Annotated in this window: 35 protein-coding genes, 1 tRNA gene and 5 pseudogenes (2 of these 41 running past the window's edge); 26 read left to right on the top strand and 15 right to left on the bottom strand. The window is 72.3% G+C overall.

All coding sequences use genetic code 11. The features are described 5' to 3' along the window. From PZB75_RS08870 to PZB75_RS08840, 7 genes and pseudogenes are all read left to right on the top strand, one after another. On the top strand, positions 1–1,065 hold the end of the coding sequence (locus PZB75_RS08870) for an MMPL family transporter (protein WP_275534747.1). 1,323 nt of this gene lie to the left of the window's left edge; 1,065 of the gene's 2,388 nt are visible here — the last part of the coding sequence; the start codon falls outside the window, past its left edge; its stop codon occupies positions 1,063–1,065. A gap of 195 nt (positions 1,066–1,260) precedes the next feature. Then, a pseudogene (locus PZB75_RS08865) lies at positions 1,261–1,743 on the top strand (PfkB family carbohydrate kinase); the annotation flags it as partial. A gap of 549 nt (positions 1,744–2,292) precedes the next feature. Continuing rightward, positions 2,293–2,754: pseudogene (locus PZB75_RS08860) on the top strand (PfkB family carbohydrate kinase); the annotation flags it as partial. Between the two features lie 202 nt (positions 2,755–2,956). Continuing rightward, positions 2,957–4,087, top strand: a complete 1,131-nt coding sequence (locus tag PZB75_RS08855) for a 5-deoxy-glucuronate isomerase (RefSeq protein ID WP_275534746.1) — start codon at positions 2,957–2,959, stop codon at positions 4,085–4,087. Then, positions 4,084–6,018: a 3D-(3,5/4)-trihydroxycyclohexane-1,2-dione acylhydrolase (decyclizing) gene (gene iolD / locus PZB75_RS08850; RefSeq protein WP_275534745.1), complete on the top strand. Its 1,935-nt coding sequence runs from the start codon at positions 4,084–4,086 to the stop codon at positions 6,016–6,018. Before PZB75_RS08855 ends, iolD begins: the two co-directional genes overlap by 4 nt. Before the next feature lie 35 nt (positions 6,019–6,053). Continuing rightward, positions 6,054–7,553, top strand: coding sequence for a CoA-acylating methylmalonate-semialdehyde dehydrogenase (locus tag PZB75_RS08845; RefSeq protein ID WP_275538643.1), 1,500 nt, complete (start codon positions 6,054–6,056; stop codon positions 7,551–7,553). A gap of 693 nt (positions 7,554–8,246) precedes the next feature. Beyond that, positions 8,247–9,590: a Cmx/CmrA family chloramphenicol efflux MFS transporter gene (locus tag PZB75_RS08840; RefSeq protein WP_275534744.1), complete on the top strand. Its 1,344-nt coding sequence runs from the start codon at positions 8,247–8,249 to the stop codon at positions 9,588–9,590. Here PZB75_RS08840 and PZB75_RS08835 read toward each other — a convergent pair. After that, positions 9,498–9,998: pseudogene (locus tag PZB75_RS08835) on the bottom strand (DUF6584 family protein); the annotation flags it as partial. The gene PZB75_RS08840 and the pseudogene PZB75_RS08835 overlap by 93 nt on opposite strands. An 83-nt stretch (positions 9,999–10,081) precedes the next feature. Between PZB75_RS08835 and cpt the strand changes: the two are divergent. Beyond that, on the top strand, positions 10,082–10,612 hold the full coding sequence (gene cpt / locus PZB75_RS08830; RefSeq protein ID WP_275534743.1) for a chloramphenicol phosphotransferase CPT: 531 nt from the start codon (positions 10,082–10,084) through the stop codon (positions 10,610–10,612). Positions 10,613–10,677: 65 nt separating this feature from the next. On the opposite strand, the gene PZB75_RS08825 is transcribed toward cpt, so the two are convergent. Continuing rightward, positions 10,678–12,120 (bottom strand): amidase, encoded by a 1,443-nt coding sequence (locus PZB75_RS08825; protein WP_275534742.1) that lies wholly within the window; start codon positions 12,118–12,120, stop codon positions 10,678–10,680. 231 nt (positions 12,121–12,351) lie between these two features. On the opposite strand from PZB75_RS08825, the gene PZB75_RS08820 reads away from it, so the two are divergent. Further along, positions 12,352–13,092 (top strand): TetR family transcriptional regulator C-terminal domain-containing protein, encoded by a 741-nt coding sequence (locus PZB75_RS08820; protein WP_275534741.1) that lies wholly within the window; start codon positions 12,352–12,354, stop codon positions 13,090–13,092. A gap of 149 nt (positions 13,093–13,241) precedes the next feature. Here the strand turns inward: PZB75_RS08820 and PZB75_RS08815 are convergent, their stop codons facing one another. Beyond that, on the bottom strand, positions 13,242–13,409 hold the full coding sequence (locus tag PZB75_RS08815) for a hypothetical protein (RefSeq protein WP_275534740.1): 168 nt from the start codon (positions 13,407–13,409) through the stop codon (positions 13,242–13,244). Between the two features lie 16 nt (positions 13,410–13,425). After that, positions 13,426–13,590, bottom strand: coding sequence for a hypothetical protein (locus PZB75_RS08810; protein WP_275534739.1), 165 nt, complete (start codon positions 13,588–13,590; stop codon positions 13,426–13,428). Between the two features lie 196 nt (positions 13,591–13,786). Between PZB75_RS08810 and PZB75_RS08805 the strand changes: the two genes are divergently transcribed. Together PZB75_RS08805 and PZB75_RS08800 are read left to right on the top strand one after the other, a co-directional pair. Beyond that, positions 13,787–14,221, top strand: a complete 435-nt coding sequence (locus PZB75_RS08805; protein ID WP_275534738.1) for a hypothetical protein — start codon at positions 13,787–13,789, stop codon at positions 14,219–14,221. Between the two features lie 461 nt (positions 14,222–14,682). Continuing rightward, positions 14,683–15,147, top strand: a complete 465-nt coding sequence (locus tag PZB75_RS08800) for a hypothetical protein (protein ID WP_275534737.1) — start codon at positions 14,683–14,685, stop codon at positions 15,145–15,147. Here PZB75_RS08800 and PZB75_RS08795 read toward each other — a convergent pair. The 4 genes from PZB75_RS08795 to PZB75_RS08780 all read right to left on the bottom strand — a co-directional run bounded on the left by PZB75_RS08795 (position 15,107) and on the right by PZB75_RS08780 (position 27,616). Further along, positions 15,107–15,574, bottom strand: a complete 468-nt coding sequence (locus tag PZB75_RS08795; protein WP_275534736.1) for a hypothetical protein — start codon at positions 15,572–15,574, stop codon at positions 15,107–15,109. The two genes, PZB75_RS08800 and PZB75_RS08795, sit on opposite strands and share 41 nt — an antisense overlap. A 79-nt stretch (positions 15,575–15,653) precedes the next feature. Beyond that, positions 15,654–16,109, bottom strand: a complete 456-nt coding sequence (locus PZB75_RS08790; RefSeq protein ID WP_275534735.1) for a hypothetical protein — start codon at positions 16,107–16,109, stop codon at positions 15,654–15,656. Positions 16,110–16,215: 106 nt separating this feature from the next. After that, complete coding sequence (locus PZB75_RS08785; protein WP_275534734.1) at positions 16,216–22,662, bottom strand: RHS repeat-associated core domain-containing protein; 6,447 nt, start codon at positions 22,660–22,662, stop codon at positions 16,216–16,218. Positions 22,663–23,296: 634 nt separating this feature from the next. After that, positions 23,297–27,616, bottom strand: a complete 4,320-nt coding sequence (locus tag PZB75_RS08780) for a LamG-like jellyroll fold domain-containing protein (RefSeq protein ID WP_275534733.1) — start codon at positions 27,614–27,616, stop codon at positions 23,297–23,299. Between the two features lie 538 nt (positions 27,617–28,154). Here PZB75_RS08780 and PZB75_RS08775 point away from each other — a divergent pair. The 7 genes and pseudogenes from PZB75_RS08775 to PZB75_RS08745 all read left to right on the top strand — a co-directional run bounded on the left by PZB75_RS08775 (position 28,155) and on the right by PZB75_RS08745 (position 37,171). Further along, positions 28,155–30,827 carry an alpha/beta fold hydrolase gene (locus PZB75_RS08775; RefSeq protein ID WP_275534732.1) on the top strand — a complete coding sequence of 891 codons (2,673 nt, stop codon included), beginning with the start codon at positions 28,155–28,157 and terminating at the stop codon, positions 30,825–30,827. Between the two features lie 180 nt (positions 30,828–31,007). Then, a complete protein-coding gene (locus PZB75_RS08770; RefSeq protein WP_275534731.1) occupies positions 31,008–31,907 on the top strand; it encodes an ABC transporter permease in 900 nt (299 codons plus the stop codon). 74 nt (positions 31,908–31,981) lie between these two features. After that, positions 31,982–32,269, top strand: a pseudogene (locus PZB75_RS08765) (methyltransferase domain-containing protein); the annotation flags it as partial. 402 nt (positions 32,270–32,671) lie between these two features. Next, positions 32,672–33,085 (top strand): annotated as a pseudogene (locus PZB75_RS08760) (class I SAM-dependent methyltransferase); the annotation flags it as partial. A 214-nt stretch (positions 33,086–33,299) separates the two neighbouring features. Then, positions 33,300–34,514 (top strand): beta-ketoacyl-[acyl-carrier-protein] synthase family protein, encoded by a 1,215-nt coding sequence (locus PZB75_RS08755; protein ID WP_275534730.1) that lies wholly within the window; start codon positions 33,300–33,302, stop codon positions 34,512–34,514. 205 nt (positions 34,515–34,719) lie between these two features. Further along, positions 34,720–35,520: an SAM-dependent methyltransferase gene (locus PZB75_RS08750; protein ID WP_275534729.1), complete on the top strand. Its 801-nt coding sequence runs from the start codon at positions 34,720–34,722 to the stop codon at positions 35,518–35,520. 184 nt (positions 35,521–35,704) lie between these two features. Continuing rightward, positions 35,705–37,171, top strand: a complete 1,467-nt coding sequence (locus PZB75_RS08745; RefSeq protein ID WP_275534728.1) for an ornithine decarboxylase — start codon at positions 35,705–35,707, stop codon at positions 37,169–37,171. Positions 37,172–37,354: 183 nt separating this feature from the next. Here PZB75_RS08745 and PZB75_RS08740 read toward each other — a convergent pair whose 3' ends face one another. Together PZB75_RS08740 and PZB75_RS08735 are read right to left on the bottom strand one after the other, a co-directional pair. Then, positions 37,355–37,678 (bottom strand): transcriptional regulator, encoded by a 324-nt coding sequence (locus tag PZB75_RS08740; RefSeq protein WP_275534727.1) that lies wholly within the window; start codon positions 37,676–37,678, stop codon positions 37,355–37,357. Beyond that, positions 37,675–38,139, bottom strand: coding sequence for a hypothetical protein (locus PZB75_RS08735; protein WP_275534726.1), 465 nt, complete (start codon positions 38,137–38,139; stop codon positions 37,675–37,677). Before PZB75_RS08735 ends, PZB75_RS08740 begins: the two co-directional genes overlap by 4 nt. A gap of 178 nt (positions 38,140–38,317) precedes the next feature. On the opposite strand from PZB75_RS08735, the gene PZB75_RS08730 reads away from it, so the two are divergent. Then, complete coding sequence (locus PZB75_RS08730) at positions 38,318–38,728, top strand: RidA family protein (protein ID WP_275534725.1); 411 nt, start codon at positions 38,318–38,320, stop codon at positions 38,726–38,728. 325 nt (positions 38,729–39,053) lie between these two features. On the opposite strand, the gene PZB75_RS08725 is transcribed toward PZB75_RS08730, so the two are convergent. Together PZB75_RS08725 and PZB75_RS08720 are read right to left on the bottom strand one after the other, a co-directional pair. Then, positions 39,054–40,727: an SWIM zinc finger family protein gene (locus PZB75_RS08725; protein ID WP_275534724.1), complete on the bottom strand. Its 1,674-nt coding sequence runs from the start codon at positions 40,725–40,727 to the stop codon at positions 39,054–39,056. Between the two features lie 247 nt (positions 40,728–40,974). After that, positions 40,975–41,047 (bottom strand) — tRNA-Arg (locus PZB75_RS08720). A 320-nt stretch (positions 41,048–41,367) separates the two neighbouring features. Here PZB75_RS08720 and PZB75_RS08715 point away from each other — a divergent pair. The 7 genes from PZB75_RS08715 to PZB75_RS08685 all read left to right on the top strand — a co-directional run bounded on the left by PZB75_RS08715 (position 41,368) and on the right by PZB75_RS08685 (position 51,088). Then, positions 41,368–43,113, top strand: a complete 1,746-nt coding sequence (locus PZB75_RS08715; protein WP_275534723.1) for a GTPase domain-containing protein — start codon at positions 41,368–41,370, stop codon at positions 43,111–43,113. A 350-nt stretch (positions 43,114–43,463) separates the two neighbouring features. Next, positions 43,464–45,488 carry a GTPase gene (locus tag PZB75_RS08710; protein WP_275538642.1) on the top strand — a complete coding sequence of 675 codons (2,025 nt, stop codon included), beginning with the start codon at positions 43,464–43,466 and terminating at the stop codon, positions 45,486–45,488. A 215-nt stretch (positions 45,489–45,703) separates the two neighbouring features. Beyond that, positions 45,704–46,261: a single-stranded DNA-binding protein gene (locus PZB75_RS08705; protein WP_275538641.1), complete on the top strand. Its 558-nt coding sequence runs from the start codon at positions 45,704–45,706 to the stop codon at positions 46,259–46,261. A gap of 253 nt (positions 46,262–46,514) precedes the next feature. Further along, a complete protein-coding gene (locus PZB75_RS08700; RefSeq protein ID WP_275538640.1) occupies positions 46,515–47,969 on the top strand; it encodes a thioester domain-containing protein in 1,455 nt (484 codons plus the stop codon). 328 nt (positions 47,970–48,297) lie between these two features. Beyond that, entirely contained in the window at positions 48,298–49,962 is a 1,665-nt protein-coding gene (ettA, locus tag PZB75_RS08695; protein WP_275534722.1) for an energy-dependent translational throttle protein EttA, read from the top strand. A 5-nt stretch (positions 49,963–49,967) separates the two neighbouring features. Continuing rightward, the gene (locus PZB75_RS08690) at positions 49,968–50,390 is read left to right on the top strand and encodes a thioesterase family protein (RefSeq protein ID WP_275534721.1); all 423 of its coding nucleotides are present in this window, start codon (positions 49,968–49,970) and stop codon (positions 50,388–50,390) included. Next, positions 50,387–51,088 carry a hypothetical protein gene (locus PZB75_RS08685; RefSeq protein WP_275534720.1) on the top strand — a complete coding sequence of 234 codons (702 nt, stop codon included), beginning with the start codon at positions 50,387–50,389 and terminating at the stop codon, positions 51,086–51,088. Before PZB75_RS08690 ends, PZB75_RS08685 begins: the two co-directional genes overlap by 4 nt. 45 nt (positions 51,089–51,133) lie before the next feature. Here PZB75_RS08685 and PZB75_RS08680 read toward each other — a convergent pair whose 3' ends face one another. The 3 genes in view from PZB75_RS08680 to PZB75_RS08670 are tightly spaced (at most 1 nt apart) and all read right to left on the bottom strand, a layout consistent with a single transcriptional unit that may run on beyond the window. Then, the gene (locus tag PZB75_RS08680) at positions 51,134–52,099 is read right to left on the bottom strand and encodes an ABC transporter ATP-binding protein (protein ID WP_275534719.1); all 966 of its coding nucleotides are present in this window, start codon (positions 52,097–52,099) and stop codon (positions 51,134–51,136) included. Beyond that, on the bottom strand, positions 52,096–54,933 hold the full coding sequence (locus tag PZB75_RS08675; RefSeq protein ID WP_275534718.1) for an FtsX-like permease family protein: 2,838 nt from the start codon (positions 54,931–54,933) through the stop codon (positions 52,096–52,098). Before PZB75_RS08675 ends, PZB75_RS08680 begins: the two co-directional genes overlap by 4 nt. A 1-nt stretch (position 54,934) precedes the next feature. Next, positions 54,935–57,671, bottom strand: partial view of an ABC transporter permease gene (locus tag PZB75_RS08670; protein ID WP_275534717.1) — the 3' portion only. Its footprint extends 593 nt past the window's final position; only the last 2,737 of its 3,330 coding nucleotides appear in the window; its start codon lies beyond the right edge, outside the window — the gene reads right to left on this strand; its stop codon occupies positions 54,935–54,937.

Genomic DNA, 57,671 nt, shown 5'->3' with positions numbered 1-57,671 from the left:
CTCGCCGAGGGGAAGGCGAGCCCCGGCCAGTACGCCGAGTACCGGGACAGGATCGCAGCGCTCCCCGGAGTACGGCGGGTCGAGGGCCCGGTCATGGCGGAGCGGGCGGGTGCCACCCCTCCCGACGCGACAGCGGCCTACTTCAGCGTGCTGCCCGAAGGGGAGTCGGTGGGCGAGGACTCCCAGCGGCTCGTCAAGGAACTACGAGCCCAGTCCGCCCCCTTCGACACCTCGGTGACCGGCACGGCGGCCGTCCTGGTCGACTCCAAGCACGCCATCGGGGACCGGCTGCCCTGGGCCCTCGGCATCATCGCCGTCGTGACGCTGCTGCTGGTCTTCCTGCTCACCGGCAGTGTGCTGATCCCGCTCCAGGCGGTGGTGCTCAACGCGCTGAGCCTGACGGCGATGTTCGGCGCGGTCGTCTGGATCTTCCAGGACGGCCATCTGTCCGGACCGCTCTCCTTCACCAGCACCGGGGACATCGAGACGACCTTGCCGGTGCTCATGTTCTGCGTCGCCTTCGGGCTGTCCATGGACTACGGCGTGTTCCTGCTCTCCCGGATCAAGGAGGAGTACGACCGCACGGGTGATCACGAGCACGCGGTGACCTACGGGCTCCGGCACACGGGCGGTCTGATCACCGCCGCCGCGGTGATCCTGGCGATGGTCATGGTCGCCATCGGCACCTCACGGGTGACCAACACCAAGATGCTCGGTCTGGGGATCGCGCTCGCGGTGCTGATGGACGCCATGGTGGTGCGCAGCCTGCTGGTGCCGTCGGTGATGAAGCTGATGGGCCGTGCCACCTGGTGGGCGCCGGCACCACTGCGTGCCTTCCACCGGAAGTTCGGGCTGAGCGAGGGGGAGTCGCCGTCGCCGCAGGACCGGGCCCGGGGCGAGCGGATACCGGGGGCGGGATCGGGCTCGGGGCCGGGGCTGGGAGCGGGGCCGGGGCCTGGGTCGGATTCCGGGCCTGAAGCAGGTCAGGGCCTCTCCCCAGGGGCTGCCTCCGTGGACGCGTCGAGCGAAGCGGAGGTGACGGTCCCCGAATCCTCGAAGCGCTGAGAGTCCGTCACGGGACGGCTCACCGGCCGACCACGTACCGGGCAACGCACCGGCCGACGCGTTGACAGGATTTCGGAGCGAAGATCGGAGAAGGTGAGACGAAGAGGACGCCAACGGTCGCGAGTCCCCGGGGCGCCCCAGGGACCCGCGACCGTCGCACCGGGCGTCGATTTCGCGGTCGGGAAGGGGGTACGCATGGCCGAGCCTTACGACGTGATCACCATGGGCCGGATCGGGGTGGACATCTACCCGTTGCAGAGCGGGGTCCCGCTGGCACGGGTCGAGACGTTCGGGAAGTTCCTCGGCGGTTCACCCACGAACGTCGCGGTGGCGGCGGCCCGGCTGGGACGCCGGGCGGCGGTGGTCACCCGGACCGGACAGGACGCCTTCGGGGACTATCTGCGCCAGGAGCTGCGGCAGTTCGGGGTGGACGATCGCTGGGTGACACCCGTCGCCGAGTATCCGACGCCGGTCACCTTCTGCGAGATCTTCCCGCCCGACGACTTTCCCCTCTACTTCTATCGGCAGCCCAAGGCTCCCGACCTGGAGATCAACGCACCGGAACTCGACCTCGACGCGATCCGCGCCGCCCGTATCTTCTGGATGACGGGCACGGGCCTCTGCGCCGAACCGAGCCGTTCGGCCACGCTCACCGCCCTGCGAGCGCGGAGCGAGGCCCGCGCCCCGGGCCCCGGCCAGGACTCCGACGCGGGTTCCGGTTCGGAGTCCTGGCCGGGGCCCGTACCGGATCGCGGCTCCGGACCGGGACCGGGACCGGGTCGGCGTTTCACGGTGTTCGACCTCGACTGGCGGCCGATGTTCTGGACCGAGGGCGCGGCGGGCACCGGCCCGGATGATCGCGGCATCGGCTCGGGTCCCGGGTCGGGCTCAGGCGACGGCCCTGATGTCGGCTCGGGCCTCGGCTCCGGCTCAAGCAATGGCCCTGACGTCGGCTCGGGCAATGGCCCTGACGTCGGCTCGGGCAATGGCCCTGACGTCGGCTCGGGCAATGGCCCTGACGTCAGCTCGGGCAATGGCCCTGACGTCAGCTCGGGTCCCGGGTCAGGTTCAGACAACGGACCTGGCAACGGTTCCGCCCCCGGCATCCCGGCCCCGCCCAATACGGCGCCTGCCCCTGTGCCCGCCGCGTCAGCCCCGGCGCGCAGCGCGTCCGCCCCGGCGCGCAGCGCGTCCGCCCCGCCCCGCCCGGTGTCCGCTCCCGCGCGCTATCGGGAAGCCCTTGCCCATGCCACGGTCGCCGTCGGCAATCTCGACGAGTGTGAGATCGCGACGGGGGAGCGCGAACCGTACGCCGCCGCCAGGGCGCTGCTCGCCGCCGGAGTCGAGCTGGCCGTCGTCAAGCAGGGTCCGCGTGGGGTGCTGGCCATGCACCGCGACGGCACGGTCGCGGACGTACCGCCGGTACCGGTCGAGGTGGTCAACGGACTGGGCGCGGGCGACGCGTTCGGCGGGGCGCTCTGCCACGGCCTGCTCGCCGGCTGGGATCTGGAGCGGGTCGTGCGGTACGCGAACGCGGCCGGTGCGATCGTCGCCTCCCGACTGGCCTGTTCGTCGGCGATGCCGTACGCGTACGAGGTCGAAGCGGCCCTGGCCGAGGAGCGGTGCGCGGCCGGGCAGACCGTCAGGGTGGGCCGCGCGGGCGGGCCGGATCGGCCGGACCGGCCGTGAGAGCCGGGGTGTCCGGGTCGACCGGACCAGGTGTGAGAGCCGGGCCCCCCGGGATGGCCCGACCGCCCAAGACGGTCAGGTCGGCCGGGCCGCCCGAGACGGCCAGGTCGGCCGGACCATCCGAGACGGTCAGGTCGGCCGGACCATCCGAGACGGTCAGGTCGGCCGGGACGGCCCGGCCGACGGCGGGTAGGGAGTGCTCATGACGACACACCATCACCGCGACCACCGGCGCGACGATCAGCACGCCGACCGGCGCGACGATCAGGGCGCCGACCGGCGCGAAGACCAGCGCGACGGCCGACGTGACGGTCAGCGCGCCGGGCACCGCCCCGGGCACCGTCCCGGACACCGCCATCACCTGCCGGCCGGCAGTGCGGCGCGTGGACCGTACGCCCTCGACATCGATCCGGAGCGAGCGGGCTGGGACTGGTCGAGTCTGCGCGTGCTGGAGCTGGAGCCAGGCGGAACGCACACCCTGGCCACCGGGGAACGCGAATGGATCGTGTTGCCCCTGGCAGGTGGCTGTACGGTGCGGCTCGCGAATGAGATCTTTGAACTACTCGGTCGTGAAAGCGTGTTCAGCGGTGTGACCGACTTCGCGTACGTACCGCGTGACGCCCACGCGCAGATCGCCTCCGACGCGGGAGGCCGCTTTGCCCTGGCAGGAGCGAAGTGCGAGCGACGACTCCCCGCCCGTTACGGCTCCGCGTCGGAGGTACCCGTCGAGCTGCGCGGCTCGGGGAACTGCTCCCGTCAGGTCAACAACTTCGCCGCCGCTGACACCTTCGAGTGCGACCGGCTGATCGCGGTGGAGGTGCTGACGCCCGGTGGCAACTGGTCCTCGTACCCGCCCCACAAACACGACGAGCACCGCCCCGGCGTCGAGTCCGAACTGGAGGAGATCTACTACTTCGAGATCGACGGCCCCGACACGTCGCACACGGGCGCGGCGCACACGGGCGCGGCGCACGTCGGGACAGCGCACTCCGGCCCGTCGCACCTCAATCCGTCGCACCCCGGCGCGGAGGGGGCGGGGCACGGGCGGGACGCCGTCGCTTACCACCGGGTGACTCCGTCCGGCCCCGGCGGTACGGATGTCCTCGCCGAAGTCCGTACCGGTGACACGGTCCTCGTCCCGGACGGCTGGCACGGGCCGTCCATCGCCTCCCCCGGCCACACCCTCTACTACCTCAATGTGATGGCGGGCCCGGGACCCGGGCGGGAGTGGCTGATCAGCGACCATCCGGACCACGGCTGGATGCGCGACACCTGGCCCACCCGGCCCGTGGACCCACGTCTGCCCCTCTACGGTCCGGAGGCGTCCCGATGACGTCCCGGACGCGTACCACCCGCGGCGCCCGCAGACTGACCACCGCTCAGGCCCTGATGGCGTTCCTCTGCCGCCAGTACAGCGAGCGCGACGGCGCCCGCCACCGGCTGATCAACGCCACCTGGGGCATCTTCGGCCACGGGAACGTCGCCGGGATCGGACAGGCGCTCCTCGAATCCGGCGCCGCCATGCCGTATCTCCAGGGCCGCAACGAACAGGCCATGGTGCACGCCGCCGTCGGGTACGCCCGGCAGTGCGGCCGGCTCTCCACGCACGCCGTCACCACCTCCATCGGCCCCGGCGCCACCAATCTCGTCACCGGGGCCGCCCTCGCCACCGTCAACCACCTCCCCGTGCTCCTGCTCCCCGGCGACACCTTCGCCACCCGGCCCGCCGACCCCGTACTGCAACAGCTCGAAGTGCCCACGGCGGGGGACGTCTCGGTCAACGACTGTCTGCGCCCCGTCTCCCGCTACTTCGACCGGATCACCCGCCCCGAGGCGCTGATCCCGGCCGCACTGCACGCCATGCGCACCCTGACCGATCCCGCCGCGACGGGTGCGGTCACGCTGGCGCTGCCGCAGGACGTGCAGGTGGAGGCGTACGACTGGCCGGAGGAGTTCTTCGCGGAGCGCGTCTGGCACGTCCGCAGACCCGCCCCCGATCCGTACGAACTGGCGGAGGCGGTACGGGCCGTGCGCTCCGCCCGCCGCCCCCTGGTCGTCGCGGGCGGCGGAGTCCACCACAGCGCGGCCGAGGAGGCACTCGCCGCGTTCGCCACCGCCGCCGGCGTCCCCGTCGCGGCCACCCAGGCGGGCAAGGGGTGCTTGCGGTACGACCACCCGGCGGACGTCGGAGGCATCGGCCACACCGGCACCGCGACCGCCGACGAACTGGCCCGCGACGCCGACCTGGTGATCGGGATCGGCACCCGGTACTCCGACTTCACCACCGCGTCCGGCACCCTCTTCCGCCACCCCGATGTGCGGTTCCTCAACATCAACATCACCGGCTTCGACGCGCACAAGCTCGCCGCCCTCCCGCTCGTGGCGGACGCCCGTACCGCGCTCGAAGCACTCACCACCGCGCTCGCCGAACACACCCCCGGCGCCGAAGCCGTTCGCCCCGAAGCTCCCGGCGCCGAAGCCGTTCGCCCCGCCCCCTGGGCCGAGGCGAAGGCCCGCTGGGAGCGGCGCGTCGACGCGGCGTTCGCGGCCGACGACCCGGCGGCCCGGCCGACCCAGGCCCAGGTGCTCGGCCTCCTCGACGCGCTGGTCACCGACGAGGACATCGTGATCAACGCGGCGGGTTCGCTCCCCGGCGACCTGCACAAGCTGTGGCGGGCCCGCTCACCGCGTCAGTACCACGTCGAGTACGGCTACTCCTGCATGGGTTACGAGATCCCGGCGGCCATCGGCGTGCGGCTGGCCGCCCCCGACCGGCCCGTCTGGGCACTGGTCGGCGACGGCACGTATCTGATGAACCCGACCGAGCTGGTGACCGCCGTGCAGCAGGACCTGCCCATCAAGGTCGTGATCGTCCAGAACCACGGATACGCGTCCATCGGCGGCCTCTCCGACGCGGTCGGCGGCGAACGCCTCGGTACGGCCTACCGCCTGCGCGGCCCGGACGGTTCCCTCACCGGCCCGCCGCTGCCGGTCGATCTCGCGGCCAACGCCGCCTCGCTGGGCATGCGCGTGCTGCGCGCCGACACCGTCGGCGAACTGCGCGAAGCCCTCGCCGACGCGCGCGCGTCCGATCGCCCCACCTGCGTCCACGTCGAGACCGCGCCGGACGCCCCGCTGTCAGGGCCTCCGCCCGCGCAGGCGTGGTGGGACGTTCCCGTCGCCGGGACGGCCACCCGCCCGGCGGCGGTCGAGGCCCGGGAAGAGTACGACCGTCATCGCGCGGACCGGCGCCGCCACCTCTGAAGGAGCACGGGATGGAGTACGGGATGGAGCATGGGATGAAGACCGTCGACCACTGGATCGGTGGCCGGACCGTCGAGGGCACCTCGGGCGACCACGGCCCGGTCACCGACCCCGCCACCGGGCAGGTCACCGGGCGGGTCGCGTTCGCCTCGGCGGAGGAGGTGGACACGGCGGTGGCCGCCGCGAAGGCCGCGTACCGCGCCTGGGGCACGTCCTCGCTCTCCACCAGGACCGCGGTCCTCTTCCGGTACCGCGCACTGCTCGACGCCCACCGCGACGACATCGCCGCGCTGATCACCGCCGAGCACGGCAAGGTGCGTTCGGACGCGCTCGGCGAGGTGGCGCGCGGGCTGGAGATCGTGGAGCTGGCCTGCGGGATCACCACCCAGCTCAAGGGCGAACTGTCCACCCAGGTCTCCCACCGGGTGGACGTCGCGTCGATCCGTCAACCGCTCGGTGTCGTCGCGGGCATCACGCCCTTCAACTTCCCGGCCATGGTGCCGATGTGGATGTTCCCGCTGGCCGTCGCCTGCGGCAACACCTTCGTGCTGAAGCCCAGCGAGAAGGACCCGTCACCGGCCAACCTGCTGGCGGAGCTGGCGGCCGGGGCGGGACTCCCGGACGGTGTGCTGAACGTCGTGCACGGCGACAGGGTCGCCGTCGACAGCCTGCTGGGCCACCCGGACGTCGCCGCGGTCTCCTTCGTCGGCTCCACCCCCATCGCCCGCCATGTCCACGCGACCGCCTCCGCGAACGGGAAGCGGGTCCAGGCGCTCGGCGGAGCCAAGAACCACATGCTGGTCCTCCCCGACGCGGACCTCGACGCCGCCGCCGACGCGGCGGTCTCCGCGGCGTACGGTTCCGCCGGGGAGCGCTGCATGGCGGTCTCGGCGGTCGTCGTGGTCGGCTCCGTCGCCGACGAACTGGTCCGGCGAATCCGCGAACGCGCCGAGAAGATCAAGATCGGACCGGGCGACGACCCCACGTCCGAGATGGGCCCGCTGATCACCAGGGCACACCGCGACAAGGTGGCCTCCTACATCACGGGCGCCGCCGCCCAGGGCGCCGAGGTCGTCCTCGACGGCACCGGTCACACGGTCGAGGGTTTCGAGGACGGCCACTGGATCGGCCTGTCGCTCCTGGACCACGTCCCCACCGACTCGGACGCGTACCGGGACGAGATCTTCGGCCCGGTCCTGTGCGTCCTGCGCGTCGATACGTACGAGGAGGGCGTCGCCCTCGTCAACGCCTCCCCGTACGGCAACGGCACCGCGATCTTCACCCGCGACGGAGGCGCCGCCCGCCGCTTCCAACTGGAGGTCGAGGCGGGCATGGTCGGCGTCAACGTCCCGATCCCGGTACCGGTGGGCTACCACTCGTTCGGCGGCTGGAAGGACTCGCTCTTCGGTGACCACCACGTCTACGGCAACGACGGCGTCCACTTCTACACCCGCGGCAAGGTCGTCACCACCCGCTGGCCGGACCCCTCCGACACTCCGACCGGCATCGACCTGGGCTTCCCCCACAACCGCTGACCGGCCACCGGCACCGCCCGGCCACCGGCACTGACCGACTACCAGCACTGACCGACTACCGACACCGCCCGGCCCCGACCACCGGCCGGGCCGCCCGTGGCCCGCCCGGTACGAGGAGGAGACCAGGGCCGCCCGGCATCCGGCCCCGGTCCGGGGCTCGGCGCGTCCCGGACCGGATGCGCCGCGCAGGCCCACCACGGCGACGGCGGCCCCCGCCGGACACAGGACACCCGTCACGGTCACGGCGGTGTGCATCCCGTTCATGAACGCCTGACCGCTGCTTTCGACCATCGACCACCGCCCCCCTGAGCCGGTCGGGCATCGCGCCGGAGGTGGAGATCCCCAGCCCGGCCTGGTAGCTTCGCGCGCATGTCCAGCCCCGAGGCCAACAGAGGCTAGCCACCGGTTCTCCGGTGGCTGATCCGCTGTCGAGACGCCGCCCCGCCCTCAGGCCGCGCGGCGCGTTCTCCATGGTCGGCGCCACCGGACCACCGTGGTGTGGGCCGCCCCGAAGCCCGGCCGGCATGTCGTGTCCTGCCCGTCCCGTCCCGTTCCGTCGGTGAACACACCGGACGCCGGACACTCCTCCGCGTTGCCACACGTCGCGACACGTCGTCGACGCGTGGGCGCGGCCCGCACCCCCTCCCCGCCTGACCGGTTCATCAGTCGTCAGTCACCCATGGGGGCTCTTCCATGCCTTTCGCTGTCTACGTGCTCGGGCTCGCGGTCTTCGCCCAGGGCACCTCGGAGTTCATGCTGTCCGGTCTGGTCTCGGGCATCGCCGACGACCTGCACGTGTCGATCCCGGACGCCGGGCTGCTGACCTCGGCGTTCGCGGTCGGGATGGTGGTCGGTGCGCCGTTGACCGCGCTCCTCAGCCGGAACTGGCCCCGGCGACGGGCCCTGTTGTTCTTTCTGGGCGTGTTCGTCGCCGTCCACGTCATCGGCGCGCTCACACCCGGATACGGGGTGCTGCTCGCGACCCGCGTCGTCGGAGCGCTCGCCAACGCCGGTTTCTGGGCCGTCGCCCTGGTGACCGCGCTCGGCATGGTCGAACCCTCGGCCAGGGCGCGTGCCACGTCCGTCGTCGTCGGCGGGGTCACCCTCGCCTGCGTGGTGGGTGTTCCGGCCGGGGCGCTGCTCGGCGGTCACTGGGGGTGGCGGTCGGCGTTCTGGGCGGTGGCCGTCGTCTCCGTGCCCGCGCTCGTCGCGGTCGCCCGGACGATCCCGGACGAGCGGCCCGCGACCACGGGGACGGAGACCGGCGCGGGCGTGAGCGCGGGCCACGAGCTGCGTGCCCTCAGGCGTCCCCGGCTCCTGCTGACGCTGTTGATCAGCGCGCTGGTCCAGGGCGCGACGTTCTGCGCGTTCGCCTATCTGGAGCCGTTGGTCACACGGGTCACCGGGTTCGGCGCGGGGTGGGTGCCCGCGGTGCTCGCGCTGTTCGGGGTGGGCTCGTTCATCGGTGTCACGGTCGCGGGCCGGATCGGCGACGCGCGCCCCGACGCCCTGGTGGCGGTCGGACCGGTCACGCTCACCCTCGGCTGGTCCGCCCTCGCCCTGACCGCGGGGAACCCGGTGGCGGCGCTCGTACTCGTCCTGGTGCAAGGGGCGTTGGCGTTCGCCACGGGGACCGCGCTGATCTCCCGGGTGTTCCGCGCGGCGCCGGACGCGCCGACGATGGCGGGCTCGTTCGCCACCGCCGCGTTCAACATCGGTGCCGCGCTGGGGCCGTGGGCCGGTGGGCTCGCGATCGGCGGCGGGTACGGGTTCCGCGCCCCGGCCTGGACGAGTGCGGCGCTGATGGCCCTGGCGACCGTCACGGCGGTACTGCTCCGGATGGTGCGGCGGCCGGCGCCGGTACGAGGCGGCGCACCCGCCCGGCCCGTACCCCCGGCTCCCGGCCCCGACCGGTCAGCCGAACAGCTCGAAGAGGCCGACGACGTCGAGGAGCGTCAGCAGGCCGAACACCCAGATCGCCAGGAGGCCGAACACCGCCACCATGCATCCGAGCCCCGCCAGGTTCTCCCCGAGTGACTTGTGCGCCCGGTCGTCGTCCGCCTCCGGGACGCTGTCCCAGTCGACCGGGCGCCCGACGGCCTCGGCGCACTCGGCCCGTACGGCGGCCAACTGCCCTGCGGCGAAGGCTGATTCGGCCAACGCCTCGGGCCCGCGCCAGGCGAGCGCCCGCATCCGCCGTACGGGGGTGCGGTACCTCGCCTCGAAGGCGGCGACCTCCTCGGGGGCGCGGTCCTCGTCCAGATACGTCCACCGCCCGGCCTCCGCCTCGTCCCCGTACAGCCGGTAGACCTCGGCGAGGCGCCGCCGGAGCGTCAGGTCGGTCGGGAAGGAGGAGACCAGCCCGCGCAACCGCTGCCGCGCCACGGGTACGCGACCGGCGGCGAGGTCCGCGTCGACGCGCGCGAGGGTTTCTGTCGGTGCCATGCGCCCATGATCGGCCACGCGGGGGATGTGTCCGAACGATTTTTCGAAGGGATGCCGCTTCGGACCTCTACTGTGGCCCGGTGATGACTACGGTGATCGTCCTCAACGGCGGCTCCAGCTCGGGGAAGACCGGGATCGCCCGGTGCCTGCAGGCGGTCCTTCCGGAGCCGTGGCTGGCTCTGGGGACTGACACGCTGGTTGACGCCATGCCCGCGTCCATGCAGGCGTCGGACGCGGGGATCGAGTTCGCTCCGGACGGGGAGGTGGTCGTCGGGCCGGAGTTCCGGACGCTGGAAGCGGCATGGATCGCGGGGGTCGCGGCGATGGTCCACGCGGGTGCCCGAATCATCGTCGACGAGGTCTTCCTCGGCGGAGCGGACTCACAGCGGCGGTGGCAGGAAGCTCTGCGTGACCTGCGGGTGCTGTGGGTCGGCGTGCGGTGTGACAGTGCGGTTGCCACGGGGCGTGAGGTCGCACGCGGCGACCGGATCATCGGGATGGCAGCGGCCCAGGCGGATCTCGTCCACCAGGGCGTGGCCTATGACCTGGAGGTGGACACCACGCGCGCCGAATCGATGGAGTGCGCACGGGCCATCGCCGCACATGTCGAGTGATCGACAGCCCGGCCGTCCGCCGCTGTCGAGCCGACGAGTGCGGGTGCGCCCGCGCCGCGCCGGGCTCAGACGCCGGGGCCGCTCCCCACCCGGGGACCGACCGGATTCATCGGGGTGAGGACACCGAGCCGGTCCTCGATCGCCTGGGCCGCGTCCAGGCACAGGTCCTCCCGGAACGCCCGTCCGACGACCTGTACTCCGCAGGGGAGGCCGTCGACCACACCGGTCGGGACGGCGATCGCGGGCACGCCCACGAAGCTGGTCGCGGTGCACAGGCGCATCCCCGACGCGACGCGTTCCAGGCCGGCCCGGTCGCGCGACTCCAGCCCCGGCTCGACCGGTGGTTCCGTGAACGAGGGGCCGAGCAGCAGCGGGTACTCATGGAGGAATTCGGCCCAGGACCGGCGGATGCCCAGCCAACTGCCCATCAGCTTCATGAACTCGTCCACGGTCGCGGGCGGGGTCCGCTCCATCGTCATCGCGATGTAGCGGTCACCGCCCTCGCCGAGCAGCGTGCGCACCGCGGGCCAGGTCGGGGCGAACTCCGTCACGACGATCCGGCCGTACACCTCAAGGGCCTCGTCCAGACGCGGCACGTCTGGCACCTCGCACACGTCGTACCCGGCGTCGCGCAGCGCGTCGGCGGCGGTCCCGACCGCCCGGCGGACCGTGAGGTGGACGCCGTGCCCGCCGGGATTCGCCACGACGGCGACCTTCACGGGACGGGGGAGCGGTGCGCCGTACGCGGGCACCGGTACGGCCCGTGGATCGCGCGGATCGGTCCCGGCCAGCACCTCGTACGTCAGCCGCAGATCACGCACGGTCCGCGCCAACGGGCCGTCGGTCACCAACATTTGGGACGCCGGTCCGGGATCGTCCGGGCCGAGCGCACGGTGGTCGGCGGGGAACCGGCCCGTGGACGGCTTCAGCCCCGCGACCCCGCAGAACTGCGCCGGAATCCGCACCGACCCACCGGAGTCGTTGCCGAGCCCGAACGCCGCCATGCCCGTGGCGACGGCCACCGCGTCACCCCCGCTGGAGCCGCCCGGAGTCACGGCACGGTCCCACGGATTGACCGTGTCGCCGAACAGTTCGCTGCGCGTGTGCATGCCCGCCAGGATCAGCGTGGGGATGTTGCTGTGCCCGATGGGGACGGCCCCGGCCGCGCGCAGCCGCGCCACCGGGGGAGCGTCGGCCGACGCCACCAGGGTGCGGAACCGTTTCACTCCGAAGGTGGTCGGTACCCCTTCGACGGGGGTGCTCTCCTTCACCGTGAACGGCACACCCGCGAGCGGCCCCAGGGGTTCGCCCGCGGCCCGCCGGGCGTCGACGAACGCGGCGGCCTCGCGCGCCCGCTCGGCCAGAAGCTGTGTCACCGCGTTCACGCGCGGATTGACCTCCGCGATGCGGTCCAGGTGGCTGTCGACCAGTTCGACGGCCGAGACATCCGCATCGCGTACGGCCTCCGCCTGTTCGACGGCCGACATCCTCCACAAGTCGTCCGGCATGGGCGTTCCCCCTTCTTCCCGTACGTCCGTACGTCCATACGTTCCGATGCGATCGCATCGGAACACCGGAACTGTAGCCCGGGAACCGATGCGGTCGCATCGCATAAAGTTCGGAGGACGGTCGCGGGTACGGGGCGCGTGGTACGGGTTACGGCTCCGGGTCCGGGCCCGCAGTGGGGTCGCGTGAACGCGTGATCGAACGGAACGGACGTAAAGGGAGAGGTGCCCGACATGCCCAGGCAGGTGGATCACATGGGCCGACGCCGTCTCATCGCGGAGGCCGTCTGTCTGCTCGCGGGCGAACGAGGTCTGGAGGGTGTGACCCTCCGCGATGTCGCCGCCCGTGCGCAGGTGTCGATGGGCGCCGTGCAGCGCTGCTTCCGGACCAAGGACGACATGCTCGTGTTCGCCCTCGGCCACATCGGCGACCGGATCGGCGAAAGGGTACGGGCCCGCCTCGTCGAAAGCCCGGCCCAATCGGCGGCGACGGTCCTGGGTCACGCGGTCACCGAGGTCGCGCTGGTCGAGGAGGAGCACCGCGCGGAGGCCCGGGTGTGGCTCGCGTTCGTCGCGCAGGCGGCTGTCAGTGAGTCGCTTGCCACGACGTTGCAGACGAACTACGCAGCCCTGCAAGAGGCGTTCGCCGCCCTCATCGCGGAGGCCGCCGAGGGCGCGGAGGACGGTAAGAACGCGGAGGACGGCAAGGGGGCCGGGCAGGCGGAGGGGCCCGGGGACGCCGCCGTACGGCATGGCCCGCTCCGCGCCTCCGCCGCCGGCCCCGCCCCCGAGCCGGTCCTCGATCCGCGCCGCGAGGCCGGCACCCTCCTCGCCCTCGCGGACGGCCTCACCACCCACGTCCTCATCGGCCGCATCACCCCGCAGGAGGCGCGGGACATCCTGCACGCCCATCTGCGCGCGCTGTGGACGCGGCCCACCCGGCGGCCTTCCGGCGCCCGTGCGGACGAGGGCTGAGGCCGGGGCCTTCGCGGCGACTCCGTGCGGGGGAGTCGTATCCGCCCGTACGCGTTCCGGTGCGGACGGGCGGGCCCGCGAACGTCGTGTCGCGCCCGCCTCGCTGCCCCCGCCGCCCCGGACCTCGACCACGTACGTGATCCGCCAGGTCACCGGGAGATCGCCATCTCCTGGGAGGCGGGTACGCGCAAGGCGTGTCCGGCGGTGAAGACGAGTACGACCGCCGAGCCACCGGACGGGAAGCGGTCCATCCGCGAGCTGAGCATCTGACGCCACTGCCCCTGGACCCGCACCCGGTCGCCGGGTCGTACGGTCACCGCGCACAGACGCGGTTCAGTCCCCGCACTCACCGGAGCCGTCCACCGGTCCCGTCGCGGACGCGGACAGCTCCGCCCGGACGACCTTTCCGACCCCGGCCCGCTCCCCGAACCCCCATCGGTCCGCCAGCGCGTCGACCAGGACCAGTCCACGTCCGCCGCTCGCCTCCGGACCAGCCACGTGCACGAGTGCGGCAACTTCTCGCGTGGCCATTGACGCGGAATTCAGGCCATTTATTGGCCGGAAATAGTAGAAACATACCTTTCCCCTCGGAATCCGGCGCTGCCCATCTCGGTGCACTGCCATGATTCACCCGAAAGGTATGTGACATTTCACATTGCTCTCTGGTGAGGGCAACGGAAGAGAGAGGGACCCAGTGAAGAGTCTTGCCACTGTTGCGGTCGCCGCTGCGACCCTGGCCACCCTGGCCACCGGCCAGGAAGCCGTCGCCGCGCCGACCGGGCCGGTCGGCGCCGTCATCACCTGCGGCACCCCCGGTGCGCCCGGGATCTTACTGACCCGAGCCTGTGTCGAGGTGACCGGCAACCAGGTCCGCTTCTACGGGGTCGCAGCCACGATCAACTCCGGGTGGCAGCCCCAGCAGGTCGGCTTCACGGTCTCCGGCACGGTCGTCGGCGGCGCCCCGATCGCGCCCATCAACCCGACCGTGCTCGTGCCGGCGGGCACGACCTCGGTCGGCAGCATTGTCACCACCGCGCCGTGCGGTTCGACGGTCACCGGCAGCTTCTCCGTGAACCAGTGGGGCTGGCCCCCGTCGACCGCGACCGTCTCGGCCGTGGTGTCCTGCTGACCAGAGGCCACCCGTGCCCCTGAGCCCACACCAAGGCTGAAGCGGGACCAGACGGACCCGCCGGTCTCCCACGTCAGCCGCTTCCAGGTGAAGCCTGGCGAGTAGCAGGTCCGAGCACCACGAGGGGGCCGCCGTCCGTGAGGCACGGCGGCCCTTTCGGCACCGGCTTGCCCAGTAACCGGGCGTAGGCGATGACCGAGATCGCACTGCCTGGGCCGAGGGCGGCGGGCGGGGCGCGGGTCCGGCACCCACTCCGTCCCGGCCGGCGCAGACCGGCCAACTTCTCCGGTTCACCTGCGGAGGCCAGGCGCCAGGGGAGATCTTGTCGCTGGACGATCTTCCACAAAGTCCCGAAGAAGTGGTGATGGTCTCCTCCCCGCGGCCGCCCGAGTATCTGGACCGCTATGCGGGCCTGCCGCCGGACTTCGGGAGTCCGGCTCTCGGTCGACAACGTCAGCAGGATGGCGTTGCTGACCACAGCCCACTGCGACCGTTACATCGCCACCCGGCACATGCTGCCGCTGCTTGCCGGGCTCCCCGTTCCGACCGATGAACCGTACGAGGACTTCTGGTTCAAGCTCTGGCAGGCGTCCGGGACGGCGTACTTCATGCCGGGCAACATGGGGGCGTCCGTCCTCCCCGCCCTGGACTGCGACGGCGTGGGCCTCGCCGACCGGCTTCTGTCGGCCTTCGACGAGATGACCGCCGAGCAGTGGGACGCAGCGGCGAAAGTCATATGGGAAGCCCTGGACGAACGGATCGTCGCCTACGCCCCCACCAGCGCGACGGCCGCCACCCCGAATCGGCTGCGGAGGCCGGACGCGAGGCCGACGAGCGCGGTGTGTGCCGTCCGGCCGGCGAAGGCCGACGGGCGCGTCACCCCGTTCACCGCCGGTCCTCGTACGTCACCACGGCGGCGTACGTGACCAGGCCGTGGACCAGGTGCGGGACCGCGTCCGAGATCCAGTCGGTGGCCGACCAGGTCCGGGGGTCCGACACTTTCAGACCGGCCATCGGCGCGTCGGTCGCGGCCATCACCAGCGCCCCGGTGAGTACGCCGCCCAGCCACACCGGCAGCCGCAGTCCGGCCCGGCGGGTCACCGCCGCGACCGCTCCGGCCCCCGTGCCGACCAGCAGCCCGGACAGCGCGCCGAGCCCCGACAGCCGGTTGCCGCGATGCTCGTCGTCGCCCGGCACCGGGCGGCCGACCAGGTCCGCCAGTCTGCTCACCGTCGTCTCGGGCGCGCTGCTGGTCGGCCTGCCGCGCAGGGCCATGTCCGCGTACGTCACCACGTTAAGCGCGGTCGTTCCCGCAGCGCCCGCGAGCAGGCCGCGTCCCACCGTTCGGATCATGCGCACCACGTTTCCCCGGGGACCGGCAACGCGCAACGGCAGGGGACCGAATGGGCGTCCGGGCGGCCGGGTACCGCGGCTATGCCCGCCGTTCCTGCTCCCACGAGGTATCCACGGGGACGTTCCAGCCCCGCAGCATGGCCAGGACCTCCGCACGCGTCCTGGGACCGGCGAACCGGAAGGCGCGATCGAGCACTTCCCTGCTCTCCATGAGGGGTTCCACGAAGGTGAAGTACGCCGTCTCCACGAGTTCGCCCCCCGGACTCTCCTCCAGGCCCTCGATGAATTCGAAGCAGCGCGCGAGGAATTCCTCGTCCGCCCCGTCGATCTCGGCGGACTCCATCCTGGGCTGGAACAGCGGATGGGCGAGGACTTCGGAAAGCAGCGTCCCGGGGTGGGTGTTGACCTGGTCCCAGTGGGTCACCTGGGATGCCCGCCTGCCGTGCCGCCGGGCCGCCGTCTCAAGGTACGGCTCCACTTCCGGCAGCAGCCGGACGAGCTGCCCGACCAGGTCCCGGGAGGAGATTCCCTGCATGTGTCCGTACTCCTTCGTCTCGCGCAAAATACCGCACGGCCGGCCGGGAGGGATTCCCGGCCGGCCGTGCGCGTTCCTCTGGTGTTCCCCGCGGGTCGGCCCGGTGTCAGATCACCGGCACGACCACGTAGCAGTCGCCGAAGAGCGCGCATCCCGCGCCCTGCCCGTCGGGGATCATGTCGAGCGGGTCCGTGAGCGATTCCGTGAGCTTCTTCGTGGCTTCCTCGAACCCGTAGTTGTAGACGTCCATCGGATACTGCGCGGCACTGGCGGCGCCGCCCACCACCCCGAACGCCTTGGCGAAGCCACGCCCCTGCACCCGTTCACCGGTGGGCGCGGCCCGCTGCGGGGCCTTCGGGTGCAGGTTCTCGGGGATCGCGAACTTCTGGCCGGTGACCTCGCTCATCGACTCCGACGAGATGACGGTCTTGACGAGTTTGGACAGCGTCTTCGCGAAGGCCGGTGACGCCTTCACGTTCTTCGTCACCTGACCGGCCACGTCGTTCGCGTTGATGGCCGTCCACAGCTCCTTCGACTCGTTGAGCGCGATCTTGCGGTCGGAATCGGAGAGAATCCCCTTCCCGGTGCTCTCCTTCGCCTTCCGGTCGTCCTCCAGCAGATCCCGCAGACCGCCCAGTTTCGCCGTGGCCTTCTCGATGTGCCACTTCGTCCCGTCGCCGCCGAACGCCTTGCCCTCGTTCAGCTCCTCGATCAGGGCGGTGGCCGTCTTGCCGTCGCCCACCACGTCCGAGTCCGCCACCTGCGGCCGGATGTACAGCTCCTTGATGATCCTTTCGAGGCGCTCGTTCTGGACCGCCGGCATGTGGGCGCGCTTCTTGTCCATCCCCGGGTTGGGGTTCTTCTTCGGCTTGGACGGCTTGGGCTTGCTCCGGATGAGCTTTCCGCCCGAGCACTTCCCGGGGTTCTTGTTGCAGTAGTCCCGCTCGTCCGGGTCGTACATCCCCGAGGGGTCGCTGCGCCGCAGCGGATTGCTGTGCGCGTACGCGTAGCCGTTCAGCTGCTGCGGGTCCGACGGGTCGACCACCGGGTCGGCGCTGATGAAGCGGCCCGTGCCCGGTTCGTACTCCCGGGCTCCGAGGTGGGTGAGGCCGGTGGAGTCCTGCGTACCACCGACGAAGCCCTTGGTCCCCGGCCAGCTGCCGGTGGGCGGCCTCGTGCCGCGTGGTTCACCGAAGGGCATGTTCCGGCGCTGGACCATGGTCTGGGTGCTCGCGTCGACGGCGAGTTCACCGGTGCCGTGGTGGTCCGCGACGACGAAGGAGAGCGAGCCGTTGTCCTGCCGTACGGCGCTCGCCCCGCCGAGGTCGTAGTACCGCCGGGCCGTCGTCCTGCCGGTGGCCTTGGTCCAGGTGATCTCCGTGGCGCCCAGGTACAGCGTCGAGGTGTTGCCGGGGCCGTGGCTGATCAGCCGCTTGCCGTCGGCGTCGTACAGGTAGGAGGTGACCGACGAACCCTCGGTGACCGAGGCGAGGTTGCCCTCGGAGTCCCAGGCGAACGACTGCTTCGCCGCACCGCTCGGGGTACGGGACTCGGTGCCGCCGCCGGGCTCGTAGGTGTACGTGTCCTTCCCGGTGACGGCGCCGGCGGAGGTGACCGACGTCAGGGTGTTCGGCTGGCCCTTTCCGTTCTCGTCGTAGCGGTAGGTGCGCTTGGTGTCCCGGGAGGCGTTCAGCGCGGGGTCGTGCGCGGTGTCGGTGTCGCGGTTCCCGGCCGCCGTGTAGGTGTACGACTGCCAGTACGGCGCCGGTCCGCCGAGCGCGGTCGCACCGGGCGTGGGCGCGCAGTCACCGGCCGGTGTCCACGCCTCGGTCAGCCGCTGGAGGTAGTCGTAGTGGAAGCACTGCCGGTCCGTGCCCTGGCGCGAGGCGTCGGTGACGGACGTGACGTTGCCCGAGTCGTCGTAGGCGTAGGTGGCCGCCCGGTCGACACCCGCGACGCCTTCGCGTTCGGCGCGGCTGGTGGAGAGCCGCTGGGTGCCCGGCTCGTAGGTGTTGTTGATCCAGATCCGCTTGCCCGCGCTGCCCAGCTCCAGCTCCTCCAGCTTCCCGGTGAGGCTGTAGCGTGCGCCGCCGATGTAGGTGCTGAGCCCTTCGGACTTCACCACGCGCTGGAGCGCGTCGTAGGTCGGCGCCACCACCTCGGCGGGCAGGCTCCCGGCCGCCGGGTAGCTGGCGGACTTGACGGTCCCGTCCAGGTTGTAGCCGGTGGTGGTCTGGTAGCTGACGCCCGAGGTGCCGCCGAGGCCGGGCTCCGAGGCCGGGACCGACACCGTGGTGCGCAGCGGCCGGTACAGGTTGTCGTACGCGTCGATCGTCTGCGTGTACTTCGCGCCGGCGGCGCCGCCCACGTAGCGGGTGGAGCTGCTGAGGTAGCCCTTGCGCACGGTGTCGAAGGTCCAGGACGCGAGCAGCGGGCCCGTGGTGGAGTTCTCCCGGGTCTCGGTGTGCCGGCCGAGCCGGTCGTAGACGAAGGCGAGTTTCTTCTGACGGCCGTCGGTCGCGGTGGTGACCCGGTCCGCGTCGTCGTACGTCGTCCGGGTGGTGCCGGAATCCGGGTCGGTGGACGTGAGCTGGTGCCCGAGCAGGTCGTAGGTGTACGAGCGGACCGTCTTGTCCGGGGCGGTGACCTTCGTGAGGCGGCCGGCGCTGTCGTACTCGTACAGCGTCCTGTCGAAGGCGCCGGTCGGCGCCGACCCGTGGAACTCGTGCAGCTCCTTGACCCGTCCCGCCGCGTCGAGCACCGTCTCGGTCGGCGTGGTGCCGGTCGGCGGGTCGACGGTGACCAGGTCGGCGCTGTGGGTGGTCGTGGTGCGTGACAGTTCCGTCCCCACTCCGTTGCCCTGGAGCGTCCTGGTCACGGTCGGGCGGCCCAGGCCGTCGTACTCGTTGACGGTCTGGGTGTCCACGGCGCCCTGCGCGGTCACGCCGAAGAGCTCGGCCTCCGGTGCGCCGGTGGCGTAGTACGGCGCGTAGGTCCGCTCGACCAGGCCGCGCTCGTCGTAGAACGTGTCGTCGACCAGCCGGCCGCCGTCCGGGCCGACGGACTGCGACTGCCGGGGCCGCAGCCAGCCGTCGTAGAGGATGTACGACGCCGTCTGGCTGCCGTCGTTCTTCAGCTTCTTGGCGACGACCGCGGCGATGGACCCCTCCGCGATCAGGTAGCTGTACTCCAGACTGGGCGTCGGGCTGGACGCCTTGGGCCGGTTGGCGAGCCAGGCCTTGGTGAGCCGGCCCAGCGCGTCGAACTGCGCTTCGCTGCGCTTGCCGTTGGCGTCCACCGTGGCGGTGGGCTGCGAGCGGACGCCGTCGAACTCGGTCACCACGGACTGCGCGCTGGAGGCGGTGCCCGCGACCAGTTCGGTACCGGTCACGGTGAAGCTGCCGGGCTTGGTGGCCGTCGCCGGTGTGAAGACGGTCGTGCTGCTGGAACCGGTCGAGTCGGAGGTGGACTTCACCCGCCCGTAGCCGTCGTACGCCGTGTTCTTGGAACGGTAGGCGGGCGTCGTTCCGGTGTAACCGGTCAGCTCCTCCTGCTTGGTGAGCAGGCCCCGGGTCGGAGTCGCGCCGAAGGCGAGGTTGTCGTAGGTGTTGCGCTTGCGGGAGAGCAGGTGCGCGGGGTAGATGACGCCGGTACCGCACGCCACGTCGAGGACCTCGACCTGCTTGGGCAGGGCCCGCAGCCAGGTGGTGGCGTTGTCGGCGTACGAGGTGATCGTGCACTCCTCGTCGCCGGCCGCCGCCTCACCGAGGTCGCTGTCCTCGACGACACGTCCCAGGTCGTCGTACTTCGTGGCGGTGGAGGTCTCCTGCCAACTGCCGTCGTGCTTGCGGTCCCAGGTGCGGGTGGCGGCGGTGCCGGTCAGGTTCGCGGTGACGGTGCCCCAGTCCCGTACCCTCTTGGCGGTCTCCTTGCGCCACGGGGTGCTCACGGTCCTGCTCTCCACCGTGCCGCCCGGCGCGGTGTAGTCGATCGTCTTGAACTCGGTGCCCTGGAAGGCCTCGTGGTCCTGGATGCTGCCGCCCTCGCCGTCGGACACGGTCACCGGCCTGGTGCCGCCCGCGGCGTTCTTGCGGTCGCCGTCCATGCCCCGCAGGAACCAGTGCTCGGACAGCGAGCGCATGCCGTCCCAGCCGCCGGACCGCACCTGGACCCGGCCGTAGCCGTTCCACTGGGACCAGGTCTTGTACTTCTCCTTGGTCAGCCCGTCGTCGTCCGCATAGTGCCAGGCGGCGCCGCCGAGATAGGCGTACTTGGTGACCATGTCGTCGCTGCCGCCGGTGCGGTCGGTCGCGGTGACCTGGGTGACGACGTACTTGTTGAACCACTCCTGGACGGGGTCGGGCGCACCGGCGGGCTGCCAGTACTGCGGGAAACAGCGCGTGGTGTTGGTCTCCGGCACCGGCAGCGCGGCGAAGTCGCACTCGGGTTCCGAGTAGGCGACGTCGATCGAACCGCCCGACTCGTCCGAGACGTTGGCGAGCCGGTACTTGATGAAGGGCGCGATGCCGTCACCGAGCCGGTCGAGGCGGTTGGGCCCCTGCTTGTAGCCGAAGGTCACCTTGGGCAGGGTGATCGAGGGGGTGGCGGCCAGGCCGGTGTGCTGGATCGACTCCAGGAGCAGGGAGCGGTCGATGTCGGCGTCGCCCCACTTCTGGGTGAACGCCCAGGCATCGGCGTCCGCGTAGCCGCCCGAGGGCTGGAGCACCTGGGTGGTGACCTTGGTGAGCCGCTTGCGGGACCAGAAGGACGGGGCGAAACGCCCCTTGTCGCAGTCGGTGCCCGCCTTGCAGTTCAGATACCAGGGCGTGTCCTCCCAGCGCGTGGCGTTCTTGTCGATCTCCGCGGGGGCGCAGGCGGCGGCGGTGGGCTGGATGCACCGTTCGGTGTTGGTGAAGACGACCTTGCCCGCGGCCTTGGCGGTGAAGAACGTGTCGCTGCGCTGGCCGTACTCGATGTGGTCGAGGACGCCGCCGCGCTCGTACGAGGTGTCGTCGGCGGCCACCCGGTTGCGGCCGTAGGAGTTGGTCTCCGGGGTGTACCAGTACGACATGGCGTTGCCGTTGAGGTCGACGACGTAGTCGAGGTTCCAGCGCCAGGCCTGCCGGCACCACGACGCGGCGAACGTGGCCTGGTGGCAGGGCTCGTCGGCGTTGTTGCCGAAGACCGGCACGTTCCAGGTGGACTTGGTCTCGGGCTTGCCGGTGCTCCAGCTCGGGAGGCGGTTGTAGCCGAAGAAGTACTGGAGGCCGTCGGTGGTCGTCACCTTCCAGTACTCGCCGTCGTTGTCGCCGTTGGCCCGCTCGGTGGCGTTCCTGAGCTTCTCGACGCGGGTGCCGTCGTCGTTGCGGATGCGCCAGACGTCCTTGCCCGCCGGGATCAGCTCGCCCGCGCGGCCGTTGAAGCTGATGGTGGCGTTGTCGTACCCCCAGCACTGGTCGCCGGGAGCTTCGTCCCGGCTCCAGTCGCCGTCCTCGCCGCACGGCTTGAAGTGCCGCTCGATGAAGCCGGTGTTCATGTCGAAGCCCGAACCGAGCCAGGAGGACTGGTTGTTGCTGTTGGACGTCTGGCCGTCGATGGAGCCCGAGGAGTAGCCGATGGACAGCTTGGGCAGCAGCCCGCCCGGCACGGTCGGCGCCGTCAGGGGGTACGACCAGGAGAAGTCGCCCGTCTGCAGGCTGGTCTGCCAGGCCGCCGAGGAAGACAGAGGGGTCGCCGTGTAGTCACCGGCGCCCGCGGTGCCGCCGGCGGGGTCCGCCACGGCGGCGAGCAGGACCGCGGACGCGGCGGGGCGCAGCGCCACGGAGTCGGCGGAGACCGTGTGCTTCTCACCGTCGTTGCGGCCCGCGACGGGGGTGGTCGTACGGCAGCGGGCCAGCTCAGGGGTGGTCAGCGCGCACGCCGGGAGGGTGGCCAGGCGCAGCCGGGCGCCGTAGTCACCGCCGTACGCCTCGCCGAACGCGGAGTAGTCCAGGCTGACGCCGACCCGGCGGCCATCGCCGGAGGTGTCCGCCGGTCCGGTGCCGGAGACGGAGAGCAGAACACCGTCGAGGCCGAGGCCGCGGGCGGTGTCCTGGGGGAGGACACGCACCTGGGCCCGCACGGCGTCGGTCGCGGGCGCGTTCGCGGCGGAACCGGTGGGCTCCGCCGGGGCGGCCAGCAGCCGGACGGGCAGGCCCGGTACGGGCGTCGGCGCGACGGCCGCGGCCCTGGCCTTCGTGCCGGAACCGGCGCCCGGCGCGGGCACGGCGGGCAGGGTGACCTGCGCCGTGCCGGCTTTCGGCCAGGTGGCGTGGGGTGCGCGGCGGGGGCCGGTGGCCAGCCCGTCCTTCTTGCGCGGCGCGGCCTTGAGGGCCTTGCCGGGGACGGGGTGGTCGGCCTCGACGGTGCGTGGGCGCGTGGCGCCGGTGCCGGTCCCTGGGGCGGCGAGCGCGGGCGCGGCCTGGAACAGCGAGCCGGCCATCAGGACGGCCACCGTGAGGGCGGCACAGCGATGGAAGCCGGCCGCGCGACGCGGCGGTATGGGTCTGGACAACCCGGTGATTCCTTTCGGTGTGAGGTGTGAGGTGTGAGGTGTGAGGTGTGAGGTGTGAGGTGTGAGGTGTGAGGTGTGAGGTGTGAGGTGTGAGGTGTGAGGTGTGAGGTGTGAGGTGTGAGGTGTGAGGTGTGAGGTGTGAGGTGTGAGGTGTGAGGTGTGAGGTGTGAGGTACGGGGTGCGGGGTGTGAGGGGCGGGAGACGAGAAGCGGGGTGCGGGAGGGGAAGGCTCGGTCGGGCCCGGACGCTTCGGGTCGCGGGTCCCGCCGCGCGGCGACCGGATGCGCGCCGCGAGCGGCTGATGCCCCTGCGGTGGCCGAGGGCTTGCGGACCTCCGGGCTCGCGGACCTGGGGGCCTGCGGACCTGGGGGCCTGCGGGCTCGCGGACCTGCGGACCTCCGGGCCTCCGGGCCTCCGGGCCTCCGGGCCCGAGGACCTGAGGATCTCCGGGTCCGAGGACCTGCGGACCTGGAGGCCCACGGACCTGGAGGCCCACGGACCTGGGGGCCCGTGGACCGAGGCCCGCGGGCCCGTGGATGGCGGGCCCGTCCGGCGGACGGGCCCCGGCGCCGGGGCCCGCGCGGCAGCCGCGCCCGGCCCGCGGGCCGGGCGCCGCCGCGCGGGGACGGCGGCCCTACGGCCCGGGGACCGTGTTCAGGCTCTCTCCGTTGCCGAGCTTGATGATCTGGGCGTCACTGGCGACGCCGGAGAACATCCACACGTCGTCGATCACGCCCGGCCAGTACTCGCCGGTCGTCCCGTTCTCCTTGTTGCGGCCGAACTGGAGCTGCTTGGTCGCCTGGAAGGGCAGCACGTTGGCCCGCCACGACATGGCGTCCAGGACCTGCTCCAGATGGCCGTTGACGTACAGCCTCGCCTCGTCGGAGAAGGCGTCGTACACGACCGCGATGTGGTCCCATTCGAAGTCCGTCTGGAAGCTCGAATGGTGGACCGCGGGCCGGGCCGCGCCCGACGTGTCCGTGGTGGGCAGCTCCAGCTCGTAGCCACCCTGGTTCGCCGGGTCCGCGGGGTCCGGGGTGTAGCGCACGGTGAAGGCGCTGTTGACCGCGCCTTCCGCCGACAGGACGGTGACCTTCTTCTGCGGACGGCTCGCGGTGCTCACCCATGCGGTCGCGGTGAAGCTCTCCTTGGTGCTCACCGGGACGGTCGCGGCGGCGGCGTAGTCGTCCACCCCGTCCAGGACCAGGCCCGCGGCGCCGACCCAGCCCGCGCCCGGCTTGACGGCCGCCTGGCCGCCCAGGACCGCGGGCCGCTTGCCGGCGCTGTCGTCGGGGCTGGAGGCCGGGGTGCCGGCCGTCGTGGCGTCGAACTTCCAGCGCCCCTTCACCTGCGGGTGCTGCTTGAACAGGTCACCGACCTCGTCCTTGGAGACCACCCGGTCGTACAGGTGCACATCGTCGATCTGTCCCTTGAAGAACGAGCCGGGCAACGCCCCGTAGGAACCCGCGCCGATCTGCACCGGACCCGTGGCGTCCCAGGGAGCGGGCGCGAACGGCACGGTTGACACGAGTCCGCCGTCCACGAAGAGCCGTAGCTCCTTCACCGTGCTGTCGTAGACACCGACGAGATGGTGCCAGCTGTCCCCGGGGTACACCTGGTCCGCGGCGGGCTTGCCGAGGTTGGCCATGGCCCGGGCCGGCTGGACGCCCGCGGTGTCGGAGACGTAGCGGTTGAAGACCCAGCGGCGGTACGAGCCCGAGTAGTACAGCTCGAAGCCGCTCTGCTGCGCACCGGCCTGGGTCGCGACGACCTGCGCCGAGGACGGCTCCGCCTTGGGGAGCTTGGCCCACGCGGAGACCGAGAAGCTGCGCAGGGTGTTGAGCTGCGGGCCAGCGCTGCTCGCGTAGCCGTTCGCCGTGGAGCTGAGGTCCAGGGCACCGGCCACGTTGCCCACGGCGCCGAAGGTGCCGCCGCCCTTGAGCACCAGGGGCCTGACCTCGCTCGCGCCCTGCGCCACCTGGGAGGTGGCGGCGTCGTCGAAGTCCCAGGCCGCCTTGGCGGGGCGGCCGGTGGTCACGGCCTCGCGCCGGGCCAGCCGGCCGACGTCCGCCGCGCCCAGCGGGCGGTCGTAGACGGCGGTCTCGTCGATCGCGCCCTTCCACGGATCGACGTAGGCGCCGTTGTACTTGCTGCGGCCGAACTGGAGGTTGGCCGCCGCGTGCCAGGGAGTGGTGAAGGCGGCCGTGCCGACCGGCACACCGTCGACGTAGAAGGTGTACTTGCCGGCCGCCGCGTCACGGACCGCCGCGAGATGCGTCCACCTGCCGACCTCCGGCGGGGACGGCGACAGCACGCCGCCGAATCCGGCGCCCGCACCGTCCTTGGTGGGCACGCGCAGCGCCCAGCGCTTGCTCGCTCCCTCGTAGCCGAGGTAGAAGCCCGCGTGCAGGGTGCCGTCGACGCTGACCGCGGTGGCGGTGCCGGCGTCCGAGTCCAGGCGCACCCAGGTGGAGACGGTGTAGTCGCCGTCGGTGTCGAGCAGGTGGGGGCCACCGGCCGCGTAACCGTCGGTGGCGCCCGCGCCGTTCAGGGCGAGAGCCGTGTTGCGGACGCCCGGTTCACCGAGCGTCGCGGTGCCGCCGAGCACGGCGGGCCGGGCGCCGCCGGAGCCCGGGTCCTGGGTGGCGCCGGCCGGGGCGTCGAGGGTCCAGGCGGCGCGATCGGGCTGGCCGGTGGCCACCCGGAACTGGTAATTGGCGATGGTGCTGGCGTTGTTGTTGGCGTCCCAGGCCTGGACGTAGAGGTTGTTCAGCCCCGGCCGGGTGGGCATCACGTCGACCGAGACGGCCCCGCCGGGGGTCGCCGGTTTGCGTTCGTTGGCCGCGGTCGGGTCCGCGTTCAGGCCGAACCAGTACTTGGTCACGTCCGTCGCGGCCGAGTCGATGGTGAAGCGGCCGTACTGTCCGACTCCGTCCAGCCAGGGGTCGAGCGGGTCGGTGGTGTCCGAGACGGGGTACTGCGGGGAGACCACGGTCGGCGCCGCCGGGCGCTTGGAGTCGAAGGTCAGGTAGCAGCCGGTCTGGGTGTCACCGGCGTAGCTCCAGGGCCCCCACAGCTTGCCGTCCGAGGCGCGCACGCTCCAACTGGTCCTGACGTTCTGCGGAATGGTCGACGGGAGCGAGATCGTGTACGGCTGTCCGGACGCCTTGGGGCCGATCCGGCCGGAGTTCCAGTGCTCCTTCCAGCCGTCGCCCGAGTCCCACTCGACCTTGAACTCCGCGTACACCTGGTCCTTGTCGGGGTCCGACAGGACGGCCGTCGCCTTGGGGATGACGTTGACCGCCTTGGGCGCCAGCGTGCAGGTGCCGCCCGGACTCATGGTCAGCTGCGACTGCTTGGGCTGGTTCGGCGGGTTGTTGTACTCGACGCGCAGGAAGCCGTTGCCGGCGAAGCGCTTCCACTGGGACTCGGCGTTCTCGTTCGGCGCCTTCAGCCCGAAGGTGAGCTTGGTCTGCTTGTTGGCGGCGGCCCAGGTGACCGCGTCCTTCGCGTTGAACTCCAGGTCGCCGTCCGGGCAGGAGGCGGTGGCGCCCTTGGCGGCCTTCACGGTCGGCATCTGGTCGATCCAGTAGCCCGAGGCCTTCTGGCTGTTCCAGGTCGTCGTGGTGGTGAGCGGCTTGGTGCGCCAGAACTCCACCGGCTGCTTGGTGCAGTTGTACGCGAACGTCTCGCGGACGACGAACTCGGCGCTGGTGATGCTCTTGCCCGCGAAGCTGGTCACCGGCAGCTGGTAGAAGAGCCGCTTGGCGTCGTTCGTCGCGCACTTGAGGCCGGAGAAGTTCGGCGGGCAGAAGCCCATGCCCGAGTCGGCGGCGCCGTCGAACTTGTAGAAGTGGGAGCTGGGGTGGGCGCGGGAGACCATCGCGTAGGCGGACGCGCGGGGCGAGGACCAGGCCGGGTCGATGAAGACCGGGTAGCGGGTGTTCTCGCCGGAGAGGAGCTGCGGGTCCGGGGTGAGGAGGAGCGAGTCCGGGGTCACCGAGGCGCGAACGTCCGCCCGCGTCGAGGTCTCGCCGGGGCCTTCGTACAGGTCGGGGGAAGGCGCGGTGCGCGGAGCGCCGGCCGGTGAGGCGGACCCGGCGGCCTTGGTGGGGGACGCGGCCGCCGTCCTGGACCGGGCGTCGGTGCCGGTGCCGGCTTCGGCGTCTGTACCGGCTTCGGCTTCGCCGGAGTCCCACATCACCGGCTGCGCCGCCTCGAAGGCCACGCCTCCCGCCTGGGTGACGACCGCCTCAAGACCGCCGGCGTCGGTGCCGCGGACGGTGAGCCCCTTGCCCTCCAAGGGCAGTTTCAGCTCGGCGAGCGCGGGGTTGGCCGCGGCCTGGGCGCTCTTGACCACCAGGACCTGGGAGAAGCCGTCGGGGTCCGCGGTCATCCGCAGATCCACGTCCGGCAGGACCTCCGGATACGTCACGGAGGAGCCGGAGATCACCGGGGCGGGCAGGGTGCCCGGCCACGACAGGGACAACTCCCGTCCGGCCCTGGTCATCCGGACCAGCGGGGCCTGGCTGCCGCCGGCCGAGAACACGACATCGGCGGCGGAGGCGACCGGCACGACACCCCCGTCGAGCCGCCGCAGGCTGGTGTCGATCGTGACCCACCTGCCGTCCCGGCGGGTGCGTACCGGCTCCATGTGCGTGATCTCGGTGAGGCTGCCGCTCGGGTTGACGAACACCTCGCGGCTCGCCCCGCGTTCGGAGACGACCTCGACCTGCTTCCCGTCCCGCCGGGCCTGTTCCCGCGCCCGGTCGACGTCGGGTGAGAGGGTGTCCGCTGCGGGGTCGTCGGCGACTCGGGTGTCCGCCCCGCCCGTCCCCGGGGTCTGCGCGCTCGCGTCGGGCAGAGATGTTCCTGGTAGCTGTCCGGTGAGCAATGCCCCGACCAGCAGGGAGACCGCGCCCACAGCGACGCTCCCCCGCGTTCTTTCAGCCACGCCGATCCCCTCATGCAATTTTCATACTGTGGCGATGACTATCCGGCCTACTGAATCAAGCCGTCAACGAGGTATGTGTGGAGGCCACGCGGTAGCAAAATTCACCCTTCAACCCGGATACGGACAATCATGGAGTGATGCTTCGGGCATATCGCTCGTATCCGGAGGGCAGGATTTATCCAACCTGCGGCATGCCGGCCGAATACGGCCCCGGTGAATTTACGGGCATAAGGAATTCCTGGTTCCGGATCGGCTTTCGTGGTGTTTCTCCGCGCATAGTGGATTCTTCCCGGCCCTCGCCGCATCAGGGACAGAAGGGGCCGGGCTTCCGGGCGGGCCGGATGCCCGCGGCCGCCCGAGCGGCCGTCGCCGCCGCGTGCCACCGGGCGAGGCCGTCGGTGGCGGCGAACACGTGCTCGTGCGCGAGGAGTCCGGCCGGGCGGCCCGTCTCGACGGTGGCCTCGTCCCCGGGCCGCGACGCGACGTCCGGGCGGTGGGCGTGCGGGCGGTGGGCGGCGGACCCTTAGGGTCGGTGGGTATGGAGATCCCCAAGCCCCGGTGGCCCCGAGGGCGCGGCCGGTGGGCCGCCGCCCTGGCCGCGCTCGCCGTGCTCGCGGGCGCCGGTACGTGGACCGCGGTCGCCGCCGACGACGCCCCCGTCGTGCGGCGGACGGACCGGATGATGAACGTGGACGGGGTGCGGATCGACACCTCGTACTTCACCGCGGAGAGCGGCGGTACGGGCGGCGGCGGGGACGGTGGCGGACGCCGGCCCGCCGTGCTGATCGGGCACGGGTTCGGCGGCAGCAAGGACGATGTCCAGGACCAGGCCCGGAAGCTGGCCGGGGACGGATACGCCGTGCTGACCTGGTCCGCCCGTGGATTCGGCAGGTCCACCGGGGAGATCGGGCTCAACGCCCCGGACCGCGAGGTCAAGGACGTGTCCGCGCTCATCGACTGGCTCGCGCGGCGGCCCGAGGTGCTGCTCGACGCCGAAGGCGACCCCAGGGTGGGCGTCACCGGGTCCTCGTACGGGGGCGCGGTCTCGCTCCTCGCCGCCGGGTACGACAAACGCGTCGACGCCATCGCCCCGCGCATCACCTACTGGAACCTCGCCGACGCCCTCTTCCCCGACGGCGTCTTCAAGAAGCTCTGGGCGGGGATCTTCGTCACATCGGGTGGCGGCTGCGAGAAGTTCGAGCGGGAACTGTGCCGGATGTACGAGCGGGTCGCCGTGACCGGAAAGCCGGACGCCGCGGCCCGGAAGCTGCTCACCGAGCGCTCCCCGGTCGCGGTCGGCAGCCGCGTCAAGGTGCCCGCACTGATCGTGCAGGGCCAGACCGACTCGCTGTTCCCGCTCGGCCAGGCCGACGCCATGGCCCGGACGATCAGGGCCAACGGCGCACCCGTCGCCGTCGACTGGATCGCGGGCGGTCACGACGGCGGGGACCTGGAGACCGGGCGCGTGGAGAAACGTATCGGCGACTGGTTCGACCGCTACCTCAAGGACGACAAGGGCGTCGGCACCGGCCCCGCCTTCCGTGTCACCCGCACCGGAGGCATCGACTCCACCGACGGCGCCGCCCTCCAGCGGGGCGCGAGCGGAGACCGTTACCCGGGACTGCTGAGCGGCGGCGAGGACATCGCGCTGGGCGACACCCGCACCCGCACCTTCCGCAACCCGGCCGGAGCCGAACCACCCGCCATCTCCGCCGTCCCGGGCGTCGGCGGCGGACTCTCGCAGCTCTCGTCCCTCGGCGTCGGCGGACTGTCGATCGACTTCCCCGGACAGCATGCGCGCTTCGACTCCGAGCCGTTGGACACCTCGCTGCGCGTCACCGGCTCGCCGACCGTCCGCGTCACCGTGCGGGCCGACCACGGCGACGCGGTGCTCTTCGGCAAGGTGTACGACGTGTCGCCGGACGGGAAGCAGCAGGTGCTGCCCGCCCAGCTCGTCACCCCGTACCGCATCGGCCCCGACCGGCAGGGAAGGCCCGTCCGGCTGACCCTGCCCGCCGTCGACCACCAACTGGTCGCCGGGCACCGGCTGCGCCTGGTGCTGTCCGCGACCGACCTCGGTTACGCGTCACCGGTCGAACCCGCCTCGTACACCGTCGCCCTCGACGGTCCCCTGACCGTCCCCACCGCCCCGGAGGTGACGACCGCGTCGGCGACCCTCCCCTGGTGGACCTGGGGGCTGCCCGCCGTCGCCCTGCTGATCGCGGCGGCCCTGCTGCTCACGGGCCGCCGCCGGACCGCGACCCCGGCGCCCGATCCCGCGCTCGCCGACGTACCGCTGCGGATCACCGGGCTGTCGAAGAAGTACGCCGGGTCCACGGACCGGTACGCCGTACGGGACCTGTCGTACCGCGTCGAGAAGGGGCAGGTCCTCGGCCTCCTCGGACCGAACGGCGCGGGCAAGACCACCACCCTGCGGATGCTGATGGGGCTGATCCGGCCGGACGAGGGCGAGATCCGCGTCTTCGGCCACGCGATCCGGCCCGGCGCACCCGTGCTGTCCCGGGTCGGCGCGTTCGTCGAGGGCGCAGGGTTCCTGCCGCACCTGTCCGGCCGGGCCAACCTGGAGCTGTACTGGCAGGCCACCGGACGCCCCGCCGAGGACTCCCGCATCGACGAGGCCCTGGAGATCGCCGGCCTCGGCGACGCGCTGGCCCGCGCCGTCCGGACGTACTCCCAGGGCATGCGGCAGCGGCTCGCCATCGCCCAGGCCATGCTCGGCATGCCGGACCTGCTCATCCTGGACGAACCGACCAACGGCCTCGATCCGCCGCAGATCCGCGAGATGCGGGACGTCATGATCCGGTACGCGGCCGGGGGCCGTACCGTCATCGTCTCCAGCCACCTCCTCTCCGAGGTGGAACAGTCCTGCACGCACCTGGTCGTCATGGACCACGGCAGGCTCGTGCAGGCCGGACCGGTCGCGGAGATCACCGGCTCGGGCGACACGCTGCTGGTCACCACCGCCGACGAGGTCACCGAACCGCTCACCGAGAAGGTCGCCGCACTGCCGGGGATCGGCTCGGCGGTCCGCACGGACGACGGACACGGACTGCTCGTACGGCTCGACGGCGCCACGGCCTCCGGGCTGATCGCCGAACTCGTCAGGCTGGACGTGCCGTTGACCGGCGTCGGGCCGCACCGCCGCCTGGAGGACGCGTTCCTCACCCTGATCTCCGGAGGTTCAGCATGAGTGTCGTCCCGACCACCGGAGGTTCCACATGAGCGTCACCCCGATCTCCGGAGGCCGTGTCGTGGGAGTCATCCCGCGTGTCGTGGGGCTCACCGCACACGTCTGGGGCCGTGTCGTGGGGTTCACCCCGAGTGTCTGGGGCCGTGTCGTGGGGCTCACTCCGCGTGTCGGAGGTGCGGCATGAGCGATTCCGGCATGCAGCACGCGCCCCACACCTCGCACACCTGCGAGGCGCCGGAGGCGCCCGGCTACCGCGCCCGGCGCACCCTTCCCCTGCGCGTCGAGGCGATGCGTCAACTGCGCAGGCGCCGCACCCTCGCGATGGGCGCGGTCCTCGGGCTGCTGCCGTTCGTCCTGATCATCGCGTTCGCGATCGGCGGCACCCCGTCCTCGCGCGGCGGCAGCGGCCGGATCACGCTCATGGACACGGCGACCATGTCCGCCGCGAACTTCGCCGCGACCTGCCTGTTCGTCTCGGCGGGATTCCTGCTGGTGGTGCCGGTGGCGCTGTTCTGCGGGGACTCGGTCGCCTCCGAGGCGAGCTGGTCGTCGCTGCGCTACCTGCTCGCGGCGCCCGTGCCCAGGGCCCGGCTGCTGTGGAGCAAGCTCGTCGTGGCGCTCGGCTTCAGCCTGGCCGCGATGGTGCTGCTGCCGCTGGTCGCGCTGGCGGCGGGAGCGGCGGCGTACGGCTGGGGCCCGCTCCAACTACCCACCGGGGGAACGCTGTCGACCGGTGACGCCGTGCCGCGCCTCGCGCTCGCCGTGGCGTTCGTCTTCGTCTCCCAACTGGTCACGGCCGGGCTGGCGTTCTGGCTGTCGACGAGGACGGACGCACCGCTCGGCGCGGTCGGGGGAGCGGTCGGGCTGACCATCGTCGGCAATGTGCTGGACGCGGTCACCGCACTCGGGTCGTGGCGCGAATTCCTGCCCGCCCACTGGCAGTTCGCCTGGGCGGACGCCCTTCAGCCGCAGCTGGAGTGGGGCGGCATGGTCAAGGGGGCGGCGATCTCGGTGACGTACGCGCTGATCCTGTTCGCGTTGGCGTTCCGGGGGTTCGGCCGGAAGGACATCGTGTCCTGAGGCGGTGACCCGACCGGCCGCGCCCGCCGGGGACGGCCGCCTCCGGCGGGGACACGGGCGTTACGCTGACCGGAATGTTCACTCCGCAGGGCCCCACCGTCCGCGAACTCGCCGTCCAGGCGCTCTCCTCCACGGAGCGCGGCTACGACCTGCTCGCGCCCAAGTTCGACCTGACGCCGTACCGCACCCCGGACCGGGTGCTCGACGCCGTGACCCGCGCGATGGAACCGCTCGGACCGTTCGACGCGGGGCTGGACGTCTGCTGCGGTACGGGAGCGGGCGTGGACGTGCTGAGGAAGCTGTGCCGCGAACAGGTCACCGGCGTGGACTTCAGCGCGGGGATGCTGACCGTGGGCCGGGCGGCGCGGGGGGAGACACCCGCGCCGGCCACCGGGCCCGATGCGGCGGCCGGGTCCGTTTCCGCCGCCGCGCCTGTTTCCGTGACCGGGCCCGCTTCCGTGACCCGACCCGCGCCGGTCACCGGGCCTGATGCGGCGACCGGACCCGTTTCCGCGACCGCGCCCGTTCCCGTGACCGGCCCTGTTTCCGCGATCCGGCCCGCGTCGGTCACCGGACCCGCTTCAGCCGCCGAGCCCACTTCCGCCGCCGAGCCCGCTTCAGCCGTCGTGCCCGTTTCCGTGACCGGGCCCGCTTCCGCGCCCCGATCCGCGTCGGTCACCGGACCCGCTTCAGCCGCCGAGCCCACTTCCGCCGTCGTGCCCGCTTCCGTGACCCCGCCCGCTTCCGCGCGGACGCCGTCCGCCGCCGTGCACTGGGTCCGGGCCGACGCGCGGGCGCTGCCCTTCGCCCCCGTCTTCGACCTGGCGCTCAGCCTCGGGGCGTTCGGCCACTTCCTGCCCCGGGAACGTCCCGGGCTGTTCGCCCAGGTGCACGGGGCGCTGCGCCCCGGAGGCCGGTTCGTCTTCCCGGTGGCCGCCCCGCCGGGGTTCCGTTCGCCGCTGTACTGGACCCTGCTGGCCTTCGACGCCGCGATGCGGGTCCGCAACGCCGTGTGGCGTCCGCGCTTCGTCATGTACTACCGCACGTTCCGGCTGCCGGACGTGCTCACCGATCTGCGCGGGGCCGGGTTCGACGTGCGGCTGCTGCCGCTGCCGGACCTCGGGGAGCTGCCCGACGGCAGCCCACGCGCCCGTCTGGTGGTGGCGGAGCGCCGTTGACGGGCGCGTCGGAGGGTCCTCCCGGGACCCCGCCGGGCCCTGTGCGACGCGTACCCGGTTCCCTTCGGCCTTGTTGATGTCGAACAAACCCCTGACGGGGAATCGGTCGAGTCCTGAACTGTCCCCCGTGCGTCCGGCTGACATGATCCAGGGAAGGCCGCCTCGGGATGGGTATGAGCCTTGTTCGGTTCCTACCAGGCCAGTGGAGGCTGAGATGGACGACAACGGTCAGGTACGGGTGACGGGCATCGGGGCGATGACCCCGGTGGGCGCCGACGCGCCGTCGTCCTGGGCGGGGCTGCTGGCCGGGAAGTCCGGGGTGCGGGCCCTCGACGAGGAGTGGGCGGCCGACCTGCCCGTCCACGTCGCGGCGGGGCTCCCGGTGGACCCCGCGGCGCTGCTGCCCCGGGTCACGTCGAGGAAGCTGGACCGCGGCGAGCAACTGGCGCTGATCAGCGCGCGGGAGGCGTGGCGGGACGCGGGCACTCCGGAGGTCGATCCGGTACGGCTGGTGGTCGTCATCGGTACGGGTACGGGCGGCGTACTCACCACGCTCGGCCAGGACGACGTGTTCGAGCGCTCCGGGGCACGCAGGCTGTCCCCGTTCGCGGTTCCGATGCTCATGCCCAACGGTCCGGCCGCCTGGGTGAGCATGGACCTGGGGGCGAAGGGCGGCGCCCGTACCCCGGTCAGCGCCTGCGCTTCGGGGGCCGAGGCCATCGCGATGGGACAGGACCTGATCCGGGCCGGCCGGGTGGACGTGGTGGTCGCCGGGGGAGTCGAGGCGTGTCTGCACCCGTTCACGCTCGCCGCGTTCGCCCAGATGAAGGCGTTGTCCACGGATTCCGGGAACCCGGAGGCGGTGTCGCGCCCGTTCGACGTGGCACGGTCCGGGTTCGTGATGGGGGAGGGCGCGGGAGTGGTGGTCCTGGAGCGGGCGGACTTCGCCCTCGCCCGGGGCGCCAGGGTGTACGGGACGCTGGCGGGCAGCGCGGTGAGTTCGAGCGCCGCACACATCACGGCGTCCGACGCGGAGGGTCAGGTCCTCGCGATCGAGGAGGCGATGCGGTCGGCGGGGGTCGGCCCCGCGGACATCGGCGTCGTGCACGCCCACGCCACGTCCACCGAGTCCGGTGACCTGGCGGAGGCGGAGGCGATCGTCCGGGCGGTGGGGACCCACCCGGTGGTGACGGCGACGAAGTCGATGACCGGCCACATGCTGGGCGCGTCGGGGGCGGTGGGCGCGGTCGCGGCGCTGCTGGCGCTCAGGGACGGCACGGTCCCCGCGACCCTCAACGTCGACGAACTCGATCCCCGGATCGGCCTGGACGTGGTGCGCGGCGAGAACCGCACCGGCCGTTGGGACGCCGCTCTCGCCAACTCCTTCGGCTTCGGCGGGCACAACGTCAGCCTGGTCCTCACCCGTTGACGGCCGGCCCGTGACGGCACGGGGCGCGGCGGACCACCGCGCCCTCGCGGCACCGCACCGGCGTCCCCGGCGCGGGAAACACCCTGACGAACCACCGCGGGGAAACGCCCCCGTAAAACCGAAGTTGACACCTGTATCCGCAGGAAGCGGGACTCGGTACAGTCCGCACCACAAGATCGAAGTCGATCTACGGAAGGTGGACACAATGAGTGAGCGACCGGTGGAGATCAACACCGCGGTGGCCCATCCCGCACGGGTGTACAACGTCTGGGTGGGCGGCAAGGACCATTACGTCGTCGACCAGGAGGCCGCCGAGCTCGCGGCCGCGGCCAACCCGAGCATCGTCCCCGCCGTACGCGCCAACCGGGCCTTCCTCGGCCGGGCGGTGCGCCACCTCGCGGGGGAGGTCGGCATCCGCCAGTTCCTCGACATAGGCACCGGCATCCCCACCGCGGACAACACGCACGAGGTCGCCCAGTCCGTCGCCCCGGACGCCCGTGTCGTCTACGTGGACAACGACCCGATCGTGCTGGCCCACGCCCGCGCGCTGCTCGTCGGCACCACGGAGGGCCGGACCGCGTACGTCGAGGCCGACGCCCGTGACGTCGACACCATCCTGGCCGAGGCGAAGCAGACCCTGGACCTCTCGCAGCCGGTCGCCCTGATGCTGGTGGCCATCCTCCAGTACATCCCGGACGCGGAGGACCCGTACGGGATCGTCGCCCGGCTGCTCGACGCCCTGCCCTCCGGCAGCCATGTCGTCCTGTCGCACCCGGCCTCCGACATCGCCTCCGACGAGGTGGCCCAGTCGATGAGGATCTACAACGAACGCGCGGCCGAACACGCCACGGCGACCCCGCGCAGCCGCGCCGAGGTGACCCGCTTCCTCGACGGCACCGAGCCGCTCGCCCCGGGCCTCGTCTCCCTGCCGGAGTGGCGTCCGGCCGCCGGGGACCCGGACTCGGGCGTGATCCCGATGTGGTGCGCGGTGGCCCGGAAACCGTGACCTGAGAGCCCCGCGAGCCGTGACCGGATCACCCCACGAACCACCGTGACCGGAGGACGGGGTGGCCAGGGGCGGTCGCGGAAGCCGGCCCGGAACGTCTGCCGGCCTCCGCGACCGCCCCTGGCCGCCACCCGTTCCGGTGACGTGGGGTATGCCGGTGCGCGAGCCGGGCAGTCGGCATCTCATGGACCACTCCCAGGCACCCGTGCTCGACGCGTTGGCCGCGTACCACCGGACAGGCCAGACCCCGTTCACCCCGCCGGGCCACAAGCAGGGCCGGGGCGCCGATCCCCGCGTGCGGGCGGTGCTCGGCGACGCCGTGTTCGCGTCGGACGTGCTGGCCATCAGCGGACTCGACGACCGCTCGTCGTCGCACCGGGTGCTGGAGCGCGCGCAGGAACTGATGGCGGACGCGGTGGGCGCGAAGCACACGTTCTTCTCCACCTGCGGCAGTTCGCTCTCGGTCAAGGCCGCCATGCTGGCGGTGGCCGGTCCGCACGAGAAGATCCTGGTGGGCAGGGACGCGCACAAGTCGGTGGTCTCCGGGTTGGTGCTGGCGGGGATGCGACCGATCTGGGTGGACCCGCAGTGGGACGCCGAACGCCACCTCGCGCACCCGCCCGCCGCCGCCTCCTTCGCGGCGGCCTTCGCCGAGCACCCGGACGCGCGCGGGGCGCTGGTGACCACCCCCACCCCGTACGGCACCTGCTCCGATCTCGCCGCGATCGCCGACGTCTGCCACCGGCACGGCAGACCGCTCATCGTGGACGAGGCGTGGGGCGCCCACCTGCCCTTCCACCCGGACCTGCCGACCTGGGCGATGGACGCCGGAGCCGATGTCTGTGTCACCTCGGTGCACAAGATGGGCTCGGGCCTCGAACAGGGCTCGGTCTTCCACCTCCAGGGCGACCTGATCGACCCGGCCGTCCTCAAGAGCCGCGAGGACCTGCTCGGCACCACGAGTCCGTCCGTGCTCCTCTACGCGGCCCTCGACGGCTGGCGGCGCCAGATGGTCGAACACGGACGCGCGCTCTACGACGACACCCTCGCGCTGGCCCACTCGGTGCGGGCGCGCGTCGACGCGATCGACGGCATGCGGGTCCACGGACGGGCCGACTTCTGCGGCCCGGACCTCGCGGCGGACATGGACCCGCTCCAGGTCATCATCGACATCTCGGCCCTCGGTACGACGGGGTACGAGATCGCCGACCGGCTCCGCGAGCGGTACCGGGTCAACCTGCACCTGTCCGACCACCGCCGCATCAGCGCCCAGCTCACCCACGCCGACGACGAGCGGACCACGGACACCCTGCTCACCGCCCTCGAAGCGGTACCCGCCCTCGCCCCGGACCTCCGCCCCGCCCCGCACGTGGAGGTGCCCGACCCCGCCCGGCTCCGACTCGAACAGGTCCTGCTGCCGCGCGACGCGTACTTCGGCCGGGTCGAGGACGTGCCGTGGGAGAAGGCGGCCGACCGGGTGAGCGCCGAGATGATGACCCCGTACCCGCCCGGCATCCCCGCGGCCCTGCCGGGTGAACGCCTGACCGTCGACGTACTGCGCTATCTGCGTACCGGCGTCGACGCCGGGATGGTGGTGCCCGATTCCGCGGACCCGGAGGTCAGGACGGTACGCGTGGCCGTCGAGGACTGAACTTCGGGGTGACCTACGGGGCAGACACCGCCGGTCACGGCACGAGCCACCGGGCACCGCGTACGGGGTCGGCACAGGCACTCAGCCAGGCGTACCGGCGAACGGGCCTGCTCGCCGCCGGTCGTGGGCTGTCCTCGACCACGGCCGAGAGGAGCCCGTGAGGGCGGCGACGGGTCCTCGCCCTCACACAGACCGCCCAGCTCCGTCATCGGGAACCGTCGCGTCGGCGAGGATGGCCCGCAAGGCCGCGATGTGGCCGTTGAAGGCTTCCCGGCCGGTGCTGGTGAGCCGGGCGTAGCGCCTGTGGCGGCTGCCGCTGAGACGGCGTTCCGTGGTGACGTACCCGGCTTCTTCGAGTGTCGTGAGCTGTTTGGACAGCGCCGAGTCGGACAGCTGGAGCCGGTCCTTGAGGAAGGCGAACTCCGCCCAGTCGACCGCTGCCAGGGCCGCCACCAGCGACAGTCGGGTGCTGGGATGGATCAGTTCGTCGAAACGCGCTTTCGTCATGCCCGCGCCCACCGACGCAGAACGCGCAGGATCTCCGGCCCGCCGAACCCGATGACAGCCGCGACCAGCAGCGTCGCCCAGAGGCCGGCATGGTCGGCGCCGTCGGCGTCGAGCGCGAGCGCCGCGAGGACGGTGACCGCGACAAGTCCGAGCAGCATGCCGACCACGACCAGCGGCACGCGGCGCCCGGCGACCGCCATGCTGATCTGCAACTGATCCGTGCGTCGGCGACCGCCGAGCAGACGCGACGCGAGAACCGCGTGTCCCACGCCGAAACTCGAGGTAGCGATCCCGGCCAGCCACGGCGACGCCAGCCCACCGAGCCCGCCCAGCAGGAGCCAGCCGGCAGCCATCGCCCACCAGTAACCGCGGGGCAGGCCCACTTCCTCGGCCACCTGACGCCGGACACGGTCGACCGAGTCCAAGGCGTTGCCGGCCTGCTCAGGAGTGATGTCGTTCATGACGATTCCTCACTTTCCTATCGGGAAAGTAAGCGTCCCACTTTCCCAGTGGGAAAGTCAAGGGCTTGGGGATCGGGGACGGGTGCTCGGCTTTCCTTCGACCTCACGTCACTGCGGAGTGCTTGCCGGTGGAGAAAACGTGGTGCGTGTCGACATCACGCCGGTCAGACTCGCTGACATGACTGAGAAGATCACCCGCATCAATCCCGAGCAGCTGCATGAGACACCCGGCTACCACCACATCACCGTGGTGGAGGCAGGCCGTACCGCCTATCTGGCGGGGCAGTGCCCGCTTGATCGAAATGGTGACCTCGTCGGTTCCGGTTTCCTGGAGACGCAGGTCGACCAGGTGGTCGCGAACGCGCTCGCCGCACTGGCGGCGGTGAGTGCCCAGCCTGAACATGTGGTGCGGTCGGTGATCTACGTGCGGAGCGATGAGAGGGACGTTCTCGGAGCCGCGTGGCGTCGGCTCACCGAGTCTGCCCTGGGTCCGGCGTTCACCACCGCCAGCACGCTCCTGGGCGTCGCCCAGCTGGGCTTCCGGGGCCAGCTCGTCGAGGTGGATCTCACCGTGGCGCTGCCTGACTGACTTCGAACGGCGTATCGAACCGGGTGGCCCGGCCGGGCATTCGCGGGACGCTGGGGCGGCCATCGTCCGATCATGTGCTCCGACCAGGGCGCACCGGTCAAGTCGCTGGCCGTGGAGGCGAGTCTGCTGCCCGACGCCGGTCCCGGGGAAGCGTTCGCGCGAGCGTCACGCTTCCGGGAGGACCTGTTTCGACTGCCTGACTGTGCGCGGGGACGAGCAGTTCGAGCTCGTGGACGGCCGAGAGTCCGGATTCGGCGTGACCGGGTGCTGGGCGCGGTGGGTGACGAGGCGGGGCGGCCCGGTGGTCGAAACGGATACCTCCGCGTCACAGCCCGTGCTGGTCGAGGAGACGCATGAGATTGCGCTTGCGCCTTTGATCGGCGCGGAGCTCGTCCAGGTAGGCGGTGAACTCGTCCGGCGATCCCAGTCGGCGATGGCAGTCGCGGACGCTCAGCAGGAGGACCACCAACTGTTCGTAGACGGCGTTCCCCGTTTCGCGCCTCAGAGGCTGGACGCGCTCCAGGTATACGCGCAGCGAATCGGCGGGCCGGGTGTCGCGTACGCGATCGGCGAGGAGGAGCCACTGTCGGGCGTCGGCACCCGTCTCGGTGGCGGCCTGCCAGGCCGCTTCGGTTTCGTCGTCGTCGAGCAGGGCGTCGACCAGGGCCCGGCCGCCGTACCGGCCCTTCGTGCGGTGGGCCGCGTCGGCGCGCAGCAATTCCAGGGCACCCTCCCGCTCCGCCTGCCAGCACCCGGCAGCGCGCGCTTCCTCACGCAGGTCCTGATACGCGGACAGCGAGCGGCGCGCGGCGAGCTGGTCGCGGCGAAGGGCGACGGCCCGGGGTCGTTGCCCGGATCGCTGGTAGCGGGTGCAGAGGTAGTCGATCAGGCCGCTGTCGAGGTCGGCGGGGTCAGGGGTGTCCTCGATGCCGCGCTCGGCCCAGACGAGGGCTTCCTCCGGGCGGTCGGCGGTGTCCAGTTCTCGGGCGATGGTCAGATGCGTGCTGCCGTCCGGGGCGAGGTCGCCCGCGTGCACGGCGACCAGGGCGTCCACGTCTCCTTCCGCCTTGGTCAGGCGCTCCATCAGGTACTTCTCCGCCCAGCCCGACCGGTTGCCGCGCCAGGCGTCGACCACCAGCTCCCTCACGGTGGAAAGCCCTTGTCCGCCGAGAACGTCCCGGTAGTCGAACAGGTCGATGTCGGTCAGCTCGTTGAGGTCACCGAGCAGGTGACCGACCAGCCACTGCGCCGTCGCCACCGGGTCCGGGTGCGCCGCACGGCACGCGTCGAGATGCACCGCGGCGAGATCACTCCCGACCGAGCCGAGCGCGCCGTGGGAATCGTCGATCCGCTCGTAGACGCCGCCCAGTTCCCGCATCGCGTCCCGGGCGAGGATCATCGCCTCCGCGGGCTGTCCGGCTTCGGTGAGTGCGGCGATCGCGGCCACCGCCTGTGCGGCTTGTTCTCCGTAGGCGTGCGCGTCCGCGTATTCGACGTATCCGTAGCGCGCGAAGGGGCCGATGTCGAGAAGTTCGGTGACACGCGCGCGGATCTCGGCCAGGTCGGCCCGCGCGGTCGCGGCCCGCAGTTCCAGGCGTCGGCGCAACTGCCGGTCCCGCGCCACCTGTTCCCGTACGAGTGTCAGCAGCTCCTCCCGCGAGAGTGCGGCCAGCCACGTCTCCAGCCTCTGTGTGCGGGCCTTGGCCCGGGTGCGCTGCCGAGGCAGGCTCTCCGGCCGGCCGAGCACGGTGAGCCCCACCGCGACCAGGTGTTTGCAGAAGTTGCCGTCGAGGCCGTAGGGGCAGTCGCAGTCCCCGGTGATGCTCGCCGGGCCGTCGAGCGACAGGTGGACCTCATACGCGTCCGTCCCGTGGACGGTGGCGGTGATCCAGCCGTCCCCGACCTCCAGACCGGTCACCGCGTCCAGGTAGCCCAGCCCCCGTTCGTAAGAACGCGGCCCTGCCAGTACCCGCAGATCCCTTTCGGTGAAGTCGCCCATGGCCTGGCCTCATCCTCTTCTCGGCGGTCGCGATGAGCACGTTACGCTCGCCGGCTTCAGCCACCGGCGGCTTCAAGCCCAGCCGGCGCGGTGCTCGGTGTCCCCCTGCCGCGGGTGTCCCCAGGTGCTACGCCCGATGCGCGAAACGCCGGAGGCGCTTGGCGTGAGCGCGTCGTGCCCGTTGGGCAACAGGCTCGGTGGGGAACAGGAAGCCCCTCACCTGTCGTTACTGGTGAGAGGCTGTGTGCGCCCCCGGCAGGACTCGAACCTGCGGCCAAGCGCTTAGAAGGCGCCTGCTCTATCCACTGAGCTACGGGGGCCGGGCGGTGGGCCTCGGTGGCCTGGAGTTCTGGTACCGGGCCGGTCCGTGACCTTGCCGGGACAAGGATAGGGCTCCGATCACCTCGACCCGGTTGCTTCACCTGCGTGGCACGATGTGGAGGTTCGGTGAAGCGAACCGATAATCGCAGGTAGGTGCGATTCATGCATCGCTTTTGACGCCTCGCGCCCCGGGTGTTGTGCACTCGTTATGCCTGCGCCCCACTCGTCCCCTCTCGTCCTGCGGGTAGAACCGCCGCGCAGACATGCCCATACGCTTCAAAAAGGCTCCAAAATTGGGCATTCTTCACATGTGGTGACCTTGGACGTACGACCTCAGCTCATCGACGCACTCTCCGCCCTGCGCGACCGTGTCGCGGGCGTGCGTCTTCCGCTCCCCCTGCCGGGGGCCACGCGCGCCCGGCAGACCCGGGCCGAACTGCTCGCCCAGCTGGACGACTATCTGGTGCCACGGCTCAAGGACCCCGGGGCGCCGCTGCTCGCGGTCATCGGCGGTTCGACCGGCGCCGGCAAGTCCACGCTCGTCAATTCACTCGTGGGGAGACGCGTCAGCGAGGCCGGAGTGCTGCGGCCGACCACGCGTACCCCCGTACTGGTGTGTCACCCGGACGACCGGCACTGGTTCACGCAGGCGCGGGTGCTTCCCCGGCTGACCCGGGTCCGGCTGCCGCTCCAGGAAACCGCGGAGCCGACGGGACCCGGACGGTTCGGGGAGCCGGCGCGGTGCGTGGAGTTCGGGCGGGAGCGCGCCGAGTACGGCGGGCTCCGGCGGTTCGGCGGGGCGGGCGGAGCGCCCGGGGACGAGGAGCCGGACCCGGCGGCGGAGGAGGCCGGCACCGCCCTGCGGATCGAGACGGCGGCCGGTCTGCCGCGCGGGCTCGCGCTCCTCGACGCCCCCGACATCGACTCGCTCGTCGCACGCAACCGGATGCTGGCCGCGGAACTCATCTGCGCCGCCGACGTATGGGTCATGGTCACCACCGCCACGCGGTACGCGGACGCCCTGCCCTGGCATCTGCTGCGTACCGCCAAGGAGTACGACGCCTCCCTCGTCACCGTCCTCGACCGGGTACCGCACCAGGTGATCGGCGAGGTGTCACGGCAGTACGGGGCGCTGCTCACCCGGGCGGGGCTCGGTGAGGTGCCCCGGTTCACGATTCCCGAACTGCCCGAGTCGGCGGGCGGCGGCAGCGGGCTGCTGCCCACCACCGCCGTGGCCCCGCTGCGTGCCTGGCTCAGCCATCGCGCCCAGGACCCGGCGGCCCGTCAGCAGGCCGTGGGGCGTACGGCGACCGGGGTCATCGACTCGCTGAACGTCCGCCTGCCGGAGCTGGCCGGAGCCGTCGCCGCGCAGTACGCCGCCGCCGTACGGCTGACCGCGGTGGTCGAGGACACGTACCGCACGGAGGGCGACCGGGTGGGTGAACGGCTGAGGCACGGCGCCGTGCTGGCCGGGGACGCGCGCACCCGATGGCGCGGCTACCCGCTGTACAGCACGGCCGACGAACTGCTCGACGCCCTCGTGGAGAGCCTGTCCGCGCTCCTCCAGTGCGCCGTGGCCGCCGCCGACGAGCAGATCCGCACGGCCTGGTCGAGTGATCCCGCCGCCGGGGCGTTCGGCTTCGGGGGGCCCGGCCGGGAGACGGGCTGCTGGGGCCCGGCCGAGGACGTCCGGGGCCGGATCGCCGTGTCCGTACGGCGGTGGCGACGGGTCGTGGAGGAACTGGCCGAGGAAGAGGTCGGGCAACTGGAGCGCAACGTGGCCCCCGATCCCGGGACCGTGGCCGCGCTGCTGACCGCCGCGCTCCTCGGTGGGCACCGGGCCCGTACGGCCGGGGAACAACTCGCCGAACGCATCGGCGCACAGGGCGCGCTGAGACTGCGGGACAAGGGCGCGGCGTTGCTCGCCGGCACCGTCGACCGGGTGCTGCACGCCGAGCGCGACCGGCGGCTCGCCCCGCTCGACGCACTCGACGTGACCCCCGAATCGCAAGCAGAGCTGATCGCCGCGCTGTCCCTACTGCAGAAGGAGAGGTGGCAGCGGTGACTGCCCTCACGAACGAAGAGCCGGACCGGGGCGTGGCGCGGGTGGGCGCGGACGGCCGGGATGGGCGGGACGCATGGGACGCGCAGGAGGCGCGCGAGGCGCGGGATGAGTGGGGCTCACGCGAGGCACGGGAGACGAGGGGCGCGCGGGAGGCTCAGGACGAGTGGGACGCGCGGGAAGTGCGGGACGCGCGGGAAGTGCGGGACGCGCGGGAAGTGCGGGATGAGCTGGACTCACGCGAGGCACAGGAGACGTGGGACGCACGGGAGGTTCGGGCCGAGTGGGACGCGCGCGAGTCGCGGGACGAGCAGGACGGGGATGACGCGTGGGACGAGCGGGATGGGGATGACGTGTGGGACGAGCAGGGTGAGCGGGACGGACGGGGTGGGCGGGGTGGACGTTGGGACGACGGGCTCATCGCCCGACGTGCCGTCGTCGCCCAGGAGCGTGCCGACGAGCTGGCGGACGTGTCCGACAACGAGGTGCGCCCCGAGGTCGAGGCGTACGAGGCATATGAGGTGTACGGGGCGTCCGGGGGGCCGCTCCGGCCACGGCTCGACGCCCTGCGTGAACTCGTCGGCCTGTCCCGGGCCCGCCTCGACCGGGTGACCCTCGCCGAGGCCGGACGGGTGCTGGACGAGGCCGCCGCGCGGCAGCGGCTCTCCTCCCGGCACACGGTCGTCGCCGTCGCGGGGGCGACCGGGAGCGGCAAGTCCACCCTGTTCAACGCCCTCGCCGGCGCGCAGGTCTCCGACACCGGCCTGCGCCGCCCCACCACCGCCGCGCCCGTCGCGTGCAGTTGGACGGACGGCGCGGACGGACTTCTCGACCGGCTCGCCGTCCCCGGGCGGCTGCGGCGCTCACCGTCCCCGGGCGGGGGAGAGGCGGACGAGGCACTTCAGGGGCTCGTCCTCGTCGACCTGCCCGACCACGACTCGGCCGCGGCGGGACACCGGGAACAGGTGGACCGGGTACTCGGTCTGGTCGACGCGGTGATCTGGGTCGTCGACCCCGAGAAGTACGCGGACGCCGCCCTGCACGAGCGCTATCTGCGACCGCTGGCCGGGCACGCCGAGATCACCTTCGTGGTCCTCAACCAGATCGACCGGCTCCCCGGCGACGCCGCCGACCAGGTCCTGGACGATCTGCGCGGGCTGCTCGACGACGACGGCATGGCGGTCGGCGAACACGGCGACCCCGGTGCGACCGTCCTGGCCCTGTCCGCACTGACCGGCGAGGGCGTCGACGAACTGCGCGAACTGCTCGGCAGTTTCGTCCAGGAGCGCACGGCCGCGGCGCGGCGGCTCTCCGCCGACGTGGACGCCGTGGCGGCGGGACTCCGTCCGGTGTACGTCGCCGAGGGCCGGTTTGGTCTTGGTGAGCGGTCCCGCGAGGAGTTCACCGACCGGCTGGCGGAGGCGGTCGGCGCCGCGGCGGCGGGGCAGGCGGCGGAACGCGAGTGGCGCAGGAACGCCGGACGGGCCTGCGGAACGCCGTGGCTGCGCCTGTGGCGCCGGTACGAGAGCACGCGGCGGCCCGGAGCCAGGGAGCGGCTCGCACAGGACCCGCCCCCGGTGGAGGTGGAACTGACCGCGCGGCAGCGGGTGGAACAGGCGGTACGAGCGGTCGCGGACGATGCCACGGAGGGGCTGCCCGCGCCTTGGGCGCAGGCCGTGCGCGAGGCCGCGGTGCACGGCGCCGAGGGGCTGCCGGAGGCGCTGGACGAGTTGGCGGCGAAGGCGGTGGCGGGAGCCGGAGCCGGTGTGGGGGCGGGCGCGGGGGAGAGAGTGGGGGAAAGAGGGGGGGAAGGAGCGGGGGCGGAAACCACCGATGCCGACACTGCCGACGGTGACGGTGACGGCGGTGTGGGTGCCGGGCATGAGGCGGACGTGGTCGGGCGGGCGGAGACGGGTGCGGACGTGGGTGCGGGGGCGCCGAATGCCCCGGTGAGCGGTCGCGGCAGGGCTGGTGGTGCGCGTGGGACGCGTGCGGCGCGCGCGGCGGGTAGGCCGCCGAGGCCGACGTGGTGGCCCGTGGCCGTACTGGCGCAGGTGTCGATGACGTCGCTCCAGGTCTTCGGCGCTCTCTGGCTGATCGGACGACTGGTCGGGGTGCTCGAATCCGGTCTGCTCACGCCGGCCGTCGTGGTGCTGGGCGGGACCGTCGGCGGTCCGCTGGTCGAATGGCTGTGCGGTGCTGCGGCGCGTGGGCCGGCCCGGCGGTACGGGCAGGAGGCGGAACGCCGGTTGCGGGACGCGGCGGCGGGCTGCGGCAGGGCCAGGGTGCTCGATCCGGTGTCGGCGGAGCTGGCCCGCTACCGGGAGGTGCGGGAGCGGTATGCGGCGGTGACGGAGTTTTCCACAACTGGCGGGTAGTCCACAGGCACCAGCGGGATTCCCGTATTTCCCCCAGCATGAGATCAGTGACCGCGACACCGCGGTCGACGGCGATCGGGTCGGACCGGTCGACGGGCTTCTGCCCGTGCGACCGGTCCGGGCTCGAAGTCGGAGAAGTCGGAGAAGTCGGCGACGTTGACGATGTAGACGAAGTCGATGAATCGATGCGTATCGACGCATGGGGAGGCGGGGACATGAATGACACGTTGGTGACGCTGGTGGGCAATGCGGCGACGGGTGTGACGTTCCGGGATACGGCGACCGGCGGAATGTCACGGTTCAGGTTCGCGGTGACGGCCCGGCGGTGGGACAGGGAGAAACAGTTCTGGGCAGACGGACACACCAGCTTCTACACGGTGTTCGCGTGGCGGGCACTCGCGGCGAATCTGCCCTCGTCCGTCGCCGTCGGTGAACCTCTCATCGTGCACGGCAGGTTGAAAGTGCGTGAGGAGGAACGGGACGGGCAGCGAAAGACGTTCGTCGACGTCGAGGCCATTTCGGTGGGCCACGACCTGACGCGCGGGACGGCGGCGTTCCGGCGTGTGGTCAAGGCGGATTCAGGGCTGCTGACCCGCGCGGCCGGACCGGCCGAGGATCAGTGGACGCGGCATGTGGCTCAGCGGGAACACGGTGTGACCGGCCATCGAGGCGCAAGAGGGGCCGAAAGGGCCGAAAGAGCCGGAATGGGTGAGGGTGAGGGGGGCGGGAGCGTCGAAGGTGACGTGGACCGCGTCATGGAGACGGTTTCGTGACCTTGCGGCCGGAAGGCGGTGTGTCGACCGTACGGACGATAACGATTCCGATTCGGAATGGTTGTCCGACCGTACGACGGGGGATTGTTGATCGTTTCGTCCTTAGGATTTCCCAGTACTCACGGGGCACTTGAGTCTGCTGGCGAGGCATTTCCCACATGCGCACCCTGCGTCAGGGTCTCGCCCGGAGGGGAATTCTGTGTTTTTCGCGTCTTCGGCGTCCGCTCGGTCCGGCTGGTCTGCTTCGTCCTTGGTGGCGGCCTCTTCCGTACGGGGCCGGAGCCGCCGCAGAGGCGAGGGCGGACGTTCAGGGGGAGACGGGGACGCGCGTACCGCCGGGCGCGGAGGTGCCGCGAGGATCGCCGCCTCGGTACTGCTGGCGGGGCTGGTCGCCGCCGGCGCGGGCACCGCCGCGGCGGAGGACGCGCCTCAGCACCAGGGCGGCGCGACCGCCGTGCTGGACGGGCTGAAGACCTTCGACCGTGCGGTCCTCGTGGTGAACGGCGGGAAGCGGGAGCTGCCCGCCGGGCTCTTCGAGATGACCGTCGACGGCGGCGGCAGGCTCAAGACGTACTCCGTCGACATCCACAACCCGACCCAGGACCAGGCGGGGTACCTGGAGACGTCCTGGGACCAGACCTCGCTCGGTGCCAACCGGAACGCGGGCAGAATCCGCTGGATACTTCAGCACTCCTACCCGCGGATCGACGACCTCTCGGCGCTCGCCCGTCAGGCGGGCACCGGACCGCTCACGGAGGGAACCGCGGCGGCGGGCACCCAGGTCGCCATCTGGCGCTTCTCGGACAAGGCCACGGTCAACGCCGCCGACAAGCAGGCCGAGAAGCTCGCCGACTGGCTGCAGAAGCACGCCCGCGACACCGCCGAGCCCGGGGCGTCCCTCGCCCTCGACATGACCACGGTCTCGGGAAGGTCGGGGCAGCGGCTCGGGCCGGTCACCGTGCGCACCGCCGCCGCCCAGGTCTCCGTGACCCCGCCCGCCGACTCCTCCAGCGGGGTCCGCGTCACCGACAGGAACGGCAGACCCGTGGTCGCGGCGGCCAACGGCTCCCAGCTGTACTTCGACGTACCGGCGGACGCCGCCGACGGTTCCGCGTCGCTGGCGGTCCAGGCGACGACATCGGTCCCGGTCGGCCGGGTCTTCGCCGCGTCGAGCAAGAGCCAGACCCAGATCCTGGCGGGGTCCAGCGATTCCACGGTCTCCGCGGGCACCACCGCCACCTGGGCGGCGACGGGCGCGGTCCCGGCGTTCTCGGCGAGGAAGAACTGCGCCCTGGGCAGCGTGGACGTCACCGCCACCAACAAGGGCGACCAGCCGTTCACCTATGAGCTGGTCGGTATCGAGCACACCGTCGCGGCCGGTGGCTCCGGGACGGTGACGGTCCCGGTCGCCGAGGACCAGCCGTACGCGTTGACGGTCATCGGTCCCGGTGGGCTCCAGAAGACCTTCAAGGGCGTCCTGGACTGCAGGACCACCGCGAGCGCCGTCACGGATGCGGGCGACCTGTCCCGCGTCGGGACCCAGAGCGGCAACCAGCCCGCCCCCGCCTCGGCCGGCGGAGGCTCGGGCGGCCCTGCGGGCGATCTCGCGGCGACCGGCGGTTCCAGCGGCACCGCGCTGACGGCGGGCATCGCCCTCGTCCTGGTCGTCGTCGGCGGCGGAGCGGTCTTCGCCCTCCGCAGGAACTGAAACCGGAGTACGGAGGACGTATCGGGGCGGGAGAGCCCGCGTGCCGGGCGCTCGGGCCAGACTTTTCGGGTTTCGAGCACGGAGGTCCGCACGGAGGTCCGCACGGGCGCCCGCAAGGGCGCCCACAAGGGCGCCGGGCCGTCCGTGGGCCGTACCAGAGCCGTTGGTGGCGACCGGTGACGGCCGACGTCGACCGGTCGACTGCGCGGCGGGTCCGCCGCGGCGCCCCGGCCGGAGAGGTTTGGCCTACCCGTTTTCGTCCCGGGGTGGACGTCAGGCAAGATGGGGTGTATCTGCCCACACATCTATTGCTGCCGGACGGTTTCTCTTGGCTGAGTTCATCTACACCATGCGCAAGACGCGCAAGGCGCACGGCGACAAGGTGATCCTCGACGACGTCACCCTGAACTTCCTGCCCGGCGCGAAGATCGGTGTCGTGGGCCCCAACGGTGCCGGTAAGTCCACGGTGCTGAAGATCATGGCGGGCCTGGAGCAGCCGTCCAACGGCGAGGCGTACCTGTCGCCCGGTTTCAGCGTCGGCATCCTCATGCAGGAGCCGGAGCTGGACGAGGCGAAGACCGTGCTGGAGAACGTCCAGGACGGCGCCGCCGAGACCATGGCCAAGCTCAAGCGCTTCAACGACGTCGCCGAGCTGATGGCGACGGACTACTCGGACGCGCTCCTCGACGAGATGGGCAAGCTCCAGGAGGACCTGGACCACGCCAACGCGTGGGACCTCGACGCGCAGCTGGAGCAGGCCATGGATGCCCTGGGCTGCCCGCCCGGCGACTGGCCCGTCACCAACCTCTCCGGCGGCGAGAAGCGCCGCGTCGCGCTCTGCAAGCTGCTGATCGAGGCCCCGGACCTGCTCCTCCTCGACGAGCCCACCAACCACCTCGACGCCGAGTCGGTGAACTGGCTGGAGCAGCACCTCTCGAAGTACGCGGGCTGTGTCATCGCCGTCACTCACGACCGGTACTTCCTGAACAACGTCGCCGAGTGGATTCTCGAACTCGACCGGGGCCGCGCGATCGCCTACGAGGGCAACTACTCCACGTACCTGGAGAAGAAGCAGGCCCGCCTCAAGGTCGAGGGCCGCAAGGACGAGAAGCGGCAGAAGCGCCTCAAGGAGGAGCTGGAGTGGGTCCGCTCCAACGCCAAGGGCCGGCAGACCAAGTCCAAGGCACGCCTCGCCCGTTACGAGGAGATGGCCGCCGAGGCGGACAAGATGCGGAAGCTGGACTTCGAGGAGATCCAGATCCCGCCGGGCCCGCGTCTGGGTTCCATCGTCGTCGAGGTCGAGAACCTGTCGAAGGCGTTCGGTGACAAGGTCCTCATCGAGGACCTGTCGTTCACGCTGCCGCGCAACGGCATCGTCGGCGTCATCGGCCCCAACGGCGCGGGCAAGACCACGCTGTTCAAGATGATCCAGGGCCTGGAGACACCGGACACCGGCGCCATCAAGGTCGGCGAGACGGTCAAGATCAGTTACGTCGACCAGAGCCGCGCCAACATCGACCCCAAGAAGACCCTCTGGGCCGTCGTGTCGGACGAGCTGGACTACATCAACGTCGGCCAGGTCGAGATGCCGTCGCGGGCGTACGTCTCCGCGTTCGGCTTCAAGGGCCCGGACCAGCAGAAGCCGGCCGGTGTCCTCTCCGGTGGTGAGCGCAACCGCCTCAACCTGGCCCTGACGCTCAAGGAGGGCGGCAACCTGCTGCTCCTCGACGAGCCCACCAACGACCTCGACGTCGAGACCCTGTCCTCGCTGGAGAACGCTCTCCTCGAATTCCCGGGCGCGGCCGTGGTCATCTCCCACGACCGCTGGTTCCTCGACCGCGTCGCCACGCACATCCTGGCGTACGAGGGCGACTCCAAGTGGTACTGGTTCGAGGGCAACTTCGAGTCGTACGAGAAGAACAAGGTCGAGCGACTGGGCGCGGACGCCGCCCGGCCGCACCGCGCCACCTACAAGAAGCTGACCCGAGGCTGATCCCGTTGGCTCGCCACATCTACAGCTGCCCGCTGCGCTGGTCGGACATGGACGCCTTCGGGCACGTCAACAACGTGGTCTTCCTCCGTTACCTGGAGGAGGCCCGCATCGACTTCATGTTCCGGCTGGCGCCCGGGGACGGTTCGCCGTCGTTCTCCGGCGGGTCCGTCGTGGCCCGGCACGAGATCGACTACCTGCGCCCGCTGGTCCACCGGCACGAGCCGGTCACCGTCGAATCGTGGGTCACGCGGATCGGCGCCGCCTCGCTGACCATCGGCTACGAGGTGAAGGACGAGGAGCAGGTGTACGTACGCGCCTCGACGGTCGTCGTGCCGTACGACCTGACCGAGGCCCGGCCCCGGCGGATCACCGCCGAGGAGCGGCTGTTCCTCCAGGAGTACCTCGCAGAGGAGCCCGCCTCCGTATGACGGTGTCCGTACGGCAGCTGCTGTTCGCCGACGCGAGGGAGGCGGCGGATCTCGCCGCCTTCCTCGGCCGGCTGCTCCACTACGACCGGGCCGCCGCGGTCCGGTTGCAGGCGGGCGGCGGAGCGCTGGCGGTGTTCGGGAGGCCGCCCTCCTTCGAGGTGCTGGCCGTCCGCACGGCGAGGCTGGCGGACACGGCGGAGACCGGCACGTTCGACGTCACCGTCTCGGCCGGGGAACTCCTCGAAACGCTTGAGGAGTCGACCGGTTCGGGCCGGCTGCCCGCCTCCGTCACCGGGCCGCCGTGGACGGGCCTCCTCCCGCCGCGCGGCGGGTGGCGCGAACAGCCGGGGCTGCCGGACCCGACGGCCCTGCGGGCCGCGCTGTCCGGCGCGGTGGAGGAGTTCAGGACCCGCGACGCCGCACTGGCCGAGGACCGCCGCACCCGGACGGAACGCGACCGGATCGGCCACGACATCTGGTCCCGCACCGTCGGCGACACGGACCTCCCGCTGCGCGCCGTCCACGCGGCCCAGTCGCTGGGATTCCTCCGCCCGGCCCCCGACCTCCCGGTCGCCCTGCTCGCCGCCGGTTCCTGGCTGCGGCTGCGCACCCCCTTCGGCTCGGTCGCCCTGCGCGGCGCCGGCCCGGGCCCCGGGCCCGGACTCGGCGGCCTCTCGGTGACCGTCAGCACCGGGTGACCGCCAGCACCGGCTGAACGCCGCCCGGCCCCGGGGCACCCGTGGTCAGGGTGCCCGGTCGTCGTCCGGCCAGATCCCGATGTGGTCCTGCTCCAGCTCCAGCATCACCCGGTGCTCCATGCGCAGCGCCTCGGTGTACTCGGCGGGCAGTTGGAGCCGGCCCGCCCGGTCGAGCATCGCGTACTCGCGGGCCACCTGGGACTCCTGGCCGGTCGCCGCGTCGACCTCGGTGCGGCGCAGCACCTCGGAGGACGTACGGCCGTCCCGGATCGCGACCGTGCGCCGCACCTCGCTCGCCACCGCCTGGTCGTGGGTGACGATCACGATCGTGGTGCCCAGCTCCTCGTTGGCGCGGCGGAACGCGGCGAAGATCCGCTCGCCGGTCGCCGAGTCCAGCTCGCCGGTCGGTTCGTCGGCCAGCAGCACCGACGGGGAGTTGGCGAGGGCGACCGCGATCGCCACCCGTTGCTGCTGGCCGCCCGACATCTGCCGCGGGCGCCGGTCGCGGCAGTCCGCCACCTCCAGCATCGTGAGCAGTGACTCCGCCCGCGCGGCCCGCTCGCGTCCGCTGCCCCGGCCACGCAACTGCATGGGCAGAGTGATGTTCTGCATGCCCGTCAGGTAGGGGAGGAGGTTGCGGGCGGTCTGCTGCCAGACGAATCCGACGACCTCCCGCCGGTAGCGCAGCCGTTCCTTGGGGCCCATCGACAGAAGATCGCGGCCCGCGACCTTCGCCGAACCCGCCGTCGGCACGTCGAGGCCCGCGAGGATGTTCATCAGCGTCGACTTCCCGCTGCCCGACGCGCCGACGAGCGCCATCAACTCGCCCTCGGAGACCAGCAGATCGAGACCCTGAAGGGCCTGCACCTCCACCCCGTCCGTGGTGAAGACGCGTACCAGCCGGTCGCAGGCGATCAGCGCGTCATGACCGTACGACGGCCGGTCGCGGTGCGCGGCGGCCCGCCTTTCGAGTTCCGCCAGAGTGGTCTCGGTCGGCGACGACGACGTCATCGGGGGTCTCCTGCCCTGAGTTCGGTGATCGTTCCGCGGCGGCTCGCCCACCACGCCTGTGCCCCGGCCGCCAGCGCGGTCAGGACGACCACGCCGAGCGCGGGGAGCGTCAGCGACCACGGGTCGGCCCGCAGCCGGGCGGCGGTGAGCGCGCCGGAGCCGGGGGCCCCGGCCAGTGCCAGCCCGGCCAGGTCGATTCCGGGTGCCAGCAGGGCGATCGTCGCCCAGCCGACCAGCAGCCCGCCGACGGCCGCGAGCAACGCCTGTGGCATCGCCTCCAGTCCGAGCAGCCTGCGGCCCTGCCGGGTGGTGAGGCCCATGGTGCGCAGCCGGGCCAGCAGGGTGGTGCGTTCCGGTGCGGTCCGCAGCAGCGAGAGCCCCACGGCGAGCAGGGCGTATCCCGCGCCCGCCGCGACGGCGAAGCCGTAGATCCGCTCGGCGCCGGACTGCAAGGGGGTGTCGACGAACGCCTCCCGCGTCTCGGACCGCAGCTGGACGGTGAAGTCCTTGCCCTCCCGGTGGGCGAGCGCGCGCAGTTCCCCCGCGTCCAGCGGGTCGCCGGTCACCAGCAGCGTGGTGGTGTGCCGCTGGGTGAGGGACGCCGCGTCGACGACCAGGAAGTCGGTGTCGTCCACGGCCGGGGTACGGGACGCGGTGCCCACCACCCGTACCTTGAAGTCCCCCGCCAGTGACTGGATGTCGCGTGGCCGGTCGCCGAGCCGCGCCGCGACCGACGGGGACGCGATGGCGGTCAGCACCCGGTCCTCGGACGGCACGGCCCCCTCGGGTGCGGCCGGGCCGGTCGCCTTCAGCCGGTCCGGGCGGAACTCCCCGAGGCCGGTCCGCCCGGCCAGCCTGGCGTACGTCGTGGGGTCGACGCCGATCAGGGTGGTGCCCTTGGCGTCCTCGAAGCCGTTCGGGTCCGGCGGCAGCGGGACCCCGTACTCGATCTGGACCGGCGCCACGTCCCGTACCCCGGTGGCGTCCCGTACCGACCTCAGCAGGCGGTCCGGGAGCGGGGCCGTGTCGCCGAGGCCGCCGATCCGGGCGTCGGCGCCGGTCGCGAGCACCGCCGCGTCGTCCCTGGCCTGGGCGACGCCCGCGATCACCGATCCGCCGAACGCCGCCGTCGTCAGCGCGATCAGCAGTGCGAGCAGCGGCAGGGTGCCGTCCGCCGAGGAGCGTCCGGCGCGCGCCAGCGACAGGAAGCCGACCGCTCCGCGCGTGCGTGAGGCGGCGCGGGACGCGAGCCGCAGCGGCAGCGGGTACAGCCGTACGAGGACCAGCGCCGCGATCAGTCCGGCCAGCACCGGCGCCGAGCTGACCAGCCAGTCGGTGCCGCCCGCCGCCCCGCTCCCGGTGCCGCCGTCCCCGGTGCCGCGCCGCCGCAGGGCGACGACCGCGCCCACGGCGAGGACCAGCAGGGTGAGTTCGCCGACGGTACGCCGCCGGGACGGGCGGGCGTTCATCACGTCGTCCCGGTCCCCGTGCAGCATCGGTGTGATGTGGCTCAGCGTCGTGCGCAGCGGAAGAGCCACGCAGACCAGCGCGGCGACCCCGGCCGCACCGATCACGGCGGGCCACAGCCGGGCCCCGCCGACCACCGTCACGGCCAGCAGCAGGCCCAGCGCGGCGGCCGGGACCACGGTCACGGCGGTCTCCGCGAACAGCCGCCGGCCGATGCCGCGCAGCGAACCGCCGCGCGAGCGCAGCAGCGCCAGTTCGGTGTGGCGGCGGGCGCCGATCAGTCCGCCGGTCATCAGCAGGACGACCGCGGCGACCGCGCCCGTTCCGACCGCCGCGACCGTGACGACCGGACCGATCGCCGAACGCGTCGCCCCGTATCCGGCGAGCACCCCGTCCAGGTCCGTGGTCAGGGTGGCCGTCGGCCCCGCGACATCGCGCAGCCCCAGCAGTTCGGGGCCGCCCTCCAGCGAGGCGATCGCGGACCGCAGCCGGGGCACGTCGAGGCCGGTGAGACGGGTGGCGTCGGGCGCGAATCGCCAGTACAGCTCCGGTTCGCCGGTGGTGGCGAGCAGCACCGGACCGGCGTCCTGCGGCAGCAGGAACGCGGCGGTCCAGTAGTAGCGGGGGGTCTCCTTGGTCGGCTTGGCGACCAGGGACGGGGTGCGCAGCAGCTGTTCCGCCGACCAGTAGCTGTTCTCCGGACGCAGCGGTGCGACGACGGCGGTGACGCGGACGGTCAGGGACGCGCCGTTCTGCTTCGGCACGGTGACGGCCGATCCGGGCCGCAGCTTCAGCGCGGCGGCGGTCTCCTCGGTGACGGCGGCCTCCACCTCCGCGGTGGCCGCCGTCACCTCGCCCCGGACGGCGGGCCACCGGCCGGCCCGCAGCGTGCTGTGGCCGGTGAGCGCGGACGGGGTGGCGTACGTGAACTGGGGGTCGAGGCCGTACGGCCGGGGCAGGCCCGGATCGGCGGCGGCGATCGGCTGGGCGGTCCGCACCCCGTACGAGGACTCGTGCGCGTCGGCCCGTACCGGTTCCGGCAGCTTCCGCAGCGACTCGCGGTACGTCCCCGCGAGCTGGGTGGCGCGCAGCGCGTCCTCCCGGACCGCCCGGGGGTGCTCAAGACCGGGCGGCGGCGTGGAGAGTTCGAGGACGCTGCGGCGCGGGGTGGTGGACGTGACGGCGTCCCGGAGCCCGTCGGTCTCGTACGCGTCGACCGCGCGGGGGAAGCCGGCCGCCAGGAACGCGGTCAGCAGGACGAGTGCCGCGAGCGCGGACGCGGCGCCGGGCGCGGTGCGCAGCCGGGTGCGGACCCAGGGCGCGCAGGCGCTGAGGGCGCGGGGAGCGGGGCCGGAACGCGTGGTCATGTCAGTTGTTCCCCTGTCGCAGCGATACCACCGGTTCGGCCCGGCGCAGCGCGATCGCCGCGACGCACAGCAGCGGCAGCGCGGCGACCCCGGCCAGCAGCAGCGCCACCTGCCCTCCCGGGAGCCGCACCAGCACGGACGGCACGGGCTGCGCGGCCTGCCCGGTCAGCACGATGAGGGGCACGACGGCCCTGGTCAGTACGGACCCGAGGGCCCAGCCCACCAGCAGCGCGACCGCGATCAGCACACCCTGTTCGGCGGCGATCATCCGGGCCAACTGGCGGCGCGGGGCGCCCAGGGCGCGCAGCACGGCGAACTCACCGGTCCGCTCACGCCGTGAGCCGACCGCGCTGACCGCGAAACCGACGCCGGCCAGCGCCGCCGCGACGACCGCGACGGCCAGCAGCGCCGAACGCGGGCCCGCCCCCAGCGGGTCGTTGATGAGGTCGGCGGCCACCTCGTCGCGCACCAGCACCTGCGTCGGATCGGTGTCGGGCTGGGCGCGCAGCCCGGCGGCGACCCGCGCGGTCCGCCCGGGATCGGTGCTCAGCCACCACTCGGAGGGGGTGAGCGTGGTGTTCGGCCGGTCCGCGAGGACCTGGGCGACCGCCGTCAGATCGAGCAGCATGGCGCCGCCGTCCCTGGACCGGGCCGTGGAGCCGGCCGGGCCCGAGGAGTCGGCGCCGGGGCCGGTGGTCGGGAGTTCGCGTACGGCCTTCACGAGCTTCACCCGTACCGTCTCACCGCCCAGGGCCACATCGACGTGCTGCCCCACCTCGGCGCCCGCCGCCCTCAGGTAGTCGTCCGTCACCACGGCGTTCAGCTCCCTGGGCGCCGTCGGACGGGCCGCGGTGATCCGGACGCTGAGCGCGGGGATGCCGTACTTCGTCCGCTCGGCGGCGACGAACCCGGTGTCGAAGCCGACCGTCAGCGGCGCGGCGGAGGACGCGGCGGGCCGCAGCGTGATGTCGGGCTGCTCCTCGCCGCCGCCGATGGTGCCGAGCGTCCCCCGCCAGCGGAGCGCGGCGGGCACGGGGACGCGCTTCTCGACGCCGTCGGCGGCGACGGTCCGGACCGCGTCGACGGAGAGGACGTGGTGCTCGGAGGTGTCCACCGGCAGCGGACCGTCCAGCTCGACACCGGTCACGGCCAGGCCCCCGGTGGGGGAGACCGGCAGCGACAGGGTGTGCGGAGCGCCGTCGACCGGCACCGTCCCCGGCAGGACCCGGTACTCGATGCCGTACCGGTCCTCCAGCAGGACGGTGACCAGCGGCTCCGCCCCGGACGCCGGCGCCCGGCCGGGCGCCGGGCCCGCCGAGATCCGCAGGTCGAGCTCCAGGCGCTCGCCGCCCTCCGGCAACGGCAGTCCGACGCGGGCCGCCCCGGCCGGGGCGGGCGGGGTGAGCGAGGCGAACAGCGCGCCGGGCCGCCCGTCCGCCAGATCGCCGCGCATCAGCATCCGTTCACCGGCGTGCGCGAGGTCCAGCGCCAGCACCTGCGCGGTGCGCTCACCGGACAGCTCGACGCTCGTGCGGTACGCGGGCGCCGCGTCCCGCACCCCCGGCAGCGCCGCGTACGCCCCGGCCCGCGCCGGATCGCCGCTGATCCCGCCCGTCACCCGGATCGACGCCCCGGTCCTGAAGTCGGCCTGGTCGGCCTGCGAACGGTCCCACGACGCGCCCTGCCCGATCGCCAGCATCCCCATCGCGGCCGACAGCACCAGCAGCAGCACCGGCCCCGCGCCACGCAGCGGCCGACGGCTGAACTGCCAGCCCGCCAGCGCCGCGGGCAGCCCCCGGCCGCCCGCGGCCCGCCGCTCGGCGAGCCTGGCCACGGGCGGCAGCAGCCGCAGCGTCAGCACGGTCCCCGCGAGCAGCATCAGCGCCGGGGCCACCACCAGCAGCGGATCGATGCCGAGGCCACCCTGCCGGTCCCCGCTGAGCACCCCGCCACCGGAGCCGCCGGTCTGCCGGTCCAACTGCCAGTACGCCACCGCGGCGATCGCCAGCAGCCCGAGGTCCGCGCCGGCGCGCACCGGCCCCGGCAGCGCGGACGCCCGGCCCCGGCGGCCGGCGCCGGCCGGCAGCGACGACAGCGCGGGTGCCACCACCGCCAGCGCACAGGCCAGGGCCACGGCGGCGGACACCGCCCACACCGCGCCGGTCGCCGTGCCGTCGAGCCGCAGCCCCAGCCGGGCCATCGATCCCCGGTCGGCGAGCAGCCCGGTCAGCGGCCCGGCGAGCAGCGGTGCGGCGATCGCGGCGGGCAGCGCCAGCAGCAGCGCCTCGATCGCGGCGAACGAGACGATCCGGGCCCGCGAACCGCCCCTGGCCCGCAGCAGCTCGGACTCACCGCCGCGCTCACCGCTCAGCAGCCGGGCGACCAGCAGCAGCGTGTAACCGGCGAGCAGCACCAGTTGCACGGCGACGATCGTCAGGGTCGAACGGGAGACCAGGAGGGCCCGTTCCGCCTGGTCGAGGACGGTGGGCAGCGAGGTCCGCGCCAGGCCGCCGCTCCTGAACTCCGGGGCGGCGAGCACCGCCTCGGGCCCGGTGGTCGCCGCGTCGCGCAGGGCGTCGATCCGGCCGGTCGTGACCGTACGGAAGTCGGCGGTGGCCAGCCAGGACATCTCGCCCGAGCTGATCCGGCCGGACGTGAACGCGGCCGGGTCGGTCAGCAGCGGGCCGTACGTCGTGAAGACGAGCTTGCGGACCCCGCGCCCGCCGAGCGCGTCCAGC

Source organism: Streptomyces sp. AM 4-1-1, assembly GCF_029167625.1.
Lineage (GTDB): Bacteria > Actinomycetota > Actinomycetes > Streptomycetales > Streptomycetaceae > Streptomyces.
Note: the sequence above shows the minus strand (reverse complement) of the source record. Positions and strands in the feature narration are given on the sequence as shown.

Bases quoted from the DNA above. Each gene is read 5' to 3' on its own strand.
- PZB75_RS08855 (WP_275534746.1), top strand. From the start codon at position 2,957: ATGACGACACACCATCACCGCGACCACCGGCGCGACGATCAGCACGCC.
- iolD (WP_275534745.1), top strand. From the start codon at position 4,084: ATGACGTCCCGGACGCGTACCACCCGCGGCGCCCGCAGACTGACCACC.
- PZB75_RS08845 (WP_275538643.1), top strand. From the start codon at position 6,054: ATGAAGACCGTCGACCACTGGATCGGTGGCCGGACCGTCGAGGGCACC.
- PZB75_RS08840 (WP_275534744.1), top strand. From the start codon at position 8,247: ATGCCTTTCGCTGTCTACGTGCTCGGGCTCGCGGTCTTCGCCCAGGGC.
- cpt (WP_275534743.1), top strand. From the start codon at position 10,082: ATGACTACGGTGATCGTCCTCAACGGCGGCTCCAGCTCGGGGAAGACC.
- PZB75_RS08825 (WP_275534742.1), bottom strand. From the start codon at position 12,120: ATGCCGGACGACTTGTGGAGGATGTCGGCCGTCGAACAGGCGGAGGCC.
- PZB75_RS08820 (WP_275534741.1), top strand. From the start codon at position 12,352: ATGCCCAGGCAGGTGGATCACATGGGCCGACGCCGTCTCATCGCGGAG.
- PZB75_RS08800 (WP_275534737.1), top strand. From the start codon at position 14,683: ATGGCGTTGCTGACCACAGCCCACTGCGACCGTTACATCGCCACCCGG.
- PZB75_RS08795 (WP_275534736.1), bottom strand. From the start codon at position 15,574: ATGATCCGAACGGTGGGACGCGGCCTGCTCGCGGGCGCTGCGGGAACG.
- PZB75_RS08790 (WP_275534735.1), bottom strand. From the start codon at position 16,109: ATGCAGGGAATCTCCTCCCGGGACCTGGTCGGGCAGCTCGTCCGGCTG.
- PZB75_RS08775 (WP_275534732.1), top strand. From the start codon at position 28,155: ATGGAGATCCCCAAGCCCCGGTGGCCCCGAGGGCGCGGCCGGTGGGCC.
- PZB75_RS08770 (WP_275534731.1), top strand. From the start codon at position 31,008: ATGAGCGATTCCGGCATGCAGCACGCGCCCCACACCTCGCACACCTGC.
- PZB75_RS08755 (WP_275534730.1), top strand. From the start codon at position 33,300: ATGGACGACAACGGTCAGGTACGGGTGACGGGCATCGGGGCGATGACC.
- PZB75_RS08750 (WP_275534729.1), top strand. From the start codon at position 34,720: ATGAGTGAGCGACCGGTGGAGATCAACACCGCGGTGGCCCATCCCGCA.
- PZB75_RS08745 (WP_275534728.1), top strand. From the start codon at position 35,705: ATGGACCACTCCCAGGCACCCGTGCTCGACGCGTTGGCCGCGTACCAC.
- PZB75_RS08740 (WP_275534727.1), bottom strand. From the start codon at position 37,678: ATGACGAAAGCGCGTTTCGACGAACTGATCCATCCCAGCACCCGACTG.
- PZB75_RS08735 (WP_275534726.1), bottom strand. From the start codon at position 38,139: ATGAACGACATCACTCCTGAGCAGGCCGGCAACGCCTTGGACTCGGTC.
- PZB75_RS08730 (WP_275534725.1), top strand. From the start codon at position 38,318: ATGACTGAGAAGATCACCCGCATCAATCCCGAGCAGCTGCATGAGACA.
- PZB75_RS08725 (WP_275534724.1), bottom strand. From the start codon at position 40,727: ATGGGCGACTTCACCGAAAGGGATCTGCGGGTACTGGCAGGGCCGCGT.
- PZB75_RS08705 (WP_275538641.1), top strand. From the start codon at position 45,704: ATGAATGACACGTTGGTGACGCTGGTGGGCAATGCGGCGACGGGTGTG.
- PZB75_RS08685 (WP_275534720.1), top strand. From the start codon at position 50,387: ATGACGGTGTCCGTACGGCAGCTGCTGTTCGCCGACGCGAGGGAGGCG.
- PZB75_RS08680 (WP_275534719.1), bottom strand. From the start codon at position 52,099: ATGACGTCGTCGTCGCCGACCGAGACCACTCTGGCGGAACTCGAAAGG.
- PZB75_RS08675 (WP_275534718.1), bottom strand. From the start codon at position 54,933: ATGACCACGCGTTCCGGCCCCGCTCCCCGCGCCCTCAGCGCCTGCGCG.